At 72.0% G+C, this 53709-nt stretch carries 44 protein-coding genes, 1 tRNA gene and 1 pseudogene (1 of these 46 cut by a window edge); 24 read left to right on the top strand and 22 right to left on the bottom strand.

Going from position 1 to position 53709, the window contains the following annotated elements; translation table 11 throughout:
- Nucleotides 1–98: 98 nt before the first annotated feature.
- On the bottom strand, nucleotides 99–1658 hold the full coding sequence (locus ACFRFH_RS15855) for an aminopeptidase P family protein (RefSeq protein ID WP_382463961.1): 1560 nt from the start codon (nucleotides 1656–1658) through the stop codon (nucleotides 99–101).
- A 33-nt stretch (nucleotides 1659–1691) separates the two neighbouring features.
- Here ACFRFH_RS15855 and ACFRFH_RS15850 point away from each other — a divergent pair, with 33 nt between their 5' ends.
- Together ACFRFH_RS15850 and ACFRFH_RS15845 are read left to right on the top strand one after the other, a co-directional pair.
- On the top strand, nucleotides 1692–2558 hold the full coding sequence (locus ACFRFH_RS15850; RefSeq protein WP_382463960.1) for a PHP domain-containing protein: 867 nt from the start codon (nucleotides 1692–1694) through the stop codon (nucleotides 2556–2558).
- A gap of 50 nt (nucleotides 2559–2608) precedes the next feature.
- The gene (locus tag ACFRFH_RS15845) at nucleotides 2609–3796 is read left to right on the top strand and encodes a hypothetical protein (RefSeq protein ID WP_382463959.1); all 1188 of its coding nucleotides are present in this window, start codon (nucleotides 2609–2611) and stop codon (nucleotides 3794–3796) included.
- A 75-nt stretch (nucleotides 3797–3871) separates the two neighbouring features.
- Here the strand turns inward: ACFRFH_RS15845 and ACFRFH_RS15840 are convergent, their stop codons facing one another.
- A complete protein-coding gene (locus ACFRFH_RS15840; protein WP_382463958.1) occupies nucleotides 3872–5365 on the bottom strand; it encodes a DEAD/DEAH box helicase in 1494 nt (497 codons plus the stop codon).
- Between the two features lie 123 nt (nucleotides 5366–5488).
- On the opposite strand from ACFRFH_RS15840, the gene ACFRFH_RS15835 reads away from it, so the two are divergent.
- Nucleotides 5489–6202 carry a ferritin-like fold-containing protein gene (locus tag ACFRFH_RS15835; RefSeq protein ID WP_382463957.1) on the top strand — a complete coding sequence of 238 codons (714 nt, stop codon included), beginning with the start codon at nucleotides 5489–5491 and terminating at the stop codon, nucleotides 6200–6202.
- A 107-nt stretch (nucleotides 6203–6309) separates the two neighbouring features.
- Here ACFRFH_RS15835 and ACFRFH_RS15830 read toward each other — a convergent pair whose 3' ends face one another.
- A complete protein-coding gene (locus tag ACFRFH_RS15830) occupies nucleotides 6310–6612 on the bottom strand; it encodes a hypothetical protein (protein WP_382463956.1) in 303 nt (100 codons plus the stop codon).
- Between the two features lie 9 nt (nucleotides 6613–6621).
- Entirely contained in the window at nucleotides 6622–6846 is a 225-nt protein-coding gene (locus tag ACFRFH_RS15825) for a DUF3107 domain-containing protein (protein ID WP_382463955.1), read from the bottom strand.
- Nucleotides 6847–6953: 107 nt separating this feature from the next.
- Between ACFRFH_RS15825 and ACFRFH_RS15820 the strand changes: the two genes are divergently transcribed.
- Nucleotides 6954–10085: an ATP-dependent helicase gene (locus ACFRFH_RS15820; RefSeq protein WP_382463954.1), complete on the top strand. Its 3132-nt coding sequence runs from the start codon at nucleotides 6954–6956 to the stop codon at nucleotides 10083–10085.
- 16 nt (nucleotides 10086–10101) lie between these two features.
- The gene (locus ACFRFH_RS15815) at nucleotides 10102–13413 is read left to right on the top strand and encodes a UvrD-helicase domain-containing protein (protein WP_382463953.1); all 3312 of its coding nucleotides are present in this window, start codon (nucleotides 10102–10104) and stop codon (nucleotides 13411–13413) included.
- A 31-nt stretch (nucleotides 13414–13444) separates the two neighbouring features.
- Here the strand turns inward: ACFRFH_RS15815 and ACFRFH_RS15810 are convergent, their stop codons facing one another.
- Nucleotides 13445–14491 (bottom strand): phosphotransferase, encoded by a 1047-nt coding sequence (locus ACFRFH_RS15810; protein ID WP_382463952.1) that lies wholly within the window; start codon nucleotides 14489–14491, stop codon nucleotides 13445–13447.
- Between the two features lie 80 nt (nucleotides 14492–14571).
- Here ACFRFH_RS15810 and nudC point away from each other — a divergent pair, with 80 nt between their 5' ends.
- Nucleotides 14572–15588 carry an NAD(+) diphosphatase gene (gene nudC, locus ACFRFH_RS15805; RefSeq protein WP_382463951.1) on the top strand — a complete coding sequence of 339 codons (1017 nt, stop codon included), beginning with the start codon at nucleotides 14572–14574 and terminating at the stop codon, nucleotides 15586–15588.
- 7 nt (nucleotides 15589–15595) lie between these two features.
- Nucleotides 15596–17329 (top strand): ATP-dependent helicase, encoded by a 1734-nt coding sequence (locus ACFRFH_RS15800; protein WP_382463950.1) that lies wholly within the window; start codon nucleotides 15596–15598, stop codon nucleotides 17327–17329.
- On the opposite strand, the pseudogene ACFRFH_RS15795 reads toward ACFRFH_RS15800, so the two are convergent.
- A pseudogene (locus ACFRFH_RS15795) lies at nucleotides 17286–17951 on the bottom strand (TOMM precursor leader peptide-binding protein); the annotation flags it as partial. The gene ACFRFH_RS15800 and the pseudogene ACFRFH_RS15795 overlap by 44 nt on opposite strands.
- 253 nt (nucleotides 17952–18204) lie before the next feature.
- Nucleotides 18205–19548, bottom strand: a complete 1344-nt coding sequence (locus ACFRFH_RS15790) for a zinc-dependent metalloprotease (protein WP_382463949.1) — start codon at nucleotides 19546–19548, stop codon at nucleotides 18205–18207.
- A gap of 158 nt (nucleotides 19549–19706) precedes the next feature.
- Here ACFRFH_RS15790 and ACFRFH_RS15785 point away from each other — a divergent pair, with 158 nt between their 5' ends.
- The 4 genes from ACFRFH_RS15785 to ACFRFH_RS15770 all read left to right on the top strand — a co-directional run bounded on the left by ACFRFH_RS15785 (nucleotide 19707) and on the right by ACFRFH_RS15770 (nucleotide 25787).
- Nucleotides 19707–20846 carry a PDZ domain-containing protein gene (locus ACFRFH_RS15785; RefSeq protein ID WP_382463948.1) on the top strand — a complete coding sequence of 380 codons (1140 nt, stop codon included), beginning with the start codon at nucleotides 19707–19709 and terminating at the stop codon, nucleotides 20844–20846.
- A 121-nt stretch (nucleotides 20847–20967) separates the two neighbouring features.
- Nucleotides 20968–23949, top strand: a complete 2982-nt coding sequence (locus ACFRFH_RS15780) for a UPF0182 family protein (RefSeq protein ID WP_382463947.1) — start codon at nucleotides 20968–20970, stop codon at nucleotides 23947–23949.
- A gap of 171 nt (nucleotides 23950–24120) precedes the next feature.
- Complete coding sequence (locus tag ACFRFH_RS15775) at nucleotides 24121–25317, top strand: ROK family protein (RefSeq protein ID WP_382463946.1); 1197 nt, start codon at nucleotides 24121–24123, stop codon at nucleotides 25315–25317.
- A complete protein-coding gene (locus ACFRFH_RS15770) occupies nucleotides 25317–25787 on the top strand; it encodes a hypothetical protein (RefSeq protein ID WP_382463945.1) in 471 nt (156 codons plus the stop codon). Before ACFRFH_RS15775 ends, ACFRFH_RS15770 begins: the two co-directional genes overlap by 1 nt.
- On the opposite strand, the gene ACFRFH_RS15765 is transcribed toward ACFRFH_RS15770, so the two are convergent.
- The 4 genes from ACFRFH_RS15765 to ACFRFH_RS15750 all read right to left on the bottom strand — a co-directional run bounded on the left by ACFRFH_RS15765 (nucleotide 25752) and on the right by ACFRFH_RS15750 (nucleotide 29966).
- Nucleotides 25752–26852, bottom strand: a complete 1101-nt coding sequence (locus tag ACFRFH_RS15765) for a hypothetical protein (protein ID WP_382463944.1) — start codon at nucleotides 26850–26852, stop codon at nucleotides 25752–25754. The two genes, ACFRFH_RS15770 and ACFRFH_RS15765, sit on opposite strands and share 36 nt — an antisense overlap.
- Nucleotides 26849–27349 carry a hypothetical protein gene (locus ACFRFH_RS15760; protein WP_382463943.1) on the bottom strand — a complete coding sequence of 167 codons (501 nt, stop codon included), beginning with the start codon at nucleotides 27347–27349 and terminating at the stop codon, nucleotides 26849–26851. The genes ACFRFH_RS15765 and ACFRFH_RS15760 overlap by 4 nt, the downstream gene beginning before the upstream one ends.
- Complete coding sequence (locus tag ACFRFH_RS15755) at nucleotides 27346–28752, bottom strand: phytoene desaturase family protein (protein ID WP_382463942.1); 1407 nt, start codon at nucleotides 28750–28752, stop codon at nucleotides 27346–27348. Before ACFRFH_RS15755 ends, ACFRFH_RS15760 begins: the two co-directional genes overlap by 4 nt.
- Before the next feature lie 74 nt (nucleotides 28753–28826).
- Nucleotides 28827–29966: an ROK family protein gene (locus tag ACFRFH_RS15750; protein WP_382463941.1), complete on the bottom strand. Its 1140-nt coding sequence runs from the start codon at nucleotides 29964–29966 to the stop codon at nucleotides 28827–28829.
- A 77-nt stretch (nucleotides 29967–30043) separates the two neighbouring features.
- Here ACFRFH_RS15750 and ACFRFH_RS15745 point away from each other — a divergent pair, with 77 nt between their 5' ends.
- Nucleotides 30044–30562, top strand: a complete 519-nt coding sequence (locus ACFRFH_RS15745) for an isochorismatase family protein (RefSeq protein ID WP_382463940.1) — start codon at nucleotides 30044–30046, stop codon at nucleotides 30560–30562.
- A gap of 11 nt (nucleotides 30563–30573) precedes the next feature.
- Here ACFRFH_RS15745 and ACFRFH_RS15740 read toward each other — a convergent pair whose 3' ends face one another.
- The 4 genes from ACFRFH_RS15740 to ACFRFH_RS15725 form a co-directional block, all read right to left on the bottom strand.
- Entirely contained in the window at nucleotides 30574–33981 is a 3408-nt protein-coding gene (locus ACFRFH_RS15740; protein WP_382463939.1) for an ATP-binding protein, read from the bottom strand.
- Nucleotides 33978–34670 carry a DUF4194 domain-containing protein gene (locus ACFRFH_RS15735; RefSeq protein WP_382463938.1) on the bottom strand — a complete coding sequence of 231 codons (693 nt, stop codon included), beginning with the start codon at nucleotides 34668–34670 and terminating at the stop codon, nucleotides 33978–33980. The genes ACFRFH_RS15740 and ACFRFH_RS15735 overlap by 4 nt, the downstream gene beginning before the upstream one ends.
- Entirely contained in the window at nucleotides 34667–36169 is a 1503-nt protein-coding gene (locus ACFRFH_RS15730; protein ID WP_382463937.1) for a DUF3375 family protein, read from the bottom strand. The genes ACFRFH_RS15735 and ACFRFH_RS15730 overlap by 4 nt, the downstream gene beginning before the upstream one ends.
- 71 nt (nucleotides 36170–36240) lie before the next feature.
- Nucleotides 36241–36317 (bottom strand) — tRNA-Met (locus ACFRFH_RS15725).
- A 120-nt stretch (nucleotides 36318–36437) separates the two neighbouring features.
- Here ACFRFH_RS15725 and ACFRFH_RS15720 point away from each other — a divergent pair.
- Genes ACFRFH_RS15720 through ACFRFH_RS15690 form a run of 7 tightly spaced genes read left to right on the top strand, consistent with a single transcriptional unit; the run spans nucleotide 36438 to nucleotide 42362 of the window.
- Nucleotides 36438–37505, top strand: coding sequence for a response regulator (locus ACFRFH_RS15720; RefSeq protein WP_382463936.1), 1068 nt, complete (start codon nucleotides 36438–36440; stop codon nucleotides 37503–37505).
- On the top strand, nucleotides 37502–38512 hold the full coding sequence (locus tag ACFRFH_RS15715; protein ID WP_382463935.1) for an ATP-grasp domain-containing protein: 1011 nt from the start codon (nucleotides 37502–37504) through the stop codon (nucleotides 38510–38512). Before ACFRFH_RS15720 ends, ACFRFH_RS15715 begins: the two co-directional genes overlap by 4 nt.
- Nucleotides 38509–39249: a PHP domain-containing protein gene (locus ACFRFH_RS15710; RefSeq protein ID WP_382463934.1), complete on the top strand. Its 741-nt coding sequence runs from the start codon at nucleotides 38509–38511 to the stop codon at nucleotides 39247–39249. Before ACFRFH_RS15715 ends, ACFRFH_RS15710 begins: the two co-directional genes overlap by 4 nt.
- The gene (locus ACFRFH_RS15705; RefSeq protein WP_382463933.1) at nucleotides 39246–39401 is read left to right on the top strand and encodes a hypothetical protein; all 156 of its coding nucleotides are present in this window, start codon (nucleotides 39246–39248) and stop codon (nucleotides 39399–39401) included. Before ACFRFH_RS15710 ends, ACFRFH_RS15705 begins: the two co-directional genes overlap by 4 nt.
- Nucleotides 39398–39784: a response regulator gene (locus ACFRFH_RS15700; protein ID WP_382463932.1), complete on the top strand. Its 387-nt coding sequence runs from the start codon at nucleotides 39398–39400 to the stop codon at nucleotides 39782–39784. Before ACFRFH_RS15705 ends, ACFRFH_RS15700 begins: the two co-directional genes overlap by 4 nt.
- Nucleotides 39781–41559, top strand: a complete 1779-nt coding sequence (locus ACFRFH_RS15695; RefSeq protein WP_382463931.1) for a sensor histidine kinase — start codon at nucleotides 39781–39783, stop codon at nucleotides 41557–41559. Before ACFRFH_RS15700 ends, ACFRFH_RS15695 begins: the two co-directional genes overlap by 4 nt.
- The gene (locus ACFRFH_RS15690) at nucleotides 41556–42362 is read left to right on the top strand and encodes a carbon-nitrogen hydrolase family protein (RefSeq protein ID WP_382463930.1); all 807 of its coding nucleotides are present in this window, start codon (nucleotides 41556–41558) and stop codon (nucleotides 42360–42362) included. The genes ACFRFH_RS15695 and ACFRFH_RS15690 overlap by 4 nt, the downstream gene beginning before the upstream one ends.
- 28 nt (nucleotides 42363–42390) lie before the next feature.
- Here ACFRFH_RS15690 and ACFRFH_RS15685 read toward each other — a convergent pair whose 3' ends face one another.
- Nucleotides 42391–43587, bottom strand: a complete 1197-nt coding sequence (locus ACFRFH_RS15685; protein ID WP_382463929.1) for a pyridoxal phosphate-dependent aminotransferase — start codon at nucleotides 43585–43587, stop codon at nucleotides 42391–42393.
- A 148-nt stretch (nucleotides 43588–43735) separates the two neighbouring features.
- Between ACFRFH_RS15685 and ACFRFH_RS15680 the strand changes: the two genes are divergently transcribed.
- From ACFRFH_RS15680 to ACFRFH_RS15665, 4 genes are all read left to right on the top strand, one after another.
- Nucleotides 43736–45502, top strand: a complete 1767-nt coding sequence (locus tag ACFRFH_RS15680; protein WP_382463928.1) for a trypsin-like peptidase domain-containing protein — start codon at nucleotides 43736–43738, stop codon at nucleotides 45500–45502.
- A gap of 121 nt (nucleotides 45503–45623) precedes the next feature.
- A complete protein-coding gene (locus tag ACFRFH_RS15675; protein ID WP_382463927.1) occupies nucleotides 45624–46667 on the top strand; it encodes a glycosyltransferase family 2 protein in 1044 nt (347 codons plus the stop codon).
- Nucleotides 46668–46669: 2 nt separating this feature from the next.
- Nucleotides 46670–47488, top strand: a complete 819-nt coding sequence (locus ACFRFH_RS15670) for a CDP-alcohol phosphatidyltransferase family protein (protein WP_382463926.1) — start codon at nucleotides 46670–46672, stop codon at nucleotides 47486–47488.
- Nucleotides 47481–48362, top strand: coding sequence for a glycosyltransferase family 2 protein (locus ACFRFH_RS15665; protein WP_382463925.1), 882 nt, complete (start codon nucleotides 47481–47483; stop codon nucleotides 48360–48362). Before ACFRFH_RS15670 ends, ACFRFH_RS15665 begins: the two co-directional genes overlap by 8 nt.
- Here ACFRFH_RS15665 and ACFRFH_RS15660 read toward each other — a convergent pair.
- The 6 genes from ACFRFH_RS15660 to ACFRFH_RS15635 form a co-directional block, all read right to left on the bottom strand.
- Nucleotides 48359–49291, bottom strand: coding sequence for a hypothetical protein (locus ACFRFH_RS15660; protein WP_382463924.1), 933 nt, complete (start codon nucleotides 49289–49291; stop codon nucleotides 48359–48361). The genes ACFRFH_RS15665 and ACFRFH_RS15660 overlap by 4 nt on opposite strands.
- 58 nt (nucleotides 49292–49349) lie before the next feature.
- On the bottom strand, nucleotides 49350–49649 hold the full coding sequence (locus ACFRFH_RS15655) for a helix-turn-helix domain-containing protein (RefSeq protein WP_382463923.1): 300 nt from the start codon (nucleotides 49647–49649) through the stop codon (nucleotides 49350–49352).
- A 268-nt stretch (nucleotides 49650–49917) separates the two neighbouring features.
- Nucleotides 49918–50238 (bottom strand): hypothetical protein, encoded by a 321-nt coding sequence (locus ACFRFH_RS15650; RefSeq protein WP_382463922.1) that lies wholly within the window; start codon nucleotides 50236–50238, stop codon nucleotides 49918–49920.
- A gap of 139 nt (nucleotides 50239–50377) precedes the next feature.
- Complete coding sequence (locus ACFRFH_RS15645; RefSeq protein WP_382463921.1) at nucleotides 50378–51112, bottom strand: ABC transporter ATP-binding protein; 735 nt, start codon at nucleotides 51110–51112, stop codon at nucleotides 50378–50380.
- Nucleotides 51113–51997 carry an ABC transporter permease gene (locus ACFRFH_RS15640; protein ID WP_382463920.1) on the bottom strand — a complete coding sequence of 295 codons (885 nt, stop codon included), beginning with the start codon at nucleotides 51995–51997 and terminating at the stop codon, nucleotides 51113–51115.
- 54 nt (nucleotides 51998–52051) lie between these two features.
- Complete coding sequence (locus ACFRFH_RS15635; protein ID WP_382463919.1) at nucleotides 52052–52744, bottom strand: NTP transferase domain-containing protein; 693 nt, start codon at nucleotides 52742–52744, stop codon at nucleotides 52052–52054.
- Nucleotides 52745–53144: 400 nt separating this feature from the next.
- Here ACFRFH_RS15635 and ACFRFH_RS15630 point away from each other — a divergent pair, with 400 nt between their 5' ends.
- Nucleotides 53145–53709, top strand: partial view of an ATP-binding cassette domain-containing protein gene (locus tag ACFRFH_RS15630; protein ID WP_382464171.1) — the 5' portion only. It continues 452 nt past the right edge of the window; the window shows 565 of its 1017 coding nt (coding positions 1–565); its start codon is at nucleotides 53145–53147; its stop codon lies beyond the right edge, outside the window.

Raw genomic sequence — 53709 nt, 5'->3', positions numbered from 1 at the left:
CGCCAAACCGCCTGCGGGGGGCACGGGTTTTACAATTTCCCCACCAAAAAGTGACAACGACGTGCCCCTCGGCGGTGGAGAGTGCGCGGGGGTGGGGGTTAGCGGGTGAGGTTTCTTACCCAGGTCTCGACGTCGTCGGCGGTGCGGGGGAGGGCGATCGAGAGGTTCTCGGCGCCGTCGGCGGTCACGAGGATGTTGTCCTCGATGCGCACGCCGATGCCGCGGAAGCGCTCCGGCACCGTGAGGTCGTCCGGCTGGAAGTACAGGCCGGGCTCGATCGTGAAGGTCATGCCGGGCTCCAGCTCGCCGTCGAGGTAGAGGTCGCGACGGGCCTGCGCGCAGTCGTGCACGTCGAGCCCCAGGTGGTGGCTGGTCCCGTGCACCATGTAGCGGCGGTGGTGCTGGTTGTCGGCCTGCAGCGCCTCTTCGGCGGTCACCGGCAGCAGCCCCCACTCGGCGGTGCGGCGGGCGATGACGGCCATCGCGGCCGCGTGGATCTCGCGGAAGCGGATGCCGGGGCGCACGATCGCGAACGCGGCGTCCGCGGCCTCCCGCACCGTCTCGTAGACCAGCCGCTGGGTCTCGGTGAAGGTGCCGTCGATCGGGAGGGTGCGGGTGATGTCGGCGGTGTAGAGACTGTCGACCTCCACCCCTGCGTCGATCAGGATCAGGTCGCCGGGGACGACGGGGCCGTCGTTGCGGGTCCAGTGCAGGATGCAGGCGTGCGGACCGCTGGCGGCGATGGTGTCGTAGCCGACCGCGTTGCCGTCCAGGCGGGCGCGCGCGTTGAAGACGCCCTCCACGATCCGCTCGCCGCGCGGGTGCGTGACGATGCGGGCCAGATCGGCGACCACGTCGTCGAAGCCGGCGGCGGTCGCGGCGATGGCGCTGCGCAGCTCGGCCACCTCGTAGGCGTCCTTGACGAGGCGCAGCTCGGAGAGGTCGCGGGCGAGGCGGTCGTCTTCAGCGTGGTCTTCCGGGTCGAACACGGATGCCCCGGCTTCCGCGCCGGCCTCGGCCGCGAGTACCACGCGGGCGGCGTCCACCCGGTCGGTCAGCTCCCGGTCGGCCTCGCGCAGCACCAGGGTGGTGGCGTCGACCGCGGCGAGCACGGCCTCCACGTCGGCGATGCCGCGGGTCGGGAGGTCGAGGTCGCTGGCGACCTGGGCGAGCGAGGGGCGCGGGCCGATCCAGAACTCGCCGATCTCCGGGTTCGCGTAGAACTCGTCGGAGTCGCGGCCTGCGCGCTCGCGGAAGTAGAGGGTGGCGACGTGGCCGCCGTCGTGCGGCTCCAGCACGAGCACGCTGCCGGGCTCGGCGTCGGAGCCCCAGCCGGTCAGGTGCGTGAACGCGGAGTGCGCGCGGAACGGGTAGTCGGTGTCGTTGGAGCGCTGCTTGAGACGCCCGGCCGGGATGATCAGCCGCTGCCCGGGGAAGAGCTCGGAGACGCGGGCGCGGCGGGCGGCGGCGTAATCGGCCTGCACGCGGGCGCCGGGGGGGATCTCCGGACGCTCGGCCCAGTTGCTGCCGATGTATTCGCGGAAGTTCTCCGATCCGGGGGTGGTGGAGCGGTTCGCAGTGGCGCGCGGCGCGTCCTCGCTTGTGGCGGAGGTGGGACCCGTGGCGGGGGCGGGCGCGGTGGTGTTCTCGGACGACATGCCGACCATTCTTCCACTCCTAGGATGGTGGGCATGGCTGATGAGCGACGGTTCCGCGGTCCCGTCGACCTCCACACGCACTCCAGCGTGTCGGACGGCACGGAGACCCCCGCCGAGCTGGTGCGCGCCGCCGCGGCCGCCGGGCTCGGCACGATCGCCATCACCGACCACGACTCGACCGCCGGCTGGGCCTCCGCAGCGGCGGCGGGAGCGGAGGCCGGCGTGACGGTCATCCCCGGCATGGAGCTCTCCACCCGCATCGAGTTCGCCAGCGTGCACATGCTCGCCTACCTGTTCGATCCCACCGACGAGGCGCTCGTCGCCGAGACGCGCCGCATCCGCGATGGCCGCATGCGCCGCGCGGAGGACATGGTGCGCCGCATCGCCGAGGACTACGAGATCACCTGGGCCGACGTGCTCGCGCAGGCGACGGAGGGTGCGACCGTCGGGCGTCCGCACATCGCCGACGCGCTCGTCGCCCGCGGGCTGGCCGCCGACCGCAGCGCCGCCTTCGCCGGCATCCTGCACTGGCGCAGCGGCTACTTCCAGCCGCACTACGCACCCGACCCGGCGACCGGCATCCGGCTCATCCGGGGTGCGGGGGGAGTGCCCGTGCTGGCGCACCCGGCGACCAGCAGCCGCGGCGTGATCCCCGAGGACCGGCTGCGCCGGCTCGTGAAGGCGGGGCTGTTCGGGCTGGAGCTCGACCACCGCGAGAACCGGGCGGAGGGGGTGGCGGTGCTGCGCGGCTACGCGGCCAAGTACGGCCTCCGGATCACCGGCTCCAGCGACTACCACGGGGCGGGCAAGCCCAACCGGCTCGGCGAGAACACCACCGATCCTGCCGTGGTGGAGCTGATGATCGAAGAAGCGACAGGCGCGGCGCCCTTCTACGGATGAGCGCGACCACCCGTTAGCCTGGTCCGCGGGGATCGGGAAGCGAGGTACGTGTGTCTCGACGGCTCTGGACGTCTTCCGTCGCAGTGGCGGCGCTCATCGGCGCCCTCACGGTGGCGGGTGTCGCGGCTCCCGCGAGCGCGGACAACTACCCCTCCTGGAGCGACGTGCAGGCGGCCAAGGCCAACGCCGCAGCGGCCCAGGGTGAGGTCGACCGCATCAACGGCCTCCTGGCATCGCTGCAGACCGACGCCAACGCGGCGGGCGACCTGGCGGTGAAGCGCCTCGGCGAGTACGGCAAGGCCGAGGCCGCCCTCACGGCGGCGACGGCCAAGGCGCAGGACCTCGGCCAGCAGGCCCAGGCGGCCGCTGCGCGGTCGGACGAGCTGCGGGCGGAGAGCGGCAAGTTCGCGGCCCAGCTCACCCGGTCAGGAACCTCGGACGTGTCGATCAGGCTGTTCCTCGGCGGCGCGGGCGCGCCGGGCGGGACCGCCGCGGCGACGACCGGCACGCAGCCGTCGCTGCTGTACCAGCTCGGCGCGGTCTCCAAGCTCGCCGACCAGGCCTCCGGGCTGTTCGCTCAGGCCGCCGCGCAGAAGAACGTCGCCGCCGCCCTCAGCGCGCAGGCCACCGCCGCGCAGAAGATCCGCGACCAGCTCGACAAGGATGCGCAGCAGGCGCTGCAGGTCGCCACGGCGGCCAAGGCCGCCGCCGACGCGAAACTCGCCGAGCAGAAGCAGCATGCGACCACGCTGTACGCGCAGCTCGCGTCCCTGCAGAACACCGCCGCGACCGTCGAGCAGCAGTACGCCGCAGGCGTCGCCGCCGCGCAGGCCGCAGCCGCCGCAGCCGCCGCAGCCGCCGCACAATCCGCGGCCAACACCGGTGGCAGCGCGGACGGCTTCGCGCCTCCGCCCGGGATGAACGTCGACCCGGCTGCGGCGCAGTCCTACGCGTCGAGCCGGCTCTCGGCGTTCGGCTGGGGACAGGACCAGATGGGCTGCCTGGTCTCGCTGTGGAACCACGAGTCCGGCTGGCGCGCCGACGCGTACAACACCTCCAGCGGCGCCTACGGCATCCCGCAGGCGTGGCCGGCGAGCAAGATGTCCTCGGCCGGATCCGACTGGATGACGAACCAGAACACCCAGGTCAACTGGGGCCTCGACTACATCAACCGCGCGTACGGGTCGCCCTGCGCCGCCTGGAACTTCGAGATGAGCCACAACCCGAACTGGTACTGAGCCACCTACCTGACAGAACACGCCGCCTGCCGTGATCGGCAGGCGGCGTGTTCTGTCAGTTGGATGAGGTGCGCGTCAGCTCGCGGGCGTCGGGGCCGAGCCGCCGCGGGAGCGGCGGCGACGCCGGCGCGGGGCGCTGTTGCCGTCGCGGTGCTGCGAGCCGCCGCCGTCGTGCGTGCCGGCCGCGGGAGCCTTGGTGTCGTCGCCGGCGTCGGTCGACGCGGCGGGAGCGGTGGAGCCCTGTGCTCCGGCGCCCTGCGCGGTCGCGCCCTCGCCCGTGCGTGTGCGGCGTCGACGGTTGCGCGAGCGGCCGTCGCCCTGCGCGCCGGGGCCGGTGGAGTCGTGGCGGGCGTCGTCCCGGGTCTCCGGGGCCTTGACGGCCGGGGTCGACTTCAGCCGGCCCTTCGCGCCCTCGGGGATGTCGAGGTCGCTGTAGAGGTGCGGCGACGACGAGTAGGTCTCGGTCGGATCCGGCTGGCCGAACTCCAGGGCGCGGTTGATGAGGGCCCACTTGTGCAGGTCCTCCCAGTCCACGAACGTCACAGCGATACCGGTCTTGCCCGCGCGGCCGGTGCGGCCGGCGCGGTGCAGGTAGGTCTTCTCGTCGTCGGGGATGGTGTGGTTGATGACGTGCGTGACGTCGTCCACGTCGATGCCGCGTGCGGCGACGTCGGTGGCGATCAGCACATCCTTCTTACCGGCCTTGAACGCCGCCATCGCACGCTCGCGCTGCTCCTGGTTGAGGTCGCCGTGCACGGCCGCGGTGTTGAAGCCGCGGTCGCCGAGCTCCTCGACCAGCTTGGCCGCCGCGCGCTTGGTGCGCGTGAAGATCACGGTCTTGCCGCGGCCCTCGGCCTGGAGGATGCGGGCGACGACCTCGTCCTTGTCGAGCGAGTGCGCCCGGTAGATGAGGTGCTTGATGTTCGCCTGGATCTGGCCCTCGTCGGGGTCGCTGGCGCGGATGTGGATCGGGCGGGTCATGAAGCGGCGGGCCAGCGCGACGATCGGGCCGGGCATGGTCGCCGAGAACAGCATGGTGTGACGCGTCGCCGGGGTCTGCGCGAACAGCTTCTCGATGTCGGAGAGGAAGCCGAGGTCGAGCATCTTGTCGGCCTCGTCCAGCACCATCTCCCTGACGTTGGAGAGGTTCAGGAGGCGCTGGCCCGCGAGGTCGAGCAGCCGGCCCGGGGTGCCGACGACGATCTGCGCGCCGGCCTTGAGCTGGGCGATCTGGCCCTCGTAGGCCTTGCCGCCGTAGATCGCGGTGACCGCGGTCGGGCGGTTGGAGGCGGCCTGCTCCAGGTCTTCGAAGACCTGGACGGCGAGCTCGCGGGTCGGGACGACGACGAGCGCCTGCACACCGGGCTCCGGGTCGAGCCCGAGGCGCTGGATGATCGGGAGGCCGAAGCCGAAGGTCTTGCCGGTTCCCGTCTTGGCCTGGCCGATGATGTCCTGGCCGGCGAGGGCGAGCGGGATGGTCTGGGTCTGGATGGGGAACGGCTCGATGATGCCCTTGGAGGCGAGCGCGTCCACCATGTCCTGGTCGATGTTGAGTTCAGAGAAAGTCACGTAAGGGTGCCTGTCGGTTCGAAAGGTGAGTTCCACGCCCTGTTCTCGTCGCAGGCGTAGGGCCGTCGATCCTGCGCCGACGGCACCACAAGCTTACTGGACCTCCCCGTTACACTGCTGTACGTGTCAACGTGGTTCACCAGACGCCGGCCCACGGTCGAGCTGCCCCGCCTCAGCCCGAGGACGCCTCCGGCGACGGTCCGCGTCGATCTGCACGAGGTGATGCCCGACCTGCTGCCGTATCTGGGGCAGGCGGCGTACCTGCAGCTGGAGCAGTTCCAGACGCTGTCGCGGGTCGCCGCCGACACCGACGCACTCTCGGCCAAGGAGGTCGTCTCCGGCGCCGCGGGGCTGGCGCTCTCCAAGCACCAGGGCATCGTCGCGGAGATCCGCCGGCGCGGCGACGAGCCGGCGGACGTGATGCGGCCGTTCGCCGAGGAGATCGAGGGCTTCCGTGCGCTGCTGGTCGGCTCCGACTGGCGCGAGACCCTGCTGGCCGCGCTGATGGCGGGCGGGCTGCTCGACGACTTCTTCATCCGGCTCGCCGGCGGCCTGCCGGGCGACGTCGGCCCGCGGATCGCGCAGCTCCTGGGCGCGGACTCCGGTCAGGAGGGTCTGCTGGAGGTCCTGCGCGGTGAGATCGCCGTCGACCCGCAGCTCGGGTCGCGGCTGGCGATGTGGGGTCGCAGGCTGGTCGGCGACACGCTCCTGGTGGCACGCTCGGCACTGCACCTGTCGGGGAACCGGGCGGCTGACGAGGAGCGCATCGAGCCGATCTTCACCGAGCTGATCGCCGCGCACACGCGCCGGATGGACGCTCTGGGCCTGACTGCGTAGGCGTCGGTAACGGAGGAGATCCGTCGCGACACGCCCGCGCGGAGCAGTCAACGGAGGAGTTGCCGGCCGGGATGGCCGGGATGTCCTCCGTTGTCGCGGGAGGGGCGTCAGCGGGCGACGGCGCCGCGGGTGAGGGTGTGCAGCAGTTTGGCGTCGTGGGCGGTGCGCAGGCGGCCGATCACGAGGTCGGCCACGACCACGACGACGCCGGTGCCCACGAGGGTGATCCACCAGATCCAGCCGCCGTTCCACTTCAGGCCGGCCCAGGTGAGGGCGACCCACAGGATGCACGCCACGCTCACGCCCAGCGCGGGCATGAGCACGGAGCCATGCGTGTGACGGTTGGGCAGGAGGTACCGCGCGCCGAGGCCGAGGATGGCGCCGGCGAGCGCGACGAAGAGCAGTTCCACGCTGGGAATCTAGCCGACGAAGCCGATGCGGCGCGACTCCTCGGTGCCGACCTCGACGTAGCCGATGCCCGCGGTGGGGACGATGTAGACGCGGCCCTTGTCGTCCGAGAGCGTGAGGATGCCCGTGCCGCTGCTGATTCCGGCCTGGATCTGCTCGGTGAGCTCCTCGGCCGACTGGGCCGACTCGAAGCTGAGCTCGCGGGGGGCGTTGACGATTCCGATGCGGATCTCCACGGGATGTGCCTTTCGAATCAGACCGGCGGTTGCGAGTTCAGACTACGGCACGCGGCTCGCGGGCTCCGGTCGCGTTCTCTGTCGGCGGACGCCGTTACCGTGAAGACATGTCCACCCGAGGTTTCCGTCCGCGCGTCGACGACGCGGCCGGTGGCCCCGCCGTCGCGCTCGACGACGCGCAGCGCGCGGTGCTCGCGCTGCCCGACGGCGCATCGGCCGCGGTGCTCGGCGCGCCGGGCACCGGCAAGACCACCGCGCTCGTGGAGGCCATCGCCGAACGCGTGCACGAGCGCGGCTACGCGGCCTCGGAGGTGCTCGCGCTCAGCGCCTCCCGCGCCGCAGCGACCGCCCTGCGCGACCGGATCTCGCTGCGGCTCGGCGTTCCGACGCCCGGCCCGCTGGCCCGCACGGCGACCTCCCTCGCCTTCCAGCTCTCCGGCGAGCAGGCCAGGCGCAACGGCTGGGAGCCGCCGCGGCTGCTGACCGGCGGCGAGCAGGACCAGATCATCGCCGAGCTGCTGGCCGGACACCTCGAGGACGGCGGCGGACCGGTCTGGCCTGCCTCGCTCGGGCCGGAGGTGCGCATCCTGCGCGGTTTCCGCACCGAGCTGCGCGAGCTCATCGGCCGCTGCGCCGAGCGCGGCGTGTCGCCGTCGCGGCTGGCCGAGCTGGGCGCGATCACCGGTCGCGACGAGTGGCGCGCGGCCGGCCGGTTCATCGCGGAGTACCAGAACGTCCTCGACAGCTTCCGCGGCGGTTACGTCGACGCCGCCGAGCTGATCGCCTCCGCCGTGCCCGTCGTCGCCGAGGGCAGCTCACTCGACGGCCTCAAGGCGCTGTTCGTCGACGACCTCCAGGAGGCCACCGTCGCCACGATCGCGCTGCTGCGTGCAGTGGCGGCGCGCGGCATCGCCGTGATCGCGTTCGGCGACCCCGATGTCGCGTCCACCACGTTCCGCGGCGCGGAAGTCGCTGCGCTCGGCCAGCTCGGAACGCGACTGGGCGTGCCCGTGACGCGCGTCGTGCTCGGCACCGCCCACCGCCAGACCCCCGCACTGCGCGAGCTGACCTCGCGCGTGACCGAGCGGATCGGCGCGGCGGCCGCCGGCGTGCACCGCGTGGCCGTCGCGGGGCGCGAGCAGCCGGAGGACGCCGGCCCGGCGGTCGTCGTCGTGAAGGCGTCGTCGGCTCCGGCCGAGGCGGCGCGGCTCGCCCGGCTGCTGCGCGAGCGGCGGCTCATCGACGGGGTGCCGTGGAACCGGATGGCCGTCGTGGTGCGGTCGGGCGCGCACATCCCGGGCCTCGCCCGTTCGCTCGCCGTGGCGGAGGTCCCGACGACGACCAGCATCGCGGGGCGCCCGCTGCGCGACGACTACGCCGCCCGGCAGCTCATCACCATCGCGGGCGTGGCCCTCGGCGCGGTCGAGCTGACCCCGGTCGTGGCGACCGAGCTGCTGCTCGGGCCGTTCGGCGGCCTGGACGCCATCAGTCTGCGGCGGCTGCGGCTCGCGCTGCGTCAGGAGGAGCTGGCCGGCGACGGCAACCGGGCGGGCGACGACCTCCTGGTCGAAGCGCTCGCCACGCCCGCGAACCTCGCCACGATCGACTCGTCGCCCGCACGCAGGGCCGCGCGCCTGGCCGAGACTCTGCGCGGCGGCCGCGAGAAGGCGGCGGCCGGCAGCACGATCGAGGAGCTGCTCTGGCACGCCTGGGAGCGCAGCGGCCTGGCCAAGCGGTGGCTGGAGCAGTCCGAGCGCTCCGGGATCGTCGCCGACGAGGCCGACCGCCACCTCGACGGCGTCGTCGCCCTGTTCACCGCGGCCAGGCGCTTCGTGGAGCGCTCGCCCGAGCGTCCGGCCTCCGACTTCGTGATCGAGCTGCTCGGCGCCGAGGTGCCGGAGGACACCCTCGCGGCCCGCACGACCGGAGACGCTGTGCTGGTGTGCACGCCGAGCGCAACGGTCGGCCGGGAGTTCGACGTCGTCGCCGTGGCCGGCCTCCAGGAGAGCGTGTGGCCCAACCTGCGGCTGCGCGGCTCGCTGCTGCACCCGCAGGAGCTGGACGACGCGGTCGCCGGCCGCCGCGCGGACGCCGCGGACGACGGCAGGGACACCGCCGACCAGCGGGCGGAGGTCCTGAGCGACGAGCTGCGGATGTTCGCCCTCGCGGTCTCCCGCGCCCGGCGCCAGGTGCTGCTCACCGCGACCGCGAACGACGACGAGCAGCCCTCGCCGTTCCTGCGGCTCGCCGCGGAGCTCGCGGTCGAGGACGACGACCCGGGCATCCACCCGCTGTCGCTGCGCGGCATGGTCGGCCGGCTGCGCCGCCGGCTGGTGACCACCGGCTCGCCCGACGCCGCCGACGCCCTCGCCCGGCTCGCCGAAGCCGGAGTGGAGGGCGCCGATCCCGCCGACTGGTACGGCCTCGCCGAGCCGTCGACCACCGAGCCGCTGATCGACCTGGACGACCCGGAGGCGCGGGTCAAGGTCTCGCCGTCGCGACTGGGCACGTTCGAGAAGTCGCCGCTGGCCTGGTTCGTGGACGAGATGGCCGCCTCACCGAGCGGACTCGCCGCCGGAATCGGCACCGTGGTGCACGCCGTCATGGAGGAGGCCGCCGCGACCGACGAGACCAGCGTCGACGTGCTCTGGTCCGGCATCGAGCGGCGCTGGGCGCAGCTCCAGTTCGAGTCGCCCTGGATCGAGGAGCGCGAGCGCCGCCGCACGCGCGGGCTCGTCGCCGGAGTGTCGGAGTATCTGCGCGACTTCGGGCGCGCGGGAGGCCGCCTGCTCGGCTCGGAGGGCGAGTTTCAGCTCGAGCTCGGCCGGGCCCGGATCAGCGGAAAGATCGACCGGGTCGAGGAGACGCCGGACGGCACGGTCGTGATCGTCGACCTGAAGACCGGGCGCACGGTGCCGACGGCCGCGGAGACGGCGTCGCACGCCCAGCTCGGGGTGTACCAGCTCGCGCTGGAGCACGGCGCCGTGGAGGCGGCCGAGTTGCCGCCGGGCGGCGCGAAGCTGCTGTTCGTGGCCAAGGGCGTGCGCGGCAAGGCCTACCGCGAGGTCGTGCAGGAGCGCGTCGACGCGGAGGCGCTCGTCCGGCTGGAGGAGCGCGTGGCGCAGGCGGCCGAGGGCATGGCTGGGGCGACTTTCGCCGGGGTGGTCGACCTGGGCGACCGCGACCCGCACGCGGCCTACGGGTACCGCATCCATCTCGTCCCGGCGGTCAGCGCATGACAGCGAAGGGCACACAATGAACGACGACGGACTCCTGGAGCTCGCCGAGGACCAGCCCGGCCTCGATCTGGTCGAGCTGGCCTTCGCGGCGGCGGACGAGGCCACCGAGCCGCAGCGCCCCGCCCGCCGCCTGAGCGCGGCCGAGATCGCCGACGCGCTCGGCCTCCCGCGGCCGACGCCGCAGCAGCAGGCGGTCATCGAGGCGCCGCTCGCTCCCGCGATTGTGGTCGCCGGCGCGGGCAGCGGCAAGACCGAGACGATGGCCAACCGCGTGGTCTGGCTGCTCGCCAACGGGCTGGTGCGGGTGCCGGAGGTCCTGGGCCTGACCTTCACCCGCAAGGCGGCCGGCGAGCTCGCCGAGCGCATCCGGCGCCGCATCGAGCAGCTCGCGGCCTCCGGACTCACCGACGTCGTGTTCGATCCGTTCGACGCGCCGGAGGTCGCGACCTACAACGCGTTCGCCAATGCGATCTTCCGCGAGAACGCCCTGCTGATCGGCCGGGAGCCCGAGTCGGCCATCCTCAGCGAGGCCTCCGCCTGGCAGCTCGCCCGTCGCGTCGTCGTCGGCTGCGACGACGAGCGGCTCGTGGAGCTCGACAAGAGCGTGGACGCGGTCACCACCGCCGTCCTCGACCTCAGCCGCGCGCTCAGTGAGAACGTGGCGGACGCCCGCGACGTGCACCGGATGGTGGAGGGCTTCGGCCGGCTGATCGAGCTGCCCACTGGCAGCGGGCGGGTCAAGGACGCCTACGCGTCGGTCCGCACCGCCGTGGCGTCGGTCGGCTCGCTGCCCCCGCTGCTCGACCTCGCCGAGCGGTTCGCGGACGAGAAGCGGCGGCGCGGCTTCGTCGAGTACTCCGACCAGGTCGCGCTCGCGCTGGCGGTGTGCGAGCGGCTGCCGGAGGTCGTCGCGGACTACTGCCGCCGCTACCGCGTCGTGCTGCTGGACGAGTACCAGGACACGTCGGTCGTGCAGACCCGGCTGCTGTCCGCGCTGTTCTTCGACCAGGCCGTGATGGCGGTGGGCGACCCGCACCAGTCCATCTACGGCTGGCGTGGCGCGAGCGCCGCCAACCTCGGCCGGTTCGCCCTCGACTTCACCGGGCGCACGGACGGCGCGGCCGCCTTCGCGCTCAGCACGAGCTGGCGCAACCCGACGAGCGTGCTGGATGCCGCGAACGCGCTCGTCGCCCCGCTCTCGGCCGACTCTCCCGTGCACGTCGAGCAGCTTCAGCCGCGGCCGGGCGCGATCGCCGGCGAGCTCGACCACGCCTTCGGGCAGACCGTCGAAGACGAGGCGGCGGCGATCGCCGAGTGGCTGCGCGTTCGGCTGGCCCAGCGGGATGCGCAGGGCATGCCACCCTCGGCCGCCCTGCTCTGCCGCTCGATCAAGAAGATCGACGCGTTCACCGGGGCGCTCGCGGCGCGCGGGGTGCCCTTCCACGTCCTCGGACTCGGCGGCCTCCTGGAGCAGCCCGTGATCGCCGACCTGGTGAGCGCGCTGCGGGTCATGCACGACCCCACGGCGGGCTCCGAGCTGATCCGGCTGCTGACCGGGGCGCGCTGGCGGGTGGGCACCCGGGATATCGCTGCGCTGCGCCGCGTGGCGAGCTGGCTGGCCGCGCGCGACCACCGCTTCCAGACGCTCGACCCCGACGTGCGCGACCGGCTGCGGGGCTCGGTGGTGGCGGAGGAGTCGGCCTCCCTCGTCGACGCGCTCGACTTCGTCGTGGAGGCGCCGGAGGGCCACGGCCAGCTGGACGACTTCAGCGCGACCGGCCTGGAGCGGCTGCGCGCGGCGGGCGGGCAGCTCGACCGGCTGCGCTCGCGGGCCGGCCTCGACCTCCTCGACCTCGTCACGCTGGTGCAGCAGGAGCTGCGGCTCGACATCGAGGTCGCCGCCAACGAGTCCGCCCAGCTCGGTCAGGCCTCCCTCGACGCCTTCGCCGAGCAGGTGGCGTCGTACCTCGCCAGCGACGACCGGGCCACGCTCGGGTCGTTCCTGGCCTGGCTGGCGGAGGCCGAGCAGCGCGACAACCTGGCGCCGCGCAGCGAGGACGCAGAGCCGGGGACGGTGCAGATCCTGACCATCCACGGCGCGAAGGGCCTGGAGTGGGACGTCGTCGCGGTGCCGCGCCTGGTCGAGGGCGAGCTCCCCGGCCCGCCGCAGAGCAAGCGCGGCTGGCTGGCGTTCGGCCAGCTCCCCAACGAGTTCCGCGGCGACTCGGCCGAGCTGCCGGTGCTGCCGTGGCGCAACGCCGAGGACCAGAAGCAGGTGGACGAGGGGATCTCCGCGTTCGAGGCCGCCAACGTGGCACGCCACCTGGAGGAGCAGCGCCGGCTGATCTACGTCGCCGTCACGCGCGCGCGGCACAGCCTGCTGCTGACCGGCTCCTACTGGTCGACGCAGTCCCGGCCGCGGTCGCCCGGCGCGTACCTGCTGGAGCTGCAGCAGGCCGGGCTGCTGCCGGAGGACGCCTTCCCGCCGTGCGACGAGCCCGACGAGAACCCGCTGGCGCCGGAGTCGCGCACGGTGCTCTGGCCGCTCGATCCGCTCGGCGTGCGACGCACCAGAGTGGAGGCCGCGGCGGCGGCGGTGCAGGCCGCCCGCGAGCACGGCCCCGGCGACGGTGGCGTGTACGCGCTCGACGTCGACCTGCTGCTCGCCGAGCGCGCTAGACGCGAGGCGGAGGACGGCCTGGTGGAGCTGCCCGCGCGCATCCCGGCCTCCCGGTTCAAGGACTTCGTCAGCGACCCCGCCGCCGTCGCCGCCCAGCTCCGCCGACCGATGCCGGAGCGGCCCTACCGGCAGACCCGGCTGGGGACGCTGTTCCACCGCTGGGTGGAGGAGCGCTATGGGGTGGCGGGCGGCGCGACGGACGCGCTCGACGCGACGGTCGCCGAGCTGGATGATCCCGCGGGTGAGCTGCTCGGGGCGGAGGCGCTGGCCGAGCTGCAGGCGACCTTCGCCGCGAGCGAGTGGGCCGACCGGGCTCCCGCAGAGGTGGAGCTGGAGATCCACGTCACGCTCGCCGGCCAGGTGGTCGTCTGCAAGCTGGACGCCGTGTACGCGGTGGACGATGGGCGCCACGACGTCCAGATCGTCGACTGGAAGACCGGCAAGGCCCCCCGCGACGCCGCCGACCTGGAGCGCAAGCAGCTCCAGCTCGCCCTCTACCGTCTCGCCTACGCGAAGCACGCCGGCGTCGACCCGGCCCGCATCGACGCCGTCTTCTACTTCGTGGCCGACGACCGGGTCGTCCGTCCGGAGCGGCTGTACTCGGAGGCCGAGCTGGTCCAGCTGTGGGCGGGAGTGCGCGGCGCCTAGGCGCCGCACTCCCGCTCGAGCACGGCCGCGCTCAGCCGGCCTGGTCGTCGACCGGGCGCATGCCGCCCGGCCGGACCGACGCGCGGTCGCCCGGCGTGCGGTCGAGCAGGGCCTCGACGTCGTCGATCGCCATGATCGGCCCGGTGGCCGTCGAGAGCGGGGTGACCGCGTTGCTGTGCACGCGGTCGACCAGGCCGTCGAGCATCTGCACGGCGTCGTCCACGATGCTCTGGTCGCGCAGCTCGCGGCCGTGCAGCAGCCAGCGGGCGACCTCCAGCTCGGCGTACAGCATCGCGCGCTGGGTGAACTGCCGGTCGGTGGCGACCTGGCGCGCGGAGGCGTAGGCGAGGAGCGCGCCGTCGGTGGCGTCCGGGTTCATGGCGAGCAGCCAGTGCAGGTCGCGGGCCGGGTCGCCGACGCGCAGCGCCGACCAGCCGAGCACGCCGGTGACGGACTCGCCCTCGACCAGGAAGGAGTCGGCGGTCAGCGCCCCGTTGATGACCGTGGGCTGGAACTGCCACACCGAGTGGTCCGCGACGGCGTCGCGCCAGCGGTCGCGGAGCGCCGCAGGCAGCTTGCCCGTGGTGGCAGCGGACTCGATCAGCGCCGCGGTCGAGGAGAGACATTCGGCGGCGGAGAGGACCGGGAGGCCGGCCTCCCCGACGAAGCTGGTCGGCAGGGTGTGGATGGCCGCGATGGCGTGGCCGATCGACCCGGCGAGGCCGTCGCCCGGCGGCACGTCCTCCACGGCGACGTGCTCGCCGGGCAGGAAGTCGTAGACGATGGCGCGCGTGCCGCCGACCGGCGCCTGGCCGAGGTAGGTCGGCACGTCGAACGGGAGGCGGCTGCGGATGCCGGTGGTGAGCGCGCGCAGCGCGACCAGGTCGGAACTCTGCTCGGTCTCCGCCGCCTGGGTGAGCGGGAGGCGCACGATGCGGGCGCTCCCGTCGGCCGCGGTGAGCACGGCGGCGTCGAACTCGCCGGCGCCGTCTGCGGTGTGCGCGCGGGTTCCGGTGACGGTCAGGTCGGGCACGGCCGAGCTGGCCAGCGCGGCTAGAGTGAGAGGGGATCTGGCCATGCACCTAGGCTAAATGGACTTCCGCGCGTGAGCCGTTCCGCCACGCCCCGCATCTTTCTCCACGCCTCGAAGGGAACCAGATGTCGTCCGCATCGACGTCCGCGCTGCCGCTCGCCGCGCTCCCGCTCTCGCGCCACGCGATCGACCGCGATCACGCCGCCCGCTCCCGGCCTGCACTGTTCGACGAGCTGTGGGAGGAGCCCACGACCCGGGTCCTCGCGCTCTGGAAGGGCAGGGCGCTGCTGACGCCGGAGAGCGTGGCCGCCGCGACGCCGGCGTCCGACGGCTGGAGCGCGCCGGACGCCGGTCCCGCAGAGCTCGACCTGCTCCCGGTGGACCGGGTCACGGCGGCGCTGCTCCGCGTCTACCTCGGGCGCACGATCGTGGACGTTCCCGGCCAGCCCGCCGGCTCTGCCGTCGTGCTGGAGGTCCTCACCGACGCCGCCGCGACCGAGCTGGAGCCGGACGAGGCGCGCTGGGGCAACCTCCGCACCGTCGCCACCGCCCTGAGCGACCGCGACGCCGGGCTCTTCACCGAGGCCCTGGCGATCGCGAACTGGCACGCCTCGCACACGCACTGCCCGCGGTGCGGCATGCCGACCGTCGTCGAGCAGGCCGGCTGGGTGCGGCGCTGCTTCGAGGACGGCTCCGAAGTCTTCCCGCGCACCGACCCCGCGGTCATCGTCACCGTGCTCGACGCCGACGACCGGCTGCTGCTCGGCTCGAACGCCATGTGGGAGCACTCCCGCTACTCGCTGCTTGCCGGGTTCGTGGAGCCGGGGGAGTCGTTCGAGTCCGCCGTCGAGCGGGAGATGTTCGAGGAGGCGGGCGTGCGGGTGACCGACGCCAGGTACAAGGGCTCGCAGCCGTGGCCGTTCCCGGCCTCCGTGATGGTCGGGATGACGGCACGGCTCGCCGACGACCAGCACCCTGCCGCGCTCGCGCCGGACGGCGAGGAGATCCTGGACCTGCGCTGGTTCAGCCGCGACGAGCTGTGGGAGGCGCGCGAGCAGATCATCCTGCCCGGCCGGTCGTCCATCGCCCGCGCGCTGATCGAGGACTGGTACGGCGGCCCGCTCGACGAGCCTCCCGCGTGAGCGTGGCGTGAGCACCGTGACAGCGCAGGGTTCCGACGGCCTGCTGGGCGGCCTGGACGCGCAGCAGCGTGTGGCCGCAGAGGCCCTCTTCGGGCCGGTCTGCGTGCTGGCCGGCGCCGGCACCGGCAAGACCCGCGCGATCACGCACCGGATCGCCTACGGCGTCGCCTCGGGCGCGTTCACGCCGAACCGGGTGATGGCGCTGACGTTCACCAACCGTGCGGCTGCCGAGCTCCGCGGGCGGCTGCGGCAGCTCGGCGCCGGAGGCGTGTCGGCCAGAACCTTCCACTCCGCTGCGCTGGCGCAGCTCAACTACTTCTGGCCGCAGGTGGTCGGCGGCCAGCTCCCCAGCGTCCTCGACGGCAAGGGCCGCGTGCTCGGGCACGCCGCGGAGAAGCTCGGACTGCGCGTGGACACCGCGACCCTCCGCGACGTCGCCGCCGAGATCGAGTGGCGCAAGGTCTCCAGCATGGGCCTGGAGGAGTACGCCGCGGCGCTGGCCTCCCGCCCGCTGCCCGGAACGCTGAAGGCCGAGCAGCTCGTGGACTTCCACCGCGCCTATGAGGAGCTCAAGGACGAGCGCAAGCAGATCGACTTCGAGGACGTCCTCCTGGTCTGCGCCGGGATGATCGAGACCGAGCCGTCGGTGGCCATGCAGGTGCGCGAGCAGTACCGCTACTTCGTGGTGGACGAGTACCAGGACGTCTCCCCGCTGCAGCATCAGCTCCTGCGGCTCTGGCTCGGCACTCGCAAGGACCTCTGCGTCGTCGGCGACGCGAGCCAGACCATCTACTCGTTCGCGGGCGCGCGCAGCGAGTACCTGCTGGACTTCGAGCGGGAGAACCCCGGCGCCACCGTCGTGCGGCTGGAGCAGAACTACCGCTCGGCGCCCGCGGTCATCGACACGGCCAACCGGCTGATGCGCGGCCGCTCCGGCGCGCTGACGCTGCACGCCGTCCACGAAGCGAAGTCGGGAGACGAAGTACCGCCACCCGCGGTGTTCGAGGACGACAGAGCCGAGGCCCGTGCCGTCGCCCAGAGCATCGTGGCGCAGCTGGAGGCCGGCGCCAAGCCGGAGGGCATCGCGGTGCTCTACCGCGTGAACGTGCAGGCGGCCGCACTGGAGCAGGCGCTCGGCGACCTCGGGATCAGCTACCAGCTGCGCGGGTCCAAGCGCTTCTTCGACCTCCCGGAGGTGCGTCAGGCGGTGATGACCCTGCGCGCGGCGAGCGTCGCGGCGACCGACGAGCCGCTGTTCAAGTCGGTCAGCGACGTGCTGCGCACGCTGGGCTGGTCGGTGCAGCCTCCGGAGGGCCGCGGCGCCGTGCGTGCGCGCTGGGAGTCGCTCAACGCGATCATGGGACTGGTGGACGAGATGCCGGAGGGCGCGACGTTCCGGCGCTTCACCGACGAGCTGATGGCCCGCCAGGCCGGCCAGCACGAGCCGACGATGTCCGCCGTGACGCTGGCGACGCTGCACGCGGCGAAGGGCCTGGAGTGGGACTCCGTGTACATCGTCGGCCTCTCGGAAGGGCTGGTGCCGATCAGCTACGCCACCGGCTTCGAGCAGATCGACGAGGAGCGCCGCCTGCTCTACGTGGGCGTCACCCGCGCGCGGCGCCGGCTGCGGCTGAGCTGGGCGCAGCGCGGAAGCCAGCCGGGGCGGCCGGTGTCGCGGCAGGCATCGCGGTTCCTGGTCGAGCTGGCGCCGGTGCGGACGGCGGCGCCGCCAGCGGACTGAGGCAGCCGCACTCGGGATGCGGCTCCCAGCGCCGCTCCGACCAGCGCGCGGCGACCGCGTCGTAGCGCGCCGCGGCGTCGGAGCGTCCAGGGGCACCGCGCAGCAGAGCGAGGACCGCGCCGGCCGCGGCCGACGCCGCCGCCGCGCAGACCAGCTCCGTCTCGCCGGGCAGCGACCGGGTGTAGAGCTGCGCCGCGAGCGCAGGCCAGGCCGGGTCGGCGTCGCGGCGATGGAGGTCGACGCAGCGCAGGCAGGCGCTCTCTCCCGGCCGCACGAACGGCCCGACCGTCACCCCGGCGTCGCCGAACACCACCGCCAGGTGCGGGATGTCCCTGCGCAGCCAGCGCTGGTGCCGGTGCGGCGCGATCGCGTACGCGCCGACGACGACCGCCGCCGCGGCGAGGTCGACCGCCGGGTCGTCGGCGGAGAGACCGCTGCGCACATCGACCCCGGCCTCCCGCAGCAGGGCGAGGATGCGGGCAGCCGTTGCTCCGGCGCCGTCGAGCACCACGATCGGCGCGCCGCCCGGCCGCGCGGCCCGCGGCGTCTCCAGCACCGGCGCCAGCCGGGCGAGCAGGGCGCCGACCGCGGCCGGACCCGCTCCGGCGCCGCGGGCGATCATCCGCAGCGCGCTCAGGGTCGCCCCGGCCGCGAGCGCGGAGATCATCCGCTCCTCCGCGACGCCGACCGGGTCGAGGATCAGCCTCGGCTGTTCGACGCCGAACTGGAGGACGCGCGGCGAGCGCCACACGCGGGGGATGCGGGGATCGAGCTGGTGGACCATCCCGCCATCCTGACGGGTCGGACCCGCCGAAACCGGGTTATCCACAGCCCGGAGTCACCGGGCCGATTCTCCACAGGCGGGGTCGGCGCGTTCAGTCTTCGGTGGGCCGGTCGCCGTCGCCGCGCAGCAGGTCCTCGATCGCCTGGTCCAGCTCGTCGCGCTCCGGCTCCTGCCCGGTGGCCGCGGCGGTGAGCCGCGCGACCAGGCGGGACGGGTCGTCCAGGTCGCTGGCCTGGGGGAACAGGTCGGGGTGCGACCACAGCCGGTCGCGGGCCTCCTGGCCCACGGCGTCGGTCACGGCCTGCCACAGCGCGGCGGCGTCGCGCAGGCGCCGCGGGCGCAGCTCCAGCCCGACCAGCGTCGCGAACGCCGACTCCGCCGGTCCGCCCGCCGCGCGCCGGCGGCGCACCGTCTCGGCGATCGCGTCGGCCTTCGGCAGCAGCCGGGTGGCGCCGGCGGTGACCACGTCGACCCAGCCCTCGACCAGCGCGAGCACCGTCTCCAGGCGGCCGAGGGCCTCCTGCTGCTCCTCGCTCTTGGGCGGGATGAGCGCGCCGGAGACCATCGCCTCGCGCAGCTCCTCGGGGTTGGACGGGTCGAAGCTCTCGGCGAGCGACTCCAGCCGGTCGGTGTCGATCGTGATGCCGCGCGCGAACGCCGTGATCTGGGTGATGAGCTGAAGCCGCAGCCACTTCGCGTGCCGGAACAGGCGGGCGTGCGCGAGCTCGCGCACCGCGAGGTAGAGCTGCACCTGGTCGGTGGGGATGTCGAGCCCGTCGCCGAACTCGGCCACGTTCTGCGGGATGAGCGCCGCGGTGCCGTCGGCGAGCAGCGGGATGCCGATGTCGCCTCCCGAGACGACCTCCTTCGCGAGCTGCCCGACCACCTGGCCGAGCTGCATGGCGAACAGGGCGCCGCCGACCGAGCGCATCACCTGGCCGGCGTTCTGGATCATGCCCTGCATCTCCTCCGGCGCCTGCTCGGTGAGAACGCGGGTGAGCGCGTCGGAGATGCTCAGCGCGACCGGCTCGGCGAGCTGGGTCCACAGCGGCATGGTCTGCCGCGCCCACTCGGCGCGGCCGATGAGCTCGGGCGGCGTCGACAACCCGGCCACGGTCGTGGCCTCGTCCAGCCAGAGCGCTGCGACGTGGAAGGCCTGGTCGAGCGTCGAGCGCTCGGCCGGGGTCACGGCGTGGGCGCCCTCGGAGGCGAGGGTGCGCGCCTGCTGGTCGGCGAGTTCCCAGTTGATGCCCCCACCCGGGTTCATCAGGGCGTTCTGGAGCTGCCCGAGGAGCTGCTGGATGGCCGCGGGGTCGTTGGGGAGGCCGGCGGCGCCCGCGAGCTGACTCGGATCGATGGAGGAGTCGCCGGACAGGAACTCCCGCAACATGTCCCGGAACTCGTCGTCCGGTTCCTTGTTCGGATCGTCGGCCATGGTGCGCCCCTCGTCTCAGAATGGTTTCAGCCGTGCGATTACGGCTTTCCAGGCTCGGCATCTACGCTAGCCCGAGATCACCGCGAGCCGGGTGAGAATCGGCTCGGGCGATGCCGTGGGCTGTGCGCCCGTGGCGAACACGACCGAAGGGACAGCGCGTGACCCTGTTCACCGACGACGACCGACCGGCGCCGCTGCCGGACGGCGGCCGGATCGCACCGTCGCGCAGGACGATCGTCGGCTGGGTGGCCATCGCCGTCGCCGTCGCACTCGCCCTGGTCCTCGCGCTCGCGCCGGCGCCGTTCGTGATCGAGCAGCCCGGCCCGGTCTTCAACACGCTCGGCACCGACCAGGCCGTCGGGACCGCGCCGTCCGGCGACGCCAAGCCGCTGATCACCATCCCGAGCAAGACCACCTACCCGACCGGCGGCTCCCTCGACCTCCTCACCGTGTCGGTGGTCGGCAACCCCGACCAGAGCCCGAGCTGGTTGAACATCATCCAGGCCTGGTTCGACCCGAGCCGGGCCGTGACGCCGATCGACGAGGTGTTCCCGCCGGGGACGACCACCGAGCAGTCCAACGCCGCGAACGCGGCCCTGATGGTCGACTCCCAGCAGGACGCGATCGCCGCGGCGCTCAACCAGCTCGGCTACCACTTCCCGCAGGCGGTCGCGGTCAAGCAGCTGCTGCCCGGCACCCCCGCGGCGAAGGTGCTGAAGACGGGCGACGAGATCACCAGTGTCAACGGGGACACCATCAAGAGCGTCGCCGCGCTGCGCAAGGCGGTCAACGCCAACGGAACGGGTAAGGCGGCCGAGATCGGGATCGTGCGCGACGGCGCGGCCTCCACGGTCTCGATCACGCCCACCGAGGCGCAGGGCCAGGTCGTCCTCGGGATCGGAGCCGGGATGGACTACACCTTCCCGTTCGACGTGAACATCCAGCTCAACAACGTGGGCGGCCCGAGCGCCGGGCAGATGTTCGCGCTCGGGATCATCGACAAGCTGACGCCGGACAAGCTCAACGGCGGCAAGAAGGTCGCGGGCACCGGCACGATCGACAACGTCGGCACCATCGGGGCGATCGGCGGCATCCGGCAGAAGATGTACGCCGCGCGCGACACCGGGGGAGCGAGCTACTTCCTCGCGCCGGCGTCGAACTGCGACGAGGTCACCGGGCACATCCCCGCCGGGCTGCACGTCTTCGCGGTCTCGACGCTGAAGGACTCGCTCGCCGTGCTCCAGGCCGTCAGCAGCGGGTCGAGCACGGCGAAGCTGCCGACCTGCCCCGCGTCCTGACCGTCGATCGCGCGCTCGGCGCGCACCCCGGGTCTTCACCGCGGGGCCGCAGCATTCTCCAAGCGACGCCCGCCTAGGATGGACCTCTGAGTCACCCCACGAGGAGCACGAGGGCCCATACGTGAGTTCAACCGCCGCAGTTCGACCCCCTGGACGTCGCCGGGCCGCCATCTGGATCACACTCGGAGTGGTCGTGGCGCTGGTGATCCTGTTCTTCGTCTTCGCCGGCCTGTACGCCGACATCCTCTGGTACCAGCAGCTCGGGTACCTCAACGTGCTGACCACGCAGTGGTTCGCGGGCACGGCGATGTTCTTCATCGGGTTCTTCGCGATGGCCCTGCCGCTCTGGCTCTCCATCCAGCTGGCCTACCGGCTGCGCCCGGTCTACGCGAAGCTCAACACGCAGCTCGACCGCTACCAGCAGGTCATCGAGCCGCTGCGCCGGCTGGCGATGTACGGCATCCCGATCGTCTTCGGCATCTTCGCGGGCGTCTCCGCGGCCAGCCGCTGGCAGGCCGCAGCGATGTGGCTGAACGGCACGTCGTACGGCAAGACCGACCCGCTGTTCCACCTCGACGTCGGCTTCTACCTGTTCGCGCTGCCGTTCTACCGCAGCGCCGTCGGCTTCGCCTCCGCCGTCGTCCTCATCTCGCTGCTGGCCACCCTCGCCACCTGCTACCTGTACGGCTCCATCCGGGTGAGCGGCCGCGAGGTGCGCATCTCCCGGGCCGCGCGCGTCCAGATCTCGGTCATCTCCGGGCTCTACCTGCTGCTGCAGGGCATCAGCATCTGGCTCGACCGCTACGCCGCCGTGACCGACTCGAACGTCAACGACATGGTCAACGGCGCCGCGTACACCGACGTCAATGCGACCATCCCCGCCCGGGCGGTGCTCGCGGGGATCGCGGTGCTCGTCGCGCTCATGTTCTTCGCGACCGCGTTCATCGGGCGCTGGCGCTTCCCGCTCGTCGGCACCGCGCTGCTGATCGTCGCCGCCCTCGTCGTCGGCGCGATCTACCCGTGGGTCGTCCAGCGCTTCCAGGTCGACCCCAGCCAGAAGACGCTGGAGACGCCGTACATCCAGCGCTCGATCGACGCCACGCGCGACGCGTACGGGCTCAGCAACATCGACGTGATCCCGTACAACGCGACCACCAACGCGCAGCCGGGCGCGCTCCGTCAGGACGCCCAGACCACCGCGCAGATCCGCATTATGGACCCGGCGGTCATCAGCCCGTCGTTCCAGCAGCTCCAGCAGTTCCGTCAGTACTACGCGTTCCCGCGCAACCTCAACGTCGACCGCTACCAGATCAACGGGAACGAGCAGGACGCGGTGGTCTCGGTCCGCGAGCTCAACCAGAACGGCCTCACCAGCCGGAGCTGGTTCAACGACACCGTCGTCTACACGCACGGCTACGGCATGGTCGCCGCCTACGGCAACCAGCGCTCCAGCGACGGCCAGCCGGTGTTCCTGGAGTCGGGCATCCCCAGCACGGGCACGCTCGGCCAGTACGAGCCGCGCGTCTACTTCGGGCAGCAGTCGCCCACGTACTCCATCGTCGGCGCCCCGAAGGGCTCCAAGCCGGTCGAGCTCGACTACCCGGGCGGCGCCGACAACGCGCAGCAGACCTCCACGACGTTCAGCGGCAACGGCGGACCGAAGCTCGACAACGTCTTCAAGCGGCTGGTCTACGCGCTCAAGTTCCAGGATGAGCAGATCGTGCTCTCCGACGCCGTCAACAGCGACTCCCAGATCCTCTACGACCGCAACCCGATCTCGCGCGTCCAGAAGGTCGCGCCGTACCTCACGCTCGACTCGCAGGCCTACCCGGCCGTGATCGACGGTCGCATCAAGTGGGTCATCGACGGCTACACGACGAGCGACCAGTACCCGTACTCGCACGTCGGCAGCCTGAGCGACGCCATCGCGGACACCGAGACGCCGAAGCCGGCCTACGCCTTCGACGACATCAACTACATCCGCAACTCGGTCAAGGCAACGGTCGACGCCTACGACGGCTCCGTGAAGCTCTACGCCTGGGACGCCAAGGACCCGGTGCTCAAGACCTGGGAGAAGGTCTTCCCGACCACGGTCAAGCCGATCAGCGACATGAGCGCGCAGCTCCTCAGCCACGTCCGCTATCCGTCGGACCTGTTCAAGGTGCAGCGCGCGGTGCTCGGCCAGTACCACGTCACCGACGCGGGTTCCTTCTACTCCCGCGACGACGCCTGGACGACGCCGAACGATCCGACGTCGTCGCCGTCGGACCCGACGCTGCAGCCTCCGTACTACCTGACGCTGCAGATGCCGGGGCAGGACACCCCGTCGTTCTCGCTCTACACGACGTTCATCCCGCAGGCCGCCAGCGATTCCAGTCGCTCGATCCTGAAGGGTTACTTGGCGGTCGATGCGGACGCGGGCTCGACGAAGGGCTCGGTGGCGTCCGGCTACGGAAAGCTCAGACTCCTGTCGTTGCCATCGAGCGACACCATACCCGGGCCGGGTCAGGTGCAGAACACGTTCAACTCCGACCCGACCGTCTCGCAAGAGCTCAACCTGCTCAGGCAGGGAAAGACGGACGTGATCAACGGCAACCTGCTGACGCTGCCGGTCGGCGGCGGACTGCTCTACGTCCAGCCGGTCTTCGTGAAGTCGACGGGGGAGACGAGCTACCCGATCCTCCAGAAGGTGCTCGTCGCCTTCGGTGACAAGATCGCGTTCGAGGACACGCTCGACCAGGCCCTGGACTCGCTGTTCGGTGGCGACTCGGGAGCGAACGCTGGGGACAAGAACGTCCCGACGACGGGTGGCGGCGGCTCGTCCGGCAGCGGCTCGAGCGGCACGGGCTCCGGCACGGGCTCCGGCTCGAGCAGCGCGAACAACCCCGCCCTGCAGCAGGCGCTTCAGCAGGCGAAGCAGGCGCTGGCCGACCGCACGGCCGCGCTCAAGGCCGGCGACTGGGCCGCGTACGGCGCAGCGGACGCCCGACTGCAGCAGGCGCTCCAGCAGGCGCTGTCGGCCGAGGGCGGCTCCGGCACCGTCACGAGCCCGACGCCGACCCCGAAGCCGTCAGCGACTCCGTCTCCGACCCCGTCGAAGTAGGCCGGCTCCGGCGCATCACGCGAACGACCCGCATCCGTGAAGGTGCGGGTCGTTCCGTATGCTCAGGGACTGTACGAAGTGCGGCCGCCCGGCCTGCGAATGGTCGCAGATCGCCGGTATTTCAGGGCCGAACCCTTGCGCTGACTTTGATTGTCTACTTTACTAACAAACATGCTCCTCGATGAAGCGCGACGTTCCGGCCCCTCCGATCGGCGCCCGAACGGCGTCGACGGCGCGATGGTCCCGGGCCGTGCGCTCCGTCCGCGCACCAAGGTGCTTCCCGAGCATGCCCGCAACCACAATCGCTCGCTGGTGCTGCAGTCGCTCTACCGGAGCGGGCGCGCGAGCCGTGCCGACCTGGCGAGGGAGACCGGCCTCACGCGCGTCACGATCTCCGACCTGATCGGCGAGCTGATCGCCGAGGGCCTCGTGGTCGAGCTCGGCCAGCGCGACGACGCCCGCCCGGGCAAGCCGGCCGTGCTGCTGGACGTGAACCGCGCGGCGACCCAGATCATCGGTGTGGATCTCAGCGAGCACGCCGTCTTCCGCGGCGCAGTGCTCGACATCGACGGCGCTGTGCTGCGCTCGGCGTCGGTCGAGCTGGCGGGCAGCCGCGGCGAGGAGGCCGTGGCCAAGGTGCTCGCGCTGGTGGACGAGCTGGTGGCCGCGGCGACCGCGCCCATCCTCGGCATCGGGGTCGGGTCGCCCGGCATCGTCGATGCGACGGGGACGGTCGTCGCCGCGCCGAACCTCGGCTGGACCGACGAGCCACTGCAGCGGCGCCTCGCCGAGCGGACGGGTCGGGCGGTGTTCGTGGCGAACGACGCGAATGTGGCGGTGCTCGCCGAGCACGGCTTCGCGGACGCGCTGGGCGACATGATGCTGGTCAAGATCGGCCACGGCGTCGGCTCCGGCCTGCTGGTAGCGGGCGCGCTGGTGTTCGGCAGCCGCTTCGCCGCGGGGGAGATCGGCCAGGTGATGGTCGGCACCGACGACGGCGCCCAGGGTCCGTACGACCGCGAGAAGTGCCTGGAGGCCTGGCTGGCGGTCCCGCGTCTCGAGGCGAAGGTGGCCGCGGCCGCGAGCGCGGGCGAGCCGGTCGAGCCGGTGCTGCGCCAGGCCGGGCAGCGCCTCGGCGTCGCCCTCGCGCCGATCGTCGGCGCGCTGAACCTGTCGGAGGTGGTCCTGAGCGGCCCCGACGAACTGCTCGCCGGCACGCTCCTCGACGCTGTCCGCGAGACGCTGCAGAACCGCACGATGGCAGGCTTCCACTCGGACGTCACCATCGGGATGACCAGTCAGGGCCGCGACATCGTCCTCCGCGGCTGCGTGGTCATGGTGCTGTCGGCCCGGCTCGGGGTCTCCTGATGACGCTGGTCGCGGAGACGCAGGCGTTGACCGGCTTCCGCTTCGCCCCGGGCGTGCGCGAGGAACTCCCGGCCTTCCGGACGCGCTGCACGGTGGTCCGCCTGGCCAGCCTCGACAACGAGCGCCTCGGCGTCCCGCGCTGGTACACGCTGGCCGAGGCCTGGACCGAGCCCGGCTCCCCGGAGGACGCGCTCTGGTCGCGCAACCCCGTCATCGACGTGGACCGCGACGACCCGCCGGAGCCCGTGCTCGCGACGGGGGCGCCGGTGATCGTCCTCGGAGCCGGACTCGGGGCCACGCCGTGGCAGCGCGCCGTCGTGGACGCGGTGCGGGCGCTGGGAGCGCGGGTGCTGGTCGTGGAGATGGGGGCGATGGTGGTGCCGGGCTATGCGGACATCGCGACCGGCGGGTACGGGCGGGCGCAGGGGGAGCGGCTAGTCGCGCTGATCTGCCGCGGTGAGGCGAGCTGAACCGCGACTGCGTGTGAACCAGCCGAGCAGGCGCACGGCCAGCGTCGCGAGGTAGCCGATGCCGACCGCGCCGCCGGTGAGCACGAGGACGGGCCCGAGCCACGGGGTCGCCGGACCGAAGACCGTGACGGCCCACCAGGCGCCGAGGCCTCCCACGATGACGACGACCGGTGCGATCGCGATCGGCCAGCGCCGTGTGGCGGGTCGGAGCGTCGGCCACGGCACCCTGCTCCACAGCAGGAACGCACCGTAGGCGACGACGTTCTGCCAGAAGGCGATCGTCAGAGTCAGCAGCACCCCGACATGGAAGAGGCAGAGGATGGCGAGGCCGATGCGCCTCGACCGCCAGGTGAAGACGAGCACCACGAGCGCGGCCTCCGCGATCACGGTCAGCCAGTCGAGCGCTTCCCATAAGAACGGGACATCGAGACCGACGAAGAATCCGGCGAGCCAGGCGGTTCGTTCGTTGCCGAAGTATTCGCCCACAAGGGAGGCGTACGTGGCGGACGAGCCCGGAGCGAGCCACCCGTTCGAGATCTTCGGCAGGGCGGCGGTCAGCATCGCGCTCGCAGTCACGACCGCGTAGAGGCGTAGCGGCCATTGTGGTGTCGTCGCGGGAACGGAACGGCGCTGTCCCCGCCGGAGGGCATCGATCGACAGTGCGTCCCCCCACCCTGCGAACAACAGGAAGAGCGGCGCCACCCACAAATACATCGTGTGGTCGACCTTGCCGAGTGAGTAGCTGTATCCGAGTCCGACGATCGCGACGATCGAGACGATGACCGACGCCGTCCGGGTGAAGTACCCGACCAGGAGGGACACCAGAGCCACCGCAAGAAGCGCTTCAAGGGCGAAGAGCACTTGGACGGGAGGGAATCCTCCCAGAAGCGCGAAGGGTCCCCACGGCGGACGGAAGAATGTCTGAGGGTAGTCGGCCGCCCAATGGAACTGCGGAAATCCGGCGAGCATGATCAGGGAGAAGACGATGCGGAAGATCGCCACATCGCGTGGGGTGAAGTCGCCGCGTTCGAACCAGCGCCCGACGGCGTTCAGGGCTGCAGTCATCGGTCGGCCTCCTCGGCATTTCGCAGATCGATCGCGAAGCTCGCCGCGTCGTCGACTCTGCTGGTCTGCGTTCCGGAAGGAATCTCGATACTCACCTCGGTCCAAACGATTCGCAGGGCGGTGAACCGTTCGTCCGGATAGGCCGCGTCGATGCGCTGCGTGAGCCAGGAGATGGACTCGGGTTCCTCGATCACTGACCGGCGTTGGAACTGAAGTCCTGCGATGATCATCGGCAACGTCTGCGACCGCGGCAGGATCGCATCGACATCGAGCTCTCGGAGGGTCCCATCCCCGCGAACGCCGACGAGAGTGAGATGTCTGGCGGTCACCAGGTTCGGCCGTGCGTCCTGTGCGCCGAAGCTCGGCATCATGAGCTGAGGGTATGGTTCGCTTCCCACCGCCTTGCGCAGCGCGAGCTGCGCGGGCGCCAGCGCGAGCAGCAGCACGGCTACGAGGGTGAGCGCGACGATCGCGGGCCGCGTCAGTGTGGTCTTCATGCGATTCCTCGGTCGTTGAGGGCCGTGCGGGCCGCGTGGTAGCCGCACATCCCGTGGGTGGACGTGCCGGGCGGGGTGGACGACGAGCACAGGTAGACGCCGGGGACGGGCGTCCGCCAGGGCGCGCGGGAGAACACGGGGCGTTTCAGGAACTGCACCGTCGTCGAGGCTCCCGCGTTGAAGTCGCCGCCGATGTAGTTGGGGTTGTAGCGCTCGAGTTCCGTGGCCGGTGTGCTCTTGGCGCCGATGATCCGATCGCGGACGCCGGGGGCGTAGGTCTCGAGGCGGCACAGGAGCGGCTCGCGCATATCGCGTGGTGATCCGGCCGGCACATGGCAGTACAGCCACGCGACGTGCTTTCCGGCCGGCGCGCGGGAGGGATCGACCGTGCTCGGCTGCACCAGGAGCACGTACGGGGTGTCGGGGTGCCTGCCGCGCGCCACGTCGTTCTCGGCCCTGGCGATCTCGGCGCGGGTCCCGCCGAGGTGCACCGTCGGAACCCCGGCCAGCGCCGGGTCGATCCACGGGATCGGGCCGTCCAGCGCGAGGTCGAGCTTGGCGGCGGCAGCGCCGTACCGGAAGCGTCCGACGGCCCGCCGGTAGCGCGCGGGGAGGCGGTCGCCGAGGATGCCCAGCATCGCCCGAGCGCTGGTGTCGAGCAGCGTCACCTCGGCCGGCGGGAGGTCGCCGAGATCGCGGACGTCGGTGTCCGTGACGATGGTGCCGCCGTGCGTGAGCAGGTCGGCGGCGAGGGCGTCGATGATCCGTTCGCTGCCGCCGAGCGGCAGGCCCCAGCCTCCGGCGTGGCCGTGCGCGGCCAGGAGCATCCCGGCCCCGGCGGTGGCGAGGCCGGGCATGCGGCCCGCCGCGTGGGCGGCCACTCCGGCGAACAGTGCGCGCGCCTCCGTCGTGCGCAGGCGCGTGCTCACCGCGCTCTCGAGCACACGCGTCCCGAAGCGCGCGGCGGTCACGGGCCGGGAAGGAAGGCGCACCAGCGAGCCGCCGGTGAAGTCGACGACCCCCTCGATGTCGCGGACCAGCGGCTCGAAGAGCGAGCGCCACCGTGGGCTGTCGGCGCCGAGGCCGGCCGCCGTCCGCCCCAGATCGCGGTAGGCGATCGCGGCAGGGCGGTCCGCGAAAGCGTGTCCGTAGGACGCCTCGGGGATCACGAAGGGCACCCGGTCGGTGAGCCCGAACCGGCGGAAGAACGGCGATGCGAGGGCGGTGGGATGGACCGCGGAGCAGACGTCGTGCCGGAACCCGGGGAGCGTCAGCTCGCTTGTGCGGGCGCCGCCGCCGATGCGGGACGACCGCTCGAAGACGGTCACCTCGAGGCCGGCTCTGGCGAGCGTCACGGCGGCGGACAGGCCGTTCGGGCCGCCGCCGACGATCGAGGCTCTCACGCGCCGTACTTCCTGTCCGAAAAGATGTGGAACTCACATCACCGGACAAGAATATCAGACGGAGGGTCGGCCTCTCACCGCGCCCAGCTCACCCCGAGCGTCGCCTGCAGCGCGTACTGCGCCGCGCCGCGGAACGGCTGCTCCTGCGCCGTCTTCGCGTAGCGGAAGCTGAGCGGCATCGCGGCGCGGACCGGGTGGCGGGCCGCCTCCGCGCGCACATGCCCGATGAAGTCCGGACCGAGCTTCGGCGCCGCGCCGCCGAGGACGACGTTCGGCACGTCGAGGGCCGCGCCCACCATCAGCAGCGCCCGCGCCAGCACGCGGGCGCCGGCGGCGATCCGCTCACGGGACTCGGGGAGGGCGGCGAGCGCGGCGACGTCCACCGCCTCCAGGTCGGCGCCGTGCGGGAGGCCGAGGAGGCTCGTCACCGAGACCACCTCCTCGAGGCAGCCGCGGTTGCCGCAGGCGCACAGCGGCGCGTCGTCGCCGAACAGCACGGGCACATGGCCGATCTCGCCCGCGCGGTGGGTCGCGCCGGCGAGCACGTCGCCGTCGACGATGACCGCCGCTCCGACGCCCGTGCTGAGCGAGACGAAGAGCTGGTTGGCGCCGAACTCCTCGGAGATCGCGTAGTCGGCGATCGCTTCGGCGTCCGCGTCGTTGACCAGGTGCACGGGGGCGGAGACGACGCCGGCGAGCTCGCGGCCGAGGTCGACGTCGACCCAGCCGAGCTGCACGCTCTCGCGGACCAGGTCGGCGTCCACGATGCCGGGGACCTGGACCGCGACGGCGACCACGCGGGCTTTCGTCGCGCCGGCGAGGCGGCGGACGATCGCGCGCACGTCCTCCACCGTCGCGGTCGCGGCGGTGCGGTGGGCGACGGACTGCACCACGTCGCCGAGGAGGTCGACCACGGCGCCGCGGACGAGCCCGGGCTGGACGATCACCGACAGCAGTACGTTGCGGGAGGCGTCGACGCGCAGCGTGGTCGCGCGCTTGCCGCCGGTGCTCTCGGCGAGGCTGCCCTCCACGACCAGGCCGTCGGCGATGAGGCCGGCCAGCAGCGACGACACGGTCGCCGAGGTCAGGCCGGTGCGGCGCGCGATGCTCGCCCGGGTGGCCAGTCCCTCGCCGGACAGCACGAGCTGCAGCGCGCTGGTCAGGTTGCGCTCCCGCACGGCGGACTGCGTCGCCTTACCGTGATCGTCAGGCACAGTCCTCCTCGCGGCGCGCGTCTGTCGTGGTGGCCCCCGGTTTACGACCATAGCGAATGCGGCGCATGATGGAACGCATGGGATATGGCCTGATCCTCCTCGACGTCCAACGCAACATGCTGGAGGGCGAGAGCGCCGTCGAGGGCGCCGCGGACTTCCGTGGTGTGCTCGCCGACCTGCTGGACGCAGCGCGGGACGCGGACGCCGCGATCGTGCATGTGAAGAACGACGGACGCCGCGGCGATCCCGACGAGCCGGGCACACCGGGCTGGGAGCTCGTCTTCGCGCCGCTGCCCGGCGAGCCGGTGGTGCGCAAGGACGCCGCGAACGCCTTCGAGTCCAACCCGGCGCTGGCGGACGTGCTGCGGGCGATGGGCGTCGACACCCTCGTCGTGGCCGGCCTGCAGAGCGAGTACTGCGTGCAGGCGACCGCGGTCGGCGCGCTGGAGCGCGGGTTCGACGTGATCGTCCCGGCCGGAGCGCACTGGACGTACGACGACGGCGAGCCGGCGGCCGACATCGTGGAGCGCGTCACGCTCGACCTCATCGCGGCCGGCGTGGAGGTTCCGGAGCTGGACGAGGTGACGTTCGGCTAGAGCAGCCCCGCCTAGCCCTGCAGCGCCCCGATCCGCTCGCCCTCCAGCGCCTCCCGGATGCTGAGCGAGTAGATCCGCGACAGCCCGGGCCGCGCCGGGTCGCCCGTGACGTACGCCACCGACTCGACGTGCTCCTCGAACGCGTTCACCTTGTCGCGCGGGGCGCCGACGATGAGCTGGAAGCCGAGCCCGCGGAACGCCGCCAGCGCACGCCCGGTGTACTCGTTGTCCGCCTTCACAAAGCCTTCGTCGAGGATGATCGGGGCGTAGGTGGGGGTGGCGTCCGTCCCGTCGCCGAGCCGGTACCGCAGCGCGGCGCCGAGCACGAAGGCGATGAGCTCCTGGCCTTCGCCGCCGGACTTGCCCGCGACGCCCTCGTGGACGATCTGGGCACCGTCGGCGCGGGTCTCGATCGCCCGGAACTGGTAGTGCTCACGGGCGTCGAGCACGCGGCGCCGCCACGCCTCGCCCGCCCGGGAGCGCTCCTCCAGCCGGGACAGGTCGCGGCGCAGGTCGAGGAAGTCGCGCTCGATCGCGGCCGCGTCCCTCCGGTCGGCCCCGGCCGCGGTCGCGGTGTGCTTGCGCAGCGTGCGCGTGAACTCGTGGAGATCGCTGTTGGACACCGGCCGCGGGTCGATGTCGAGCGTCGACCCCTCCCGGAACTCGATGCCGCGCAGCGCGCTCGAGATGGGGCGGACGCCGCGGCGGATGGCGTGGCCGTCCTCCTCGATCTGGGTGAGGAGGGCGCGCAGGCTGTCGCCCATGCTCGCGCCGGCCTTGACCAGCCAGTCGGACTTCGCGCGCGGGAGGTCGTCCTCCACGAGCACCCGGTGGATGGCCTGCACGGCGGGGAGGCTGTCGATGGTCGCGTCGATCTCGGCGCCCGGGTCGAGGTCGCGGTAGCGCTCGAACGTCACGATCAGGAGCTGCTCGTAGTGCTCGACGTTCTGCTGGTGCGCGTCGATCTGGTCGCGGAGCGCCGCCAGCGCCTCGGCGTAGCGTCGGTCGACGTCGGCCGGCTCCCGCGGCGCCGCGAACGGCAGCGTGCCGAGCAGCAGGCGCTCCTCGGCGGTCAGCGCGCTATTGTCCTCCAGGGCGTCGGCGACGCTGTCCTCGATGTCGATGAGGTCGGCGTGCTGCGACTCCAGCTCGTCCACGCGGGTCTGGAGGGCGGCGCCGCGCTTGGCGGCGTCGATGCGCTCGCGGTCGTGGCGCTCGGCCTCCTCCTGCAGGGCGGCCGCCTCGGGGTGCGAGACGGAGACGTCGGCGAGCTGCTCGGCGAGTTCGGCGACGCGCGCGGCGTGCGGCCCGACCTCGATGGCCTCCCACTCGATCGCGCGAACCGCGCCCAGGGCCTCGCTGCGGCGGCGGGCATCGCCGTGCTCGGCCTCCGCGCGGTCGGACTCGGCGCGGGCCTCCGCCAGCTCGGCCTCGAGGGAGGCGATGCGGGACGCGAGCTCGTGGATGCGCGGGGTGTTGTCGAGGCCGATCCAGGAGGCGGTGCGGCGGTCGTCCTTCACGACGCGGCCGCGTGCGGCCGAGCGCAGGCCGGAGCGGGTGACCGCGCCGGAGACGCCGGCCGGCCGTGGCGCGTCGAGCTCCTCCGGCGACTCGACGCAGAGCACGCTGCGGTCGGCCACGAGCTCGTCGTGCAGCCAGCCCCAGAACGGGCTGGCGTCGTCGAACTGCAGGAGATCGGGCACGGTGCGGTCCACCGGGTCGAGCGCGGGGGCGCGTCCGGCGGCGGCGGGGACCAGCACGACCCGGCCGCGCATGTCGGCCCCGTTCACGAACCGGCGGACGGCGTCGAAGCTGCGCTCGTCGACGATCAGGTGCGTCGCGACCTCGCCGAGCACGGCCTCCACCGCACGGCTCCAGTCCCGGCGGCCTGCGGCGACCTCGAACAGCTCGCCCGCGTACGGGAGGTCTTCCGGGGACAGCCCGGCGCCCTCGGCGATCCGGCGGCGGCGCTCGTCGGCGTCGGCCGGGACGTTGCTGCGGCGCTGCTCGAACGACCGCTTCTCGGCGGTCGCGGCGGCGATGGCCTTCTTCGCCGCGTCGACGCGGCCGGCCAGCTCGTAGCGGTGCGCCTGCTGCTCGTCGTCGGCGGTGACCGCGGCGAGCCGCGACTCGGCCTCGCGCTGCAGCTCGGCGAGCTGGTCGGCGGACTCCGGCGCGGTCAGGCCCGCACGGGTGAACACGGCGTCGGCCGCCGCGCGCTCGCGGGTCTGCGCGGCGAGCACGCGCTCGGCGAACTCGTGCTCGCGGCGGAGAGCCACGGACGGGTCGCCGCCGGCCGCGGCGAGCCGGGCCTGGGCGTCCTGGTGCGCACGGTGCGCCGCGCGCTCCTGAGTGTCGGCCTCCCGGCGCAGCGCCTCCTGCTCGCGCTTGCGGTCGCGGACCTCGTCCACCTGGCCGGACACCCAGTCGCGGATGCGCTCGGCCAGCCAGACCCGCAGCCGCGGGTCGGACTCGCCGTCGGCGGGGGAGAGCAGGCGGCGCTTGCCGGTCGCGTCCTCCGCGGCCGCCGCGTACTGTTCGGCGCGGGCCGGGATGTCGGCGAGCACCTCCAGCTTGCGGCGCGTGGTCTCGAACACGTCGTACAGCGCCGACGCCTCGCGATAGCTGCTGAGCGTGGTCTCCCACCGGGAGAGCGCACGCGGCTCGGTGAGCACGAAGCTCTTGAACAGCTCGTCGATGGAGAAGACGCCCTTGGACGCCTGGGCGCGGCGCAGCAGGGTGAGCGCCTTGAGCTGGGACTCGTCGCTGCCGCCGATGCCGAGCTCCTCGCACAGCCGCACGCGCAACTCGGGCTGCGAGGAGGTGACCAGGTCGCGCTCCGGGTGCACCAGCCGGGCGAGGGAGGCGCGGGTGAGCGGCGACGAGCTGCCCGGCTCATGCACCAGCTCGTTGAGCCGGCCGAGCGGGAACTCGCCGTGAGCGAGCAGGTAGACCGTCGAGCCGGTGACCTCGTCCTGGGTCGAGGTCTCCGGCCCGATCCAGGCGAGGCGCGCGGCGGTGATCGTCTCGCCGAGCTCGGTGCGCCAGGTGATGGCGGCGCCGCTCGGGAAGGCCGTGCCGAGCGGGCGGAGGAAGTGCGTCGTCGTGGTGTCCGAGCCGGCGTCCTTCACCTCGTCGGTCTTGCCGCGGGCGTAGCTGTAGACGGTGCGCTCGGAGCGCTGCCGGGAGTCGTCGCGCGCCGCGCGGTTGAACTCCTGCGGGTTCGGCATGATGACGGCCGACATCGCGTCGAGCACGGTCGACTTGCCGCGTCCGGTCGGGCCGAGGATGGCGATGCCGCCGCGGCCGACGGGCATGCGGTGCAGGCCCTCGTAGCTTCCCCAGTTGAGGAGTTGGACGAGCTCGATGCGGAACTGGCCACGGCGCAGGAGTCCCTCGTCGGCGGGCAGGTCGGTCACTCGGCGGCCTCCTCGGCGGCGGTGTCGGCGGCGCTGGAGGTCTCGATGGGCGCCCCTGCGCCCTCCAGGAACATCCGCTCCAGGTGGAGCAGCTCGGCGGTCCCGATCAGCGGCACGACCGCGGGCGAGACCAGGAAGAGCTCGGGGTCGTCCGGGGCGGGCGTCAGCAGCTCCAGCCGGTCGAGGGCGGCGATCGCCGCGCGGATGCGGCGGTCCACGCGCACTTCGTCGTGGGCGGAGTCGCCCTGGAACCGGCCGAGGAACTCGGCGATGTGGTCGCGGCTGACGGTGACCGGCTCGTCCTGGGCGTCGGTGTAGGCGTGCTCCTGCCGCAGCAGCACCAGCAGCAGCGAGGCGTCGCGGGACAGCGGCTTCTCGCGGCGCAGCAGCACGGGGACGCCGTCCTCGCCGTTCTGCCGCTTGAAGGCGACCTCGTGCTCGCGGTCGAGGTGCAGGGTCAGGAACAGCTCGCCGAGCCTGGCGCGGATGTCGTCCTCGTGGTCGAGGAGGCCGCGCCAGGCGTCCGGCTGCTTGGCGCGGGTGATGAACCGGCTCGTCAGCAGGGTGACGAGGGCCGTGCGAGCCTCCCGGGGGAGGGCGTCGGTGGGGCGGTCGCCGAAAGCGTCCGCTCCTGGTCCGTCCTCGACCCCTTCGCTGCCGAGCTGGTCCTGTTCGAGCGTGTCCGTCATCGGTCCTCCGCCTCCGTCTCGAGCGCGTCCCGTCCGAAGACGAGCAGCGGCATGGTCACTTCGCGGTCGCCGTCGGCCAGCTCCAGCGGCACGGTCTGGACGCCCTCGGCCACCGCGTCGTGCTCGGCGCCGAGCTCGATGAGGCTCACGGCCAGTCCGAGCCGGCGGAACTCCGGCGGGGTCTCGGCGTACACGTCGGCGCCGGTCACGGTCTCCGCGCGCGAGAGCAGGGAGTCGATCGTCTCCCGCACCGCCGCCGCGCTGGTCCCCACGGCGAGCCGGAGGGCCTCCCGCTCGTGGTCGGGCAGCGGGTCGTCGTTCTCGGTGATCGTCACGCCGACCTCCGGGCGGCCGCGATCGCGCCAGAGCTGGGTCTGGGTCACGTCCACGAGATCCCAGCCGCCAATGCCGAGCACGTCGCCGTCGACCAGCACGGGGCCCGGCCGGCGCTCGGTCCAGAGCGCCCCGGCGTCGAGCGCGCGGGCCGCGAGGGAGAGCAGCCGGGCATGCCGGTCGGAGCCGCTGCGGCTGAGGAACCGGCGCAGCGAGGAGGTCCAGCGCACGTAGGTCTCCTGGACCGTCTGCTCCTCGGCCAGCAGCGAGGTGATCAGGGTCTCCAGCTGGGTGCGCTGCCGCTCGGTCAGCTCGGTGTCCGGACGGGACAGCACGCGGTCGATGTCGGCGCGCATCCCCTCCAGCTGGCGCGAGGACAGCATTCCGGCGAACCCGCGGTAGGCGCGGCCCTCCGGGGTCTGCTCCAGCAGGTCGTTGTCGCGCAGGAAGCGGTCGACGAGCGCGCCCTTGCCGACGTGCTCCGACGAGGCGGCGCGCGCGACCTCGCGGTGGCGCTGCTCGACCATCGCACCGAGCTGGCGGAAGTCCTCCGGCAGCGTCGCGGTGAGCCGGAGCACCTCGCGCACCTGGCGGGCGACGGTCTCGGGGGAGGCGGCCACCGCTCCGTCCTGCGCAATGGCGTCGCGGCGCGCCTGCAGTTCGGCGATCTCCCGGTCGAGGCGGTCGAGCTGGGACTCCGCGGTGGGGTCGGTGAGCGCGGCGAGGTGGTGGACGGCGTGCGCGATGCTCGCGAAGCGCGCCTCCGACACCGCGCTGTCCGGCTCCGCCAGCTCGCGGACGATGCGCAGCGCCTGGAGGGCGTGCTGCGAGAGCCGGTAGCGCGCACGGCCCTCGCCGGCGCCCGCGCGGGTGCGGAGCAGCCAGCGGCTGTCCACCCAGCTCCGGCAGTACTCGACCGGCGAGGTGCGCGAGGACTCGGCGTCGGCCGGATGCTCGCGGTCGTCGTCGCGGTCGTCGTCCAGTGCGTCGAGCGCCTCGGCGACCTTCTGGTGGAACCAGTCGGCCGACACCGTTCCGTCGGCGTACTCGAGGTGGCGCGAGAAGAGCGGCAGGACCCAACGGCCGTTGTAGCTGCGCAGCAGCGCCCAGGTGGGATGCTCCTCCCAGACCGCCGCGACGCGTCCGGCGTCGAGAGCCTCGTCCACTCATCCTCCGGAATGCCGTGCAGACAAAAATCGGCCCGGACCTGGGGATTTCTCCTCAAGTCCGGGCCAGTTGGTTGCGGGGGCAGGATTTGAACCTACGACCTCTGGGTTATGAGCCCAGCGAGCTACCGAGCTGCTCCACCCCGCGGCACAAGGAAAAACCTATCACGAGCTCGGGGTAGTGCGAAATCGGCTTCAGGCCCGGGCGAGTCCGATCACGTAGACCGGTCGTCCCAGTAGAGTTTTGCCAGGACCCGGAGGACGGCGAATGGCGAACCCTGCTCAGAAGTACCGCGTGTGCGTGATCGAGGATGATCCCGACGTCGCCTTCTACATGAAGACAGTGCTCGAGAAGCGCGCGGACGCGCAGGTCGTCGCCGTGACGGACCCTTCCATCGCCCTCGACACCATCGCCGCGTTCGACCCCGATGTCGTCATCACCGACATCGAGATGCCCGGCATCTCGGGCATCGACCTCCTGCGCGAGCTGCGCGGCCGCCATCCGGGGATGCCCGTCGTCGTGATGACGGCGCACGTCTCGGTGGACTACGCCGTCTCCGCCCTGCGCGCCCAGGCCGACGAGTTCCTCACCAAGCCGATCGCCTCCTCCGAGCTGGTCGCCATCGTCGGACGGCTCGCGGAGGAGGGCCGCGCCAAGCGCGCCGCCAGCCAGCAGCAGGTGGTCCTCGCGATCGGCGCGCACCCGGACGACGTCGAGATCGGCGTCGGCGGCATCCTCTCCGCGCACCGCGACGCCGGCAACCAGGTGGTCATCCTCACCCTCTCCCGCGGCGCCCGCGGCGGCGACGCCGACGACCGGCAGCACGAGTCGCTCGCGGCGGCCGAGCTGCTGGGCGCCCGGCTGTTCCTGGAGGACCTGGACGACACCCGCATCTCCGCGGGCGACCCCACGGTCAGCATCATCGAGCGCATCGTCGCCGAGGTGAAGCCGGACATCGTCTACACCCACTCCGCGCACGACCGCCACCAGGACCACCGCGCCGTGCACGCCGCCGTCAACGTCGCGACCCGCGACGTGCGCACGGTGTGCTGCTTCCAGAGCCCGTCGGCGACCATCGACTTCCGGCCCACCCGGTTCGTGCCGATCGACGGGTTCACGGAGTCCAAGCTGCGGCTCATCGACTGCTTCCGCTCGCAGACCGAGCAGCGTGCGTACCTCGAGCACGACTTCGTGCTCGCCACCGCGCGGTACTGGTCGCGGTTCGGCGGCGGAACGAGCTGCGAGCCGCTGGAGGTGATGCGCGACACCGCCGACATCTCGGTGCCGGCCGCGAGCATCCACACCGACGCCCGCATCAGAAGGAACCAGGAATGACCCGGAGCACCACCCGCGTCCTCGTCACCGGAGCAGGGGGACCGGCCGGCGTCGCGGTGATCCGCTCGCTGCTCAAGCGCGCCGACGTCGAGGTACTCGCCGCGGACATGGACGGCTGGGCGAGCGGGCTCTACCTGGTGCCGGAGCAGGCCCGCCGGATCGTCCCAGCAGGCACGTCGCCGCAGTTCGTGGACGACGTGATCGCACTGTGCGCCGCCGACGACGTGGACGTGCTGTTCTCGACGGTGGACGTCGAACTGCCCGGGCTCGCCGCGCGGCGGGACGAGCTGGCCGCCGTCGGCACGTCGCTCGCCGCGCCGAGCCACGAGACGCTCGTCACCTGCCTCGACAAGTACCGGCTCGCGCAGGCCGTCGACGGCCACGCCCGCCTCCCGGAGACCCGGCTGCTCGACCGCGACGGCGTCGGCGCGGAATGGGTGTTCCCGGTGATCGTCAAGCCGCGCAGCGGCGCAGGCTCGCGCGGCGTCCGGCTCATCGCCGACCGCGCTGCGCTGGAGGCGCTGGGCGAGGACCGCAGCATCATCATCCAGGAGAACCTCCCCGGCGAGGAGTTCTCGGTCGACGTGCTCGCCGGTCTCGACGGCAGCGTCATCGCCGCCGTTCCCCGCTCCCGTGAGCGGGTCGACTCCGGGGTCTCTATCGCCGGACGCACGGTCCGCAGGGCCGAGCTGTCCGAGACCGCCGCGGACGTCGCGCGCGCCATAGGCCTGACCGGGGTCGCCAACGTTCAGCTCCGCTACAGCAGCGACGGCGTCCCCGCCCTGCTGGAGGTCAACCCGCGCTTCCCCGGCGCCATGCCGCTGACGATCGCCGCCGGCGTCGACATGCCGTCGCTGCTGCTCGACCTGGTGCTCGGCCGTCCCGTGCCGTCCGCCGTGGACTTCGCCGAGCTCGCCAACGTGCGCTTCCTGGAGGACGTCTTCCTCGACCCGCGCGACGTGCTCGTGTCCGAGAACGTCGCCCACGCCGAAGGGCCGGGGGAGTGACCGGGCTGAGTTCGCTGCTGCAGGGCGACTACCACGTCCACTCGACCTTCTCCGATGACGCTCGCAGCACGCTCGCGGAGAACATCGCGGCGGCGCACAGGGCCGGACTGCGGACCGTGCGGCTGACCGACCACGTCCGCGCCTCCACCGCCTGGGTGCCGGAGTTCGTCGCTGCTGTCGCGGCCGAGCCGGTGCCGGACGGCCTCACCGTGCTCACCGGCGTGGAGGCGAAGCTCCTCGATGTCACGGGCGCCGTCGACACCCCGGCCGACCTCGTCGTCGGCCCGGGCGGCGTCGACGCCGTCGTGATCGGCGACCACCAGTTCCCCGGGACGGGCGGGCCGTGGTCGCCCGAGGCCACCCGCGAGCGGCTCGCGGCCGGCCTCTCGGCGGACGACGCCCTCGACCTGCTGATCGAGGCGAGCATCCGGGCGATGGAGGGCACGCCGCACGCGCAGCTCGCGCACTGGTTCTCCATCCTGCCGAAGGTCGGGCTCGCCGAGGAACAGCTCGGCGCCTCCCGGCTGGACGCTTGGGCCGGCGCTGCCGCAGCGACCGGGACGATCGTGGAGGTCAACGAGAAGTGGGCCTGCCCGGGCCCCGACGCCGTGCGCGCTCTTCGTGCCGCCGGTGCGCGTATCGTTGCCTCCACCGACAGTCATGACGCCGCCGACGTGGGCCGCTACGACCGGGTGGCGGCCGTGCTCGACGCCGTCGAACCGGAGGAGCAGGCATGAGCCCCGTCGATCTGACCCGCGTGCAGCGCGAGGAGCTGCAGCGCGAACTCGACAGCAACCGGCGCTGGGAGCGGCGGCTGCCGATCTACGGCGGCGTCGCCCTCCTGATCATCGCCGTGATCGTCGTGGTGCGGGTGGTGTTCTTCTCGTGACGGCCAAGAGGGTCGTGATCGCGGACGACGACGCCGACATCCGCGGGCTCATGGTGATCGCCGCGAACCGCGCAGGGGTGGAGATCGTGGCCGCGGTCGACAACGGCCAGTCGGCGCTCGACGCGGTGAACGCCGGTGGTATCGATCTGGCGGTGCTCGACATCTCGATGCCGGGGCTCAACGGCGTGGAGGTCGCCGAGGCGATCCGCGGCGACGCACTGACCAAGAGCACGCTCATCCTCATGGTGTCGGCCTCCGTGCAGCTCCTCACCGACCACGGCATCGTCGCCGACCGCTCGGACAGCTTCATCATCAAGCCGTTCAGCCCGCGGGTGCTCTCCGAGCGCATCCGCTCGATGCTCGGACTGGGAGAATCCGCATGACGGTCGACCGCTGGCTCAGCCGCATCCCGCTCGAATCACCCTCCGTCTTCGTCAAGCTCGTGCCGACGCTGGTCGGCTACATCATCGCGCTGGGACTGTCGCTCATCCCCGGGGTGGTGAGCGCGCACATCCCGCTCTTCGTCGCCGGCTCGGTGGCCGTGATGATCGGCGCCTTCCTGCTGGCGATCCTGGTGCCGTGGCCGCGGATCGACGCGCACTGGAACGTCGTCGTGCCGCTGGTGGCGATGCTCTCGATCGGCCTGATGCGGATCGGCACCGGGGGCAGCACGTCGTCCATCGGCGTCATCCTGCTGCTGCCGTTCGTCTGGATCGCGACCGAGGACGGCCGGCGCAACATCCTCATCGCGGCGGTCGGGATCTTCCTCGTGCTGATCGGCCCGATCCTGGTCGATGTGGGCTCGACGAGTCCCGCCGACCTGATCCGCGCCTTCTTCTCCCCGGTCATCTACGCGATCGTGGCCGCGGTCGTCAACGAGATCGCCCACCGCTCGCGGAGGCAGCTGGAGGCGACCCGCGCAGCGGCGGCGCAACGCGAGGACCTGCTCGCGCAGGCCGTGCGCACGCAGGACGAGCTGGTGCTCAACGAGGCCAGGCTGAAGACCGCGAACCGGCTCATCCAGAGCATCTGGAACGCCGTGACGGAGCAGTCCGTGATCGGCACGGACCTCGACGGCGTGATCGACGTCTGGAACCCCGGCGCGGAGAAGATGCTCGGGCTGACCGAGAAGCAGGTCCTCGGCGCCGACCGCAAGGTCATCGAGTTCCACCTCGTGAGCGAGCTGGAGGACCGGCTGCAGGACATGGACGCGCGCTTCACGACGGTGGCGGGGATGGACGACTTCTCCGCCCTCGTCGACACCGTGCGGGCGGGCTACGCCGATGTTCGCGACTGGACCTACGTGCGTGCCGACGGCAAGCAGGTGCCCGTCCAGGTCGCCGCGACGCCGCGCCTGGACGAGAACGGCCACCGCGTCGGCTTCATCTTCGTCGCCACCGACATGACCCAGGCGCGGGAGTTCGCCCGCCTCAAGGACGAGTTCGTCGGCCTCATCTCGCACGAGCTGCGGACGCCGCTCAGCTCGATCCTCGGCTACCTGGAGCTGATGCGCGACGACGACGAGTCCCCGCTGTCGACCGAGCAGCTGCAGTACCTGGGCGTCGCCGAGCGCAACGCGCACCGGCTGCTGCGGCTGGTCGGCGACCTGCTGTTCACCGCCCAGGTGGAGTCCGGCCGATTCCCGATCGACATCAAGGACGCGGAGCTGCGCTCGGTTGTCGCCGCCTCGGTCGAGTCGGCGACCCCGGTCGCCGCGACGGCGGGCGTCGAGCTGGTCTGCGACGTGCCGGACGAGGCGGTGGAGGTGCGCGGCGACACCGTGCGCCTCGGCCAGGCCGTCGACAACCTCGTCTCCAACGCGATGAAGTTCACCCAGGCGGGCGGGAAAGTCACCGTCTCGCTGCACCGCGAAGGGGAAGAGGCGGTGGTGGCCGTGACGGACACCGGCATCGGCATCCCGGCGGTCGAGCTCAGCCAGCTCTCGCAGCGGTTCTTCCGCGCCTCCACCGCGACGCGTAACGCGGTCCCCGGTGTCGGCCTCGGCCTCACGATCACCAAGGCGATCGTCACCGCGCACGGCGGCCGGCTCGACATCGCGAGCGAGGAGGGCGTCGGCACCTCGATCAGCCTCCGGCTCCCGATCGAGACACCGCGCCCGGTCGCGGAGGCGGTGCCCGGCGCGGAGGCCCGGCCATGACCGGCGTCGGCGTGGGTGTCGCCCAGTTCACGCCGGGCGACGACCGGGTGCACAACCGGGACGTGGCGGCGGCGCTGATCGCCGTCGCGGCCGGGCGCGGGGCGCGGCTCGTCGTGCTGCCGGAATACTCCTCCTACTTCACCGACCCGCTCGGGCCGTCCTTCGCGCGCAACGCCGAGCCGCTCGACGGGGAGTTCGTCCAGTCGCTCCAGGCCGCGGCGCGGGACCACGACGTGTACGTGATCGCCGGGCTGGTCGAGCAGACCGGCGTGCGCGACAAGTTCGCCAACACGCTCGTCGCGGTCGGCCCGACCGGCGAGCGGCTCGCCGTCTACCGCAAGCAGCACCTCTATGACGCGTTCGGCTCCACGGAGTCCGACTGGGTGGTGCCTGGCGACCTCGCCCTGCCGGAGGTGTTCGAGGTGGACGGCCTCCGGATCGGGATGCAGACCTGCTACGACCTGCGCTTCCCCGAGGTGACCCGCCGACTGGCGGACGCCGGCGCCGAGCTGGTCGCCGTGCCCGCCGAGTGGGTGCGCGGTCCGCTCAAGGAGCAGCACTGGTCGACGCTGCTGGCGGCGCGCGCGATCGAGAACACCCTGTACGTCGCGGCGGCCGACCACACGCCGCCGATCGGCGTCGGCTCCAGCGCGATCATCGACCCGATGGGCGTCGTGCTCGCGGGGCTCGGGGAGACCGCGGGCGTCGCCGTCGCGGAGGCGTCGGCCGAGCGCGTGCACGAGGTCCGCCGGAGGAACCCGGCGCTCGCGCTGCGGCGCTACCGGGTGGAACCGATCGACTGAGCGGCACTGACACCGCACTCTGCGCCGGTCAGCCGCCCAGCGTCGCCAGCCGGGCCGCGGCCTCCTCGAGCACCTCGACGCGCTTGCAGAACGCGAACCGCACCAGCGACGCCGTCCGCTGCGCGTAGTCGTCGCGGCAGAAGGCGGACAGCGGCACGGCGACCACCCCGGCGAGCTCGGGCAGCCGTCGGCAGAACTCGACGGCATCGGGATGCCCGAGCGGCGCGGCGTCCGCGACGACGAAGTACGTGCCGTCGCTGCGGTGCACGTCGAACCCGGCCGCTCGCAGCCCCGCCGACAGGACGTCGCGCTTGTGCGCGAGTGCGGCGGCGATCCCGGTGAAGAACTCGTCGGGGAGCGCGAGGCCGGCGGCCATCGCCGGCTGGAACGGCGCGCCGTTCACGTAGGTGAGGAACTGCTTCACGGCCAGGATCGCGGTCACGAGCTCCGCGGGCGCGGTCAGCCAGCCGACCTTCCAGCCGGTCGTGTTGAAGGTCTTGCCGCCGGAGGAGATGGTGACGGTCCGCTCCCGGCCGCCGGGCAGCGTCGCGATCGGGATGTGCTGCGGCCCGAAGGTGAGGTGCTCGTAGACCTCGTCCGTGACGATGATCGCGTCGTGCCGGTGGGCGAGCTCGACGATCGTCGTCAGGGTCTGGCGGTCGAGGACCGCGCCGGTGGGATTGTGCGGGGTGTTCACCAGGATGACCCTGGTCCGGTCGGTGACCGTGGCGCGCAGCCTGTCGAGGTCCGGCCGGAACGCGGGCCGCTCCAGCGGGACGGTGCGGTGCACGCCGCCGGCCAGGGAGATCACGGCGCCGTACTCGTCGTAGAACGGCTCGAGCGTGACGACCTCGTCGCCCGGCTCGAGCAGCGCGAGCAGCGTCGCGGCGATGCCCTCCGTCGCGCCGGCGGTGACCAGCACCTCGCGGTCGGGGTCGACCTCCAGCCCGTAGAAGCGCCGCTGGTGATCGGCCACGGCGTGCCGAAGCTCCGGGATGCCGATGCCGGGCGGGTACTGGTTCGCACCGCCGCGGATGGCGTCGACGGCCGCGTCGAGCACGACGGCGGGGCCGTCCTCGTCGGGGAAGCCCTGGCCGAGATTGATCGCGCCGGTGCGCACCGCGAGGGCGCTCATCTCGGCGAAGATCGTCGGGCGGACGACCCCGTCCGCCCCGAGCAGTCCTGCGCCGCGCGCAGCGGCCCTCCACGCGCCGGAAACCGTCATGGAACCAACCTAGGGCCTCGCTCCCATCGCTTCCATTCGTTACGTTGGGAGGAGTCATCGGGAGGCGGAAGGTCGCCCACAGGACCCGCAAATAGAACGCTCAGGTTGGCATCCCAAGCTGTCTAGTGCTTGGAAGGAGCACCACACCATGACCGACACCCCGATCACCCCGGAGCCCGCGAAGCCCCAGAACGACGACGACGCGGTCGTGGATGCCGGCGCGGCTCGCTCCGACGAGACCCCCGCGGCCCCCGCCGCCCCCGCTGCAGAGCAGGCTCCCGCGACCCCGGCCGCAGAGCAGCCCGCCGCCCCGGCAGGCCACGGCTGGACCGCTCCTGCCGCCCAGCCTGCGGCGCAGCAGCCGGCAGCGGAGCAGCCCACTGCCGAGCAGCCGACCGCGCAGCAGCCGACTGCCGAGCAGCCCACTGCGCAGCAGCCGACGGCCCCGCAGCCCACCGCGCCCCAGGGTCCGTACCCGGTGGCGAACCACACGCAGCCGACCCAGCCGGTCGCCCCCCAGCAGCCGTACGGCCAGCCGGTCGGCGCCCCGCAGCACCAGCCGCAGGCGCAGCCGAACTACGGCAACGGCTCGTTCGGCCAGCCGTCCGCCTACGCGCAGGCTCCCTATGCTCAGCAGCCCGGCGCCCAGCAGCCCTACGCCACAGCGCCGGGCACCGGTGAGAAGGAGCCCCGCAAGCGCAACACCGGGCTCATCATCGCCACGCTGGCCATCGGCGCGCTGATCGGCGGCATCGCCGGCGCCGGCGCCGGGATCGGCCTGTACTCGGCCACCGGCAGCAACGCGACGATCAAGACCGTCTCCGGCCCGCAGAACATCACCGTCAACGACACGAACAACGCCACGACGGTGACCGCGGTCGCCGCCAAGGCGTCGCCCAGCGTCGTCACCATCTCCGTCAGCGCCTCCAGCGAGGGCGGCACCGGCTCCGGCGTGGTGCTCACCTCGGACGGCTACATCCTCACCAACACGCACGTCGTCACCCTCGACGGCGCCGCGTCCAACGTGAGTATCAGCGTCACCGACAACAACGGCAAGATCTACACCGCCAAGATCGTCGGCACCGACCCGACCACCGACCTCGCGGTCATCAAGCTCGACGGCGCCAGCGGGATGACCCCGATGAACTGGGCCGACTCCAGCAAGCTGAACGTGGGCGACACCACGGTCGCGATCGGCGCCCCGCTCGGCCTCTCCGGCACCGTCACCGACGGCATCGTGAGCGCGCTGAACCGGTCGATCAGCATCGCGTCCTCTGCGGCGCCGAAGTCCACCGACGGTTCGAACGGCGGCGGCAGCGGCAACGGAAGCTCGCAGAACCCGTTCAACTTCGACTTCCCGAACCAGGGCGGCGGCTCGTCCCAGAGCGGAACCCAGGGCACGATCTCGCTCCCGGTCATCCAGACGGACGCGTCGATCAACCCGGGCAACTCGGGCGGCGCCCTGCTCAACAGCAAGGGCCAGCTGATCGGCATCAACGTCGCGATCGCGAGCGCCAGCGGCAGCAGCTCCTCCGGCACCCAGTCGGGCAGCATCGGCGTCGGCTTCTCGATCCCGTCGAACCTGGCCAAGCGGATCTCCGACGAGCTGATCAAGAACGGCTCGGCGACCCACGGCCTCCTCGGGGCCTCGGTCGGCGACGCCAGCTCGGACAGCAAGGCGACCACCGTCGGCGCGTCGATCAAGTCGGTCACCTCCGGCGGCGCGGCGGCGAGCGCGGGCCTGCAGGCCGGCGACATCGTGGTCAACTTCAACGGCCTCCCGATCACCGACGCGACCGACCTGACCGCTCAGGTGCGCGCGCTGCCGGCCGGCGCCAAGGCCGACGTCACCTACCTCCGCGGCGGTCAGTCCAAGACCACCTCGGTCACCCTGGGCTCGCTCCCGGCGAACTGACCCGGACCCTCCCGGAAGGCCGTCCCGCAGTGCGGGGCGGCCTTCCGTCGTACTGCCCGCAGACGGGTCGCTCAGGCGCCGGCTGATAAGCTCGGCGCGACCCGAACGACGAATGGATCAGATGCCGGACGACAACGTGAACACCCTCCCCGGTGTGTCCTACGTGATGCCTGTCCTCAACGAGGCGACCCACGTCCGGGCGGCCGTCGACAGCCTGCTGGCGCAGGATTACACGGGTCCGTTCGAGGTCACCATCGCCCTCGGGCCCAGCATCGACGGCACCACGGAGCTGGTCGCGGAGCTGGCCTCCGTCGACTCCCGCATCCGGGTCGTCGACAACGAGGTGGGGTCGACCCCGGCCGGTCTGAACCTGGCGATCCGCTCCTCGCAGTACCCGGTCGTCATCCGCGTCGACGCGCACAGCGTCCTGCCGCCGGACTACGCCCGCGTCGCGGTCGAGGCCATCCAGGAGACCGGAGCCGACAACGTCGGCGGCCTCATGGACGCCCAGGGCACGACGGCGTTCGAGCGCGCGGTCGCCCGCGCCTACGGCAGCCGGATCGGGCTCGGCGGCACCAAGCTCCACGTCGGCGGCGCGGCCGGCCCCGCCGAGACGGTGTACCTCGGCGTGTTCCGTCGTGACCGGCTGATGGAGGTCGGCCTCTTCGACGAGGAGATCAAGCGCGGCCAGGACTGGGAGCTCAACCGGCGCATCCGCCAGGCGGGAGGGACCGTCTGGTTCACGCCGCGCCTGCGCGTGGTCTACCGTCCGCGCCCCAATCTGTACCGGCTCGCCCGGCAGTTCTTCTCGACCGGCATCTGGCGCGGCGAGCTCGCGCGGCGCTTCCCGGCCTCCAACGGCGTGCGCTACTTCGCCCCGCCGGTGATGGTGCTGGGCGTCGCGCTCGGCGTGCTGCTCGGCCTCGGCGGCGTGCTCCAGGCGCTGCTCGGCGCGACCCCGTGGCTGCTCTGGGCGTTCGTGGTCCCCGTGGCCTACCTGCTCATCGTGGTGGCGTCCGCGTTCGTCTGGGGACGGCGCGACGGCTTTTCGTCGTTCCTCTGGTTTCTCGTAGTCTTGCCGTGCATCCATTTCAGCTGGGGCATCGGGTTCATCCTCGGATACCTGTCCCTCACGCGGAACATCACGGCACACACCGGAAGGTAGGCATGACAGCAGCGGGACCGGCGGCGCACGGAGCGCGGCCAACGTCGATCGCCGAGCTCAGGGCCGTGGCGCAGCCGCCCGAGGTGCGCGGGCGCCGCAACGCCGAGCACTGGACGGCGTCGCTGTATCTGCGCAACCTGTCGCCGTACCTCACCTGGGTCCTGCTCAAGACCTCCATCTCGGCCAACGGCGTGACCGGGCTGATGATCCTGACCGGCTGGGCGACCGCGGCCAGCCTCCTCATCCCGGGGATCGGCGGCGCCGCGCTGGCGCTCGTCCTCGGCCAGCTGCAGATGCTGGTGGACTGCTGCGACGGCGAGGTGGCGCGCTGGCGCAACACGTCCTCGCCTGCCGGGATGTTCCTCGACAACGTCGGCCACTACACGACGGAGACGCTGATCGCGATCGCGCTCGGCGTCCGTGCCGCCGGCTTCCCGTTCGAGGCGCCGCAGGACTTCCTCTGGACGAACCTCGGCACGCTGCTCGCCCTCATCATCGTGCTCAACAAGGCGCTCAACGACATGGTGCGCGTTGCGCGGGCCAGTGCGGGCCTGCCGAAGCTGGCCGACACCGAGGCGGCCTACGCGCCGACGCACGGAGTCGTCGCGACGCTGCGCAAGGCCGCGAAGTTCCTGCCGTTCCACCGGCTGTACCACTCGGTCGAGCTGACCATCATGATCTTCGTCTTCTCGATCGTCGGGCTGTTCATCGGCTCGCCGCTCGCCGACCGCGTCCTGCTGTCGATCCTGGTGCCCCTGGCGCTGCTGGCGGCGATCGGGCACTTCGTGGCGATCATGTCCTCCAAGCGGGTCCGTGGCTGACCCCACGGTTGGCGTCGTCGTGCTCACGCAGGGCACGCGGCCGGACGACCTGCTGCGCGGCGTGCGGTCCGTCCTCGCCCAGGAGGGTGTCACCACCGACATCGTCGTGGTCGGCAACGGCTGGGACCCTGCGACGTCGGACCCGCCGCTGCCGCCCGGGGTCGCGACGCTGGCGCTGCCGGAGAACCTCGGCATCCCGGCCGGGCGCAACCGGGGCGTTCCGCGGGTGGCGGGGGAGTACCTGCTCTTCCTCGACGACGACGCGGACATCCCGTCGCCCGGCTTCCTGCGGGATGCGGTCGGACTGCTGCGCAGCGACCCCGGTATCGGGATGATCCAGCCCCGGCTGCGGGCGCGCGACGGCAAGCCGTCGCCGCGACGGTGGATCCCGCGGATCCGCAAGGGCGATCCTGAGCAGTCGTCCGCGGTGTTCTCGGTGCTGGAGGCCGTGATCGTGCTCCCGCGCGACGTGTTCGAGCGAGCGGGCGGCTGGGCCGACCCGTTCTTCTACGCCCACGAGGGCATCGAGCTCTCCTGGCGGGTCTGGGATCAGGGCAAGCGCGTCTGGTACGCGGGCGACCTGGTCGCCGAGCATCCTGCCGTCTCGCCCACCCGCCACTCGTACTACTACCGGCTGAACGCCCGCAACCGCGTGTGGCTGGCCCGCCGCAACCTGCCCGCGGTGCTGGTCCCGCTCTACGTGGGCTCGTGGACGGGCATCCAGCTCCTGCGCTGGTTCCGGAAGCCGGACGTACTGCGCGCGTGGTTCGGCGGCTGGCGCGAGGGCTGGAGCGCCGACCCGGGCGAGCGCCGGCCCATCCGCTGGCGCACGGTGCTGCGGATGACCGCCGCAGGACGGCCGCCGATCGTCTAGCGCTCGGGCGGAGTCGCGTCCGCGGCCTCGATGGCGGCCTCGCCCTCCGCGGTCCCCGGCGCCACGGCCTCCTCGTCTTTCGTGCCGCGTCGCAGCGCACGCGCCGGGATGGCGCCACGCAGCACCGACCCCGCCTGCACCACCCGGCGTCCGGTGCTCGCGCCGAAGCGCCGCACGGCTCCCGGCCCTTCTGCGGGCGTCAGCGCCTCCGGGATGACGAGCGGCGCCGCCCCGAAGGCAAGCCGGGAGTTCGTCACGACGCGCCGGCCCAGGATGTGGTTGCCGGTCCCGCCGACGACCGCTCCGATGCCGAACGGGATCGCCCTGGCGACGATCGACACGCCGCCGCGCACAGCGAACTGCCGGATGAAGACGTTCCGCAGCCGGTCCACGAGCGGCCCGACCACCATCGACGGAAGCGTGGTCGTGACGAGCTCGCCCCAGTACGCCGTGCGGGTCACCCCGGAACCGGCCACCTGCCCGGCGAGCTGGCGCACCAGGTCGGAGCCCTCGCGGCCGAGCATCATGGTGAGGACGAGGGCGCGCGCACGCGCCGGATCCTCCACCGCGATGCCGTGCAGCTCGCTGAGGGACTGCGCGTACAGCGCGGTGGCCTCCAGGAACGCGGCGGTCTCCAACCCCGAGAGCGCCAGGGTCACCCCCGTGCCGATCGCGGGGATGACCGCGGTCGCGCCGACGGCGGCGCCGCCGGTGGTGACCGCCGCGAGATATCGCCGTTCGAGGATGGCGGCGAGTTCGCCGGCCGTGGCGTCCGGAAACCGGCGCCGCAGACCGCGCAAGTGTGCGAGGACGACAGGGCGCTGGATGCCGAGGAAGCGGTCGAGAGTGTTGTCGACGGCGCGCGGGGTGTCGCCACCGCGGGGCGGTCCGCCGGTCGGGGAGACGATGGGCTCGGGTCGCTTGGTCATCCTTACCGAGTGTATGCCTCCACGCCGACGTGACCAGGCCGGCGGCTCGATCGACCCCTCAGCGTCGTCTGGCGCGCTCCTGCAGGAACTCGTCCGCGCTCAGCACATCGACGTCGTCCGGCAGGTCGTCTCTGGACAGCCCTTCGGTCAGAAGCGCGATGTCGGTGCCGAGGACGCTCGCGATCCGCAGCATGGTGACGAGGCTGGGATTGGCGATGCCGCGTTCGATCTTGCCGTAGTTGGTGACGTGCATCTGGGCGAGCTCGGCGATGCTCTCCTGGCTGAGTCCGAGGGCGATGCGTGCGCGGCGCACTTTCGCGCCGAAGCGGATCGCGGCAGGAGACGGCGGTTGTTTCATACTTCATGCCTATCCGGTCGCGGATTCTCGAACCAGAGCGCACGCCACTGCGTCATTCGTGCCTGAGGCCAGGAGTTCGGAAAATGCATGCCGGTGGCCGAGGCCGGTCGCGCATACGACGCGGCCGGCCTCTGCTCGGAAGCGGCAGGAGTCTGCGATTGTTTCATACTTCATGCCTATCCGATTGCGGATTGCCGAACCAGAGCGCTCGCCACTGGGTCATTCGTGCCCGAGGCGAGAAGTTCGGAAAATGCATGCCGGCCTCGGCTCAGAAGCTGACCTGCCACAGGTACTCATGTCCGTCCGGCAGGAACCAGCGCACGACGAGCAGGGTGTCGCGGGCGGGGTCGTCGCTGCCGCTGAGGGAGGCGCGCACGGCCTCACCCGGCCGGATGGACGACGGCGAGCTCACCCGCACGGACGAGCTGCCCGCGATGCTCACGGTGACGCCGCGAAGCTCCTCTGCGCTGGTGTTGACGAGGCGGAAATGGGGTGCGCCGCTGCGATCGACGCTCCAGGGAACGCGATAGGCGTAGCGCGTGTCGCGGAGCGGGGCGAGTGGGTTGCGAAGGTGTCGAAGGTGTCTCATGCACCCCACGGTATTGACGCCGTCCGACGCCCCAACGCCGAAATCGGGTCTAAAGACCTCTTCTGGGGATAACTCGCGCGATTTCTTTTCCGTGGAGGACTTTCACACCGCGCGAAAACCGCCTACGACCAGGACTTTTCTACGACCCGTAATCCTGGTTGTAGAGGTCGAGTACCGCGTCGATCGGCCCGTCCAGCACGAGGGCGCCCTTGTCGAGGTAGAGCCCGCGGGCGCAGAACCGGCGCAGGTCCTTCTCGTTGTGCGAGACGAAGAAGAGGGTGCGGCCGCTGGCGAGGAGCTCCTCGATCTTCGCGTAGCACTTCTCTCGGAAGCCCCGGTCGCCGACCGCGAGCACCTCGTCCACCAGCAGCACGGGCTCCTCGAGCTGCGCGATCACCGCGAACGCGATCCGGACCTTCATGCCGCTGGAGAGGTGCTTGTAGGGGGTGTCCACGAAGTCGCCGATCTCGGCGAAGCCGATGATCTCCTCGAACCGGGAATCGATCTGGCCCTTGGTCATCCCGTGCAGCCCGGCCGTGAGGTAGACGTTGTCGCGCACGGTGAGGTCGTCCACGAACCCGCCGGTGATCTCGATGAGGGGAGCGACGCCCTCGGTGACCCGCACCGTGCCCTCGTCGGGCAGCAGCACGCCGGCGACGAGCTTCAGCAGGGTCGACTTGCCCTGGCCGTTGCGGCCGACCACGCCGATCGCCTCACCGGGCGCGACGCGGAACGACACGTTCCGCAGCGGCCAGAAGTCGTCGGGGCGGGCGCGGCGCTTGCGGCCGGCGAACAGGTCCTTGAACGAGCGACGGGCTCCACGGTTGCGCTTGAACCGGACGCCGAGGCCGGTGACGTCGATGACGGCTGACACCTAGATCTCCTTCAGGACGTCGCGCTCGAAGCGCTTGAAGACGAGCCAGCCGACGCCGAGCAGGATCAGCGACATCAGAGCGGCCACGATGACCAGGTACCAGTCCAGCTCCTCCGGGAAGAACGCCGACCGGTAGAGGCTGAAGATGCCGGTGAGCGGGTTGAACGCCGACCAGAAGTGCAGGGAGAACAGCGTCTCGGTCTGGGCGCCCGGGTGGGCCGCGACGTACGCGGCGCAGTGCTTGGCGGCCACGCCGGCGCCGCAGCCGCCCGGGAGGTCGCGGGCGCTGTAGATGATCGGCGACGCATAGAAGAGGAACCGCAGCGCGAGCTTCACGGCGCGCTCCAGGTCGCGGAAGAACACCACGAGCGGCGCGACGATCAGGCCGACGCCCACCGAGAGGACGATCTGGATGAGGATGGCCAGCGGGAAGAGCAGGATGTCGACGTTCACCCGGGCGCCGGTCGCGATCGCGAAGATCGCGAGCACCGGCAGCGACAGCAGGAACTCGATCCCCTTGGCGGTGACGATGCGGTTCACCCAGATCGTGCGGGGGATCATCGTCGAGCGGATCAGCTTCGCCTCGCGGAGGAACGCCCGGGTGCTGTCGGACACCGCGCCGTTGAACCACATCCACGGCAGGAGCGCCGCGAGCAGGAAGACGATGTAGGGGTTCTCACCGACGCTGCGGTGGAAGATCACCGTGAAGACGAACCAGTAGATCGCGCTCATGACGAGCGGATCGAGGATCGACCACAGGTAGCCCAGCGCACTGGTCGAGTAGCGCACGCGCAGGTCGCGCACCGTCAGCAGCCACAGGGAGTGGCGGTACCGGGCGGAGCGCGTGCGCTGCGCTGGGCGCAGGTCGGCGGAGGTAGTGGTCACGGGAACCTATCGTATTGATCGCTGGCTGCGTGTTCGCGTCACGCTGCACTTCGACTATACGAAAAGATTCGCGCGCTCCAGGTCCTCCTGGAAGTCCACCTCGACGGCGTACAGGTCGGAGATGTCGACCGGCTCGGCCAGCAGACGGTCCTGCGCGATCGCGAGCTCGATGCCGCGCTCGAAGTAGTCCTGGTCGGCGACGCGCTGCAGCTGGCGCAGCAGCGCGGCCTTGTCCTTGCTCGAGATGTAGTTGATGCCGACGGCCTCGCCCAGCCCGCCCTTGACGGTCTTGGACAGCTCGTGGATGTAGCCCTCGGGGCCGGTGGTGTACTTGACCTCCTCGTCGGCGACCGACGAGGTGTTGACGGTCACGAAGGTCTGGTCGCGGGCGACCATCGCCGCGCCGCGGACGAGCACGGCGGGGTCGAACACGACGTCGCCGTTCATCCAGAGCACGCCGCCGGGGCCGGAGGCCTGCAGGGCGCGCATGAGGCTCTTGGAGGTGTTGGTCTGGTCGTACTGCTCGTTGTAGACGAACTCGGCGTCCGGGAACGCCTCGATGATGTGCTCGAGCTTGTAGCCGACGACGATCGTCACCGTGACGTCCTTGCCGAACGCGGCGTGGATGTTGTCGAACTGCTGCTGCATGATGGTGCGGCCGTCGTTCAGTTCCGTCAGCGGCTTGGGGAGGCTGCGGCCGAGCCGGCTGCCCATTCCCGCCGCGAGGATCACTACCTGGGTCGTCACAATCTTCTCCTTGAATCCGCGCGAACCCCGTGTGGGTGTGATGCTGCGGGGCTTCGGCGCCCGCCACTCCCGGGATGTCACCGGGAGTTCATTCACGCTTTACGTGTTTCGACACGCCTTCATGCCTGCACCAGAATACCGGGGGCCCTCATCCGGGGGCAGGGGTTGACGTGGGTCGTTGTGCGGTCGTTATGTTCCTCACAGGACTTTCCTAGGCAGTCTGAGAAGCCTGAGGCCGTGACTGCGAGGTCACCCGTCGGGGGGTACGCAAGCGGTTCTGTCTTGGTACGGTTGCGTGGTGAGTTTCGAGCGCGCGCGACCCGGCAGCAGCACCGATCCGGAGTCCGGCGCGCCCGATTCTCCCATGCACGAATCCGTGGGGGACGACGAGGGGGAGCGGATGTCCGAGATCGCGCAGTCCGAGCCGGAGCAGGCGGCGCCGGCGGCGCGCGCCGCGGCCAAGCGCACACAGCCGAAGACGGCCGCCGCCGCTGCGGGGCCGAGCACGCGCACGCCGACGCCGCGCAAGCGCACGACCGCCGCGAAGGCGACGCAGAAGCCCCGCACCGTGAAAGCTGTCGTCGAGACGGCTCCCGTGATCCCCGCACCCGCCGAGCCTGTTGAGCCGGCGCGTCCGGCCCCGGCCGTCGACACCCGGCCGAGCGTCCTCACCGTGCACGGGCTCAGCAAGCGCTACGGCTCGATCGTCGCCGTGGACGGCGTCTCGCTCGACGTGCGCGAGGGCTCCTTCTACGGCATCGTCGGACCGAACGGCGCGGGCAAGACCACGACGCTGTCGATGATCACCGGGCTGCTGCGTCCCGACGAGGGCCGCATCGTGGTGCACGGCGTCGACGCCTGGACCGAGCCGGTGCGCGCCAAGCACGTCATCGGGGTCCTCCCCGACAAGCTGCGCCTGTTCGACCGCCTCACCGGTGCGCAGTTCCTGCACTACGCCGGCACGC

Source organism: Leifsonia sp. NPDC056824, assembly GCF_042789575.1.
Classification (GTDB): domain Bacteria; phylum Actinomycetota; class Actinomycetes; order Actinomycetales; family Microbacteriaceae; genus Leifsonia.
Note: the sequence above shows the minus strand (reverse complement) of the source record. Positions and strands in the feature narration are given on the sequence as shown.

Excerpts from the sequence above, each read along its gene's own strand:
- ACFRFH_RS15820 (WP_382463954.1), top strand. The coding sequence starts at position 6,954 with ATGTCCACCCGAGGTTTCCGTCCGCGCGTCGACGACGCGGCCGGTGGC.
- ACFRFH_RS15655 (WP_382463923.1), bottom strand. The coding sequence starts at position 49,649 with ATGAAACAACCGCCGTCTCCTGCCGCGATCCGCTTCGGCGCGAAAGTG.
- ACFRFH_RS15735 (WP_382463938.1), bottom strand. The coding sequence starts at position 34,670 with ATGACGGACACGCTCGAACAGGACCAGCTCGGCAGCGAAGGGGTCGAG.
- ACFRFH_RS15850 (WP_382463960.1), top strand. The coding sequence starts at position 1,692 with ATGGCTGATGAGCGACGGTTCCGCGGTCCCGTCGACCTCCACACGCAC.
- ACFRFH_RS15760 (WP_382463943.1), bottom strand. The coding sequence starts at position 27,349 with ATGAAGACCACACTGACGCGGCCCGCGATCGTCGCGCTCACCCTCGTA.
- ACFRFH_RS15815 (WP_382463953.1), top strand. The coding sequence starts at position 10,102 with ATGAACGACGACGGACTCCTGGAGCTCGCCGAGGACCAGCCCGGCCTC.
- ACFRFH_RS15675 (WP_382463927.1), top strand. The coding sequence starts at position 45,624 with ATGCCGGACGACAACGTGAACACCCTCCCCGGTGTGTCCTACGTGATG.
- ACFRFH_RS15720 (WP_382463936.1), top strand. The coding sequence starts at position 36,438 with ATGGCGAACCCTGCTCAGAAGTACCGCGTGTGCGTGATCGAGGATGAT.
- ACFRFH_RS15775 (WP_382463946.1), top strand. The coding sequence starts at position 24,121 with ATGCTCCTCGATGAAGCGCGACGTTCCGGCCCCTCCGATCGGCGCCCG.
- ACFRFH_RS15650 (WP_382463922.1), bottom strand. The coding sequence starts at position 50,238 with ATGAGACACCTTCGACACCTTCGCAACCCACTCGCCCCGCTCCGCGAC.
- ACFRFH_RS15680 (WP_382463928.1), top strand. The coding sequence starts at position 43,736 with ATGACCGACACCCCGATCACCCCGGAGCCCGCGAAGCCCCAGAACGAC.
- ACFRFH_RS15660 (WP_382463924.1), bottom strand. The coding sequence starts at position 49,291 with ATGACCAAGCGACCCGAGCCCATCGTCTCCCCGACCGGCGGACCGCCC.
- nudC (WP_382463951.1), top strand. The coding sequence starts at position 14,572 with ATGTCGTCCGCATCGACGTCCGCGCTGCCGCTCGCCGCGCTCCCGCTC.
- ACFRFH_RS15715 (WP_382463935.1), top strand. The coding sequence starts at position 37,502 with ATGACCCGGAGCACCACCCGCGTCCTCGTCACCGGAGCAGGGGGACCG.
- ACFRFH_RS15770 (WP_382463945.1), top strand. The coding sequence starts at position 25,317 with ATGACGCTGGTCGCGGAGACGCAGGCGTTGACCGGCTTCCGCTTCGCC.
- ACFRFH_RS15685 (WP_382463929.1), bottom strand. The coding sequence starts at position 43,587 with ATGACGGTTTCCGGCGCGTGGAGGGCCGCTGCGCGCGGCGCAGGACTG.
- ACFRFH_RS15810 (WP_382463952.1), bottom strand. The coding sequence starts at position 14,491 with ATGGCCAGATCCCCTCTCACTCTAGCCGCGCTGGCCAGCTCGGCCGTG.
- ACFRFH_RS15695 (WP_382463931.1), top strand. The coding sequence starts at position 39,781 with ATGACGGTCGACCGCTGGCTCAGCCGCATCCCGCTCGAATCACCCTCC.
- ACFRFH_RS15690 (WP_382463930.1), top strand. The coding sequence starts at position 41,556 with ATGACCGGCGTCGGCGTGGGTGTCGCCCAGTTCACGCCGGGCGACGAC.
- ACFRFH_RS15765 (WP_382463944.1), bottom strand. The coding sequence starts at position 26,852 with ATGACTGCAGCCCTGAACGCCGTCGGGCGCTGGTTCGAACGCGGCGAC.
- ACFRFH_RS15705 (WP_382463933.1), top strand. The coding sequence starts at position 39,246 with ATGAGCCCCGTCGATCTGACCCGCGTGCAGCGCGAGGAGCTGCAGCGC.
- ACFRFH_RS15745 (WP_382463940.1), top strand. The coding sequence starts at position 30,044 with ATGGGATATGGCCTGATCCTCCTCGACGTCCAACGCAACATGCTGGAG.
- ACFRFH_RS15670 (WP_382463926.1), top strand. The coding sequence starts at position 46,670 with ATGACAGCAGCGGGACCGGCGGCGCACGGAGCGCGGCCAACGTCGATC.
- ACFRFH_RS15790 (WP_382463949.1), bottom strand. The coding sequence starts at position 19,548 with ATGGCCGACGATCCGAACAAGGAACCGGACGACGAGTTCCGGGACATG.
- ACFRFH_RS15855 (WP_382463961.1), bottom strand. The coding sequence starts at position 1,658 with ATGTCGTCCGAGAACACCACCGCGCCCGCCCCCGCCACGGGTCCCACC.